Raw genomic sequence first — 57671 nt, forward strand, 5'->3', positions numbered from 1 at the left:
GTGGGAACGTGATCGACCATGCCGTCGCGGAAGCGGTCAAATACGCGATTTTACCCGAGCCGGCGCCTCTTTCCCGGATCAGGGTATGATCTCGTCCATGACGCCCAATATGATCGATGAAGTCCAGCTGCTGCGCGCGCAAATCGCCGCGGCGGCCGCGCGCCTGATCGCCGGCGACGGCGCCGACTATGGCACGGCCAAGCGCAAGGCTGCCCGGCAAGTCATGGGCGACCAGCAAGTACCGGCCCATGTGTTGCCCGATAACGCCCAGATCGAAGCGGAAGTGCGCGTGTACCAGTCGCTGTTCCACGCCGACACCCAGCCGGCGCGGCTGTTCCGGCTGCGCACGCTGGCCGTGGAAGTGATGGAGCAGCTGGCCCAGTTCAACCCGTTCCTGACCGGCGCCGTGCTCGGCGGGACTGCCGGCCCGCACGACGACATCCATTTACAGCTGTTTGCCGACAGCGCCAAGGAAGTCGAGATTTTCCTGCTCAACCGCGAGGTCCAGATCGAGATATCGGAGTCGCCCCATTTCAAGGGACCGCGCTACGAGCCGGTCGAGACCGTGAGTTTTCTCTGGCGCCAGGAAGGCGTGCATGCGGAACTGTACGAGCTTGACGATTTGCGCGGCGCGGTCAAGGCGCGCGGCGACAAGGCGCAGCGCGCCGACATCGCTGCCGTGCGCGCCCTGCTGCACTCCACGAACACCCCTACCACCTCCTACCCTGTCCATGAATAAAAAACATCTTGCCGTCTATGCCGGCGTGGCCCTGCTGTTTGCCGCTTCCGGCGCCTATGTCGGTATGAAAAAACAGAACGCCGCGCCCGTTACCGCCACCGCGCCGGCAGGCGTGACCGGTCCGGTACACACGCTGCTGGCGCAAACCATGCCCGACGCGGCCGGCAAGCCGACGGCGCTGGCCCAGTACCAGGGCAAGGCCATGCTGGTCAATTTCTGGGCGACCTGGTGCGCACCGTGCGTACAGGAAATGCCGGAGCTGTCCCGGCTGTCTGCGGGAGAAGCGGGCAGGAAGCTGCAAGTTATCGGAATCGGCATCGATTCGCCAAGCAATATCGCCGAATTTAGCGCCAAATATAAGATCACCTACCCGGTGCTGGTGGCCGGCATGAGCGGCACCGACCTCTCGCGCCAGTTCGGCAATGTCAACGGCGGCCTGCCATTTACGGTGTTGATCGGCGCCGACGGCCAGGTCAGGAAGACTTATCTGGGCAAGCTGAAGTTTGACGAACTGCACAAGGATTTGGCAACGCTGTAAGCGGACAGCCGCTGCGCACGCGTATTTTTTTCTCTTGCCAATGCCCGCACTTGGCGGCAAAATGCGAAACTTTCGCGGAAAACGGTCACGAACATGGCAAAAAAACTCCTCCTCCTGAACGGTCCCAACCTGAATTTGCTGGGCACCCGGGAGCCGGAGATTTATGGCGCCACCACCCTGGCCGAGGTCGAACAGGCAGCGCAGGCCCAGGCGCAGGCGGCTGGCGCCAGCCTGGCCTGCTTTCAGAGCAATCACGAAGGTGCGCTGATCGACCGCATCCACGCCGCCCGTGGCGAGGGCGTGGAGGCCATCGTGATCAACCCGGGCGGACTGACGCACACCAGCGTGGCGCTGCGCGACGCCCTGGCGGGGGTCGCCATCCCGTTCGTGGAAGTGCATTTGTCAAATATTTACCAGCGCGAGGCGTTTCGCCACCACTCATTCCTGAGCGCGATCGCGTGCGGCACGATCTGCGGACTCGGTATCGAAGGATATCGGTTTGCCATCGACTTCGTTCTTAAAAAGCGATAATCTACGCGATCTGCGTGCAATTTAACGCGGCTCCGCCTAACAGGCAGCGCCGCCATCACTTAAAAACAAGATATACCTGGGGGTTACATGGATCTACGCAAGCTGAAGACCTTGATTGATTTGGTCGCAGAATCCGATATCGCAGAGCTCGAAGTGACCGAAGGCGAAAGCAAGGTCCGCATCGTCAAATCGTCGGCCATGCCGCAAAACCAGATGGTGATGATGCCGCCGCAAGGCATTCCTCAGTACCAGGCAGCGCCGGCGCCAGCGGCCGCCCCGGTCGCAGCTGCTGCTGCACCGGCCGTGGCCGCCGAGCCGACCGGCCACATCGTCAAGTCGCCGATGGTCGGCACCTTCTACCGTTCGTCGGCGCCCGGTTCGCCGGCCTTTGTCGAAGTGGGCGCCACCGTCAAGGAAGGCGACACCCTGTGCATCATCGAAGCGATGAAGCTGCTCAACGAAATCGATGCCGACAAAGCCGGCACGATCACCCAGATCCTGGTCGAGAACGGCCAGCCGGTCGAGTTCGGCCAACCGCTGTTTGTGATAGGCTAAGACGGCTCCAGGGCCCGGGCCGCCGCACTGCCGGCACCGGGCGCGCCATCTTCCGCATCCCCTCCTTACTTGATGTGTCCGGCCGTCAGCCGGTGATCACAGAAATACGCGAACCTACCATGTTTGAAAAAATCCTCATTGCCAATCGTGGCGAAATTGCCCTCCGCATCCAGCGCGCCTGCCGCGAACTGGGCATCAAGACGGTCGTGGTCCACTCGGAAGCGGACAAGGACGCCAAGTACGTGAAGCTGGCCGACGAGTCGGTCTGTATCGGCCCGGCGCCATCGTCGCTCAGCTACCTGAACATGCCGGCCATTATCAGCGCAGCCGAAGTGACCGACGCCGAAGCGATCCACCCCGGTTACGGCTTCCTGTCGGAAAACGCCGACTTCGCCGAGCGCGTGGAGAAATCGGGCTTCGTGTTCATCGGTCCGCGTTCGGAATCGATCCGCATCATGGGCGACAAGGTATCGGCCAAGCAAACCATGATCAAGGCTGGCGTGCCGTGCGTGCCGGGCTCGGAAGGTGCGCTGCCCGACGACCCGAAAGCGATCGTGCAGATTGCCCGCAAGATCGGCTACCCGGTCATCATCAAGGCGGCCGGCGGCGGCGGCGGACGCGGCATGCGCGTGGTGCACACGGAAGCGGCGCTGATCAATGCCGTGGCCATGACCAAGACCGAAGCGGGCACCGCGTTCGGCAACCCGGAAGTGTACATGGAGAAGTACCTGGAAAATCCGCGCCACGTGGAAATCCAGATCCTCGCCGACGAACACAAGAACGCCGTCTGGCTGGGCGAACGCGACTGCTCGATGCAGCGCCGCCACCAGAAGGTGATCGAGGAAGCGCCGGCGCCGGGCATCCCGCGCAAGCTGATCGAAAAGATCGGCGACCGCTGCGCCGAAGCCTGCCGCAAGATCGGCTACCGTGGCGCCGGCACGTTCGAATTCCTGTATGAAAACGGCGAGTTCTATTTCATCGAGATGAACACCCGCGTGCAGGTCGAGCACCCGGTCACCGAAATGATCACCGGCATCGACATCGTGCAGGAGCAGATCCGCATCGCCTGCGGCGAGAAGCTGCGCTTCCGCCAGCGCGACGTCATGCTGTCGGGCCACGCCATCGAGTGCCGCATCAATGCCGAAGACCCGTTCAAGTTCACGCCGTCGCCAGGCCGCATCACGTCGTGGCACGTGCCGGGCGGTCCCGGCGTGCGCGTCGATTCGCACTCGTACGCCGGCTACTACGTGCCGCCGCACTACGACTCGATGATCGGCAAGGTCATCACCTACGGCGCCACCCGCGAGCAGGCGATCCGCCGCATGCAGATCGCGCTGTCGGAAATGGTGGTGGAAGGCATTTCGACCAACATCCCGCTGCACCGCGAGCTGATGATCGACGCACGCTTCATCGAAGGCGGCACCAACATCCACTACCTCGAGCACAAGCTGGCCGACATGCCGGAACTGAACAAGCTGAGCCTGAACCCGAAAGCACCGCAATGAGCTGGACCGAAATCGTCATCGAGGTTGCGCGCGAACACGCCGAAGCCCTGTCCGAAGCGCTGATGGACGTCGGCGCCCTGTCGGTGTCCGTCGAGGATGCCGACGAAGGCACCGACGCCGAGAAGCCCCTGTTCGGCGAGCCCGGCATGGAACCGGCCGAAGCGGCCTGGGACCACAGCCGCGTGGTGGCGCTGACCGACGAAGCGGACGACCAGGCCGTGATCGTGGCAGCGGCCGCCGGCCAGATCGGCCTGGCATCGCTGCCCAAATTTACCACCCGTACCGTGGAAAACCAGGACTGGGTGCGCCTGACGCAGTCGCAGTTCGCCCCCATCCACATCGGCAAGAACATCTGGGTCGTGCCGAGCTGGCACGAAGCCCCGGACCCGGACGCCCTGATCCTGGAACTCGATCCGGGCCTGGCCTTCGGCACCGGCAGCCATCCGACCACGCGCCTGTGCATGGAATGGCTGGAAGCGCATCCGGCGCCCGGCAAGACCGTGCTCGACTACGGCTGCGGTTCCGGCATCCTGGCCATGGTGGCCAAGAAGGTCGGCGCCGGCCAGGTGGTGGGCGTGGACATCGATCCGCAAGCGATCGAATCGGCGGCCGACAATGCCCAGCGCAACCACTGCGAGATCGCCTACTTCCTGCCCGACACCTTCGCGCAGTCGGCGCACGCCGAGCAGAAGTTCGACATCGTGGTAGCGAATATCCTGTCGAGTCCCCTGAAGCTGATGGCGCCGATGCTGTCGGGCCGTGTCGCCCCCGGTGGCGCGCTGATCCTGTCCGGCGTGCTGGCGCGCCAGGCCGAGGAAGTCGCGGCCGCCTACGCGCCGTTCATCAAGCTTGGCGTCTGGGCCGAACAGGATGGCTGGGTCGCCCTGCACGGCCGCCTCGGCAGTGACGTGGTTCCCGCCGCGCGTTAAGCGAGCCCCATGGCGCTTGCCACCAAATGCCCCCACTGCAACACGATATTTCGGGTCGCCCAAGACCAGCTGAAGTTACGTGGGGGCATAGTGCGCTGCGGCGCCTGCAACCAGGTTTTCGACGGCAACGCAGCGTTGCTGGAGCCGCTGGCGCCGGTGCCGGTGGTCGAACAGCCTCCGGTGGCCGAGCCGGTTCAGGTAGGCCGGGCTGCAGCGGATGCCGACCTGCAGACTGACAAGGCGGCGGAACCCGCGCCAGCGACCGAACCGGAACCCGAGCCAACGACCGAGCCCGACAATATCCCAGAGCTTCAGTCCGAGTTGAAGCCCGAGTTTGAGTCCCAGTTTGAGCCCGAATTTAAGCCCGAGTCTGCACCCGAGTTTAAGCCCGAGTCTGCACCCGAGTTTAAGCCCGAGTTGAAGCCCGACACCGAGGCTGAGAGCGTCTCCTTCCCCGAACCGGCACCACTGCCCGAACCACCGTCAGCGTCTGTACCAGCCCTGCCGCCCGATCCGGCGCTGGGGCCGGCGCCAACTGCCGCACCGTTCACCGACGCTGGCGCACCGCAGCTGCTTGCCGGCGACACGCTGTCCGAGGCGGAGCTGCAGGCTGCCATCGAAGCCGAACTGGCAGCGCTGGACGCGCGCATGGCTGCCGCCCAGCCGGCGCCTGCGCTGACCGCCGCAGCTGCCGCGACGGTGGCGCCACGCGGCGATGCGCGGCGTGGCGACGCGCGGCGTGGCGACGCGCGGCGTGGCGACGCGCGGCGCGAACCCACGCTCGATGACGTGGCGGAAACCCGCCGGCCCGACGAACTCGACGAAGAAGACGAGCAGGCGCTGCTGCAACTGGCAGCCGGCCGCGCCGCGGCCGACGATATTCCGCCCAGCCACACGCTGCTGCGCACCGCGTCGGCGCCGCCCGAAGACCGTTACTACGGGCCCGAGTTCCACAGCACCGAGCTGCTGATCGCCGCGCCCGTGGCAGAGCGCCACAGCCTGGAGCCGTCCATGGCGGCCGGGACGGCGGCCGCAGGCGCGCACCAGGGCACGGACCACGATATGGACCACAGCGCGGATCAGCTGACGCCCCCGCAAGCCGACGACGAACCGGGCTTCGTCAAGCGCGAACGCCACCGCGAGCGCTATGGCCGCACCACCACCGTTGCCCTGTGCATCGGCATCGTGCTGATGGTGGGCGCACTGGTGGCGCAGGGCCTGACCACGTTCCGCAATCCGCTGGCAGCGGCCATGCCGTCGCTCAAGCCGGCGCTGGTGGCGGCCTGCAAGACGCTGGGTTGCAAGGTGGAGCTGCCGTCGCAGATCGACGCGCTGGCCATCGAACAGGGCGAACTGCAAACCCTGAGCGAGAACACCTTTTCGTTTGCCACCGCGCTCAAGAACAGCAGCGGCACGGCCCAGGCCTGGCCGCACATCGAACTGGTGCTGGACGACGCCAACGACAAGACGGTGTTGCGCCGGGTGTTCGCGCCACGCGATTATCTCGATCCCGGGGTCGATATCGCCCAGGGTTTTCCCGCACGCAGCGAACAACCTGTCAAACTCTACTTTGAATTGAAACAGTCCCGCGCGTCGGGCTACCACATCGCAGTCTTCTACCCATAAAGAACATCATGACCCAGACCTCCCTGATTTGCGGCTCGCTCGCGATCGACACCATCCTGCACTTCCCGGGCCGCTTCGACAGCATCCTGCTGGCCGACCAGCTGCACAAGGTCAATGTGTCGTTCCTGGCGCCGTCCATGCGCACCGAGTTCGGTGGCTGCGCCGGCAATATCGCCTACAACCTCAAGCTGCTGGGCGGCGATCCGCGCATCGTCGGCGTGATGGGCCAGGATAACGCCGCCTACATGGCGCGCCTGGCCAGGCTCGGCATCCCGGCCGACAACATCCTGATCAAGGAAGATGCCTACAACGCCCAGTGCTTCGTCACGGCCGACCAGGACGGCAACCAGATCAACGCCTTCCACCCGGGCGCCATGTCGTACGCGCACGAGAACGAGATCGCCAAGGCCGGTCCGGCCGCGCTGGCCATCATTTCGCCCGATGGCCACCTGGGCATGCAAAAGCACGCAGCCGATCTGGTCAGCCTGAACATCCCGTTCATCTTCGACCCGGGCCAGCAGCTGCCGATGTTCAACGGCCAGGAACTGACCGCCTTCATCGACCAGGCCACCTATGTCACCACCAACGACTATGAAATCGAACTGCTGACCGAGCGCACCGGCCTGAGCGTGGCCGACATCGCCAGCCGCGTCGATGCGCTGATCATCACCCGCGGCGAACAGGGTTCGGAAATTTACACCAACGGTGAGCGCATCGATATCCCGGCCGTGCCCGCCACCGCAGTGCTGGACCCGACCGGCTGCGGCGATGCCTATCGCGCCGGTCTGCTGTTCGGCATCACCCGCGGCTGGACCTGGGACACCACGGGCCGCCTGGCCAGCCTGCTCGGCGCGATCAAGATCGCCAGCAAGGGCGCCCAGAACCACAGCCCGACTGCAGCCGAGATCGCCGACCAGTTCGAAGCGGCGTTCGGCTACCGCTACTGAGCTTGCGCAGCGACGTCAAAAAGCCCGCGCCGGTCTGCACCGGGCGCGGGCTTTTTTCATGGGCGCCCGGTCAGCGGCCGTTGAAGGCCAGGCCCAGCAGCAGCTGCGCGATCTGCAGCAGGATCAGCGCCACCAGCACCGACAGGTCGAGATTGCCGATCGGCGGCACCACCTTGCGGATCGGACGCAGCAGCGGCTCGTTGAGCGCGCGCACGAACGGCGCCAGCGGCGCATGCGGATTGATCCAGCTGAAGATCACCTCGATCACCAGCAGCGCCATGAAACCGTACAGTATCCACGACAGGAAGCGTTCGAACGCTGCCAGCAGCACCAGCTGCACACCCCAGCCGGCCAGGAAGAACACCGAAGTTGCCAGCAGCACGACCAGGAAGGCGCCGATCAGGCTGGCCCAGTCGTAGCCCCCCATGCCCGGCACCACGCGCCGCAGCGGGCGCACCAGCCAGTCCGACAACTGGAACGTGAATTGCGCCACCTGTGCCGGCGGGCGCACGCGGATCGCCTGCATCCAGAAACGCAGCAGCAATGCCGAACCGAGCAGTACCGCGATGGCGTCGACAATCAACTTCACTATAGTTAAAAGCACGGGGTTCCTCCAATAAAAAAGCCGCTGTGTGATTGTCTCACACAGCGGCCCGATTGCCTCAGCGGAAGTCTTCGATCAGGAAGGACGGGTGCTGGTGGGGAACGGCCATGCGGCGGCTGGGGCCAGCACGGTTTTGGCGGCCGGCGCAGGCGTGGCGGCCGGTGCGGCAGCCGGCTTGACGGCAGCTTCCTTCGGCGCGGCAGGCTTTTTAGGCGCAGCGGCTTTCTTCACTGCCGGTGCTGCCGGTGCCGATGCCGATGCGGCTGGCGCTGCGGCTGGTGCTGCTGCGGCAGGCGCTGCTGCGGTGGCCGGTTTTGCAGCGGCATTTTTTACTGCGGTGCTTTTTGCAGCAGGCTTGGCGGCGGTGCTTTTTGCAGCAGGCTTGGCGGCGGCGGTTTTTGCAGCTGGCTTGGCAGCTGGTTTCGCTGCAGCCTCAACCGGCTTTTTTGCTGCTGGCTTAGCCGCAGCCTTTGCAGCCGGTTTGGCTGCTGCTTTTACTGCTGGTTTGGCGGCGGCTGCTTTTTTGGCGGCTGGCTTGGCAGCGGTCTTGGTCGCGGTCTTGGCGGCGGCCTTCGGTGCGGCCTTGCTTGCGGTCTTGCTTGCGGTCTTGCTTGCAGCCTTAGGTGCTGCCTTGGTGGCGGCCTTCGGTGCTGCCTTGGCGGCGGTCTTCGGTGCAGCTTTGGCGGCTGGCTTGGTCGCGGTCTTCGCTGCAGTCTTGGCGGCCGGCTTGGCAGCTGCCTTCGATGCAGTTTTAGCGGCTGGCTTGGCGGCGGCCTTGGTGGTGGCTTTGGCGGTGGTCTTGGCGGCTGGTTTCGCTGCCGACTTGGCGGCTGGCTTGGCAGTCGATTTGGCGGCGACCTTTTTAGCGGCCGGCTTGGCAGCTGCCTTTTTCGCTACCGGTTTGGCGGCGGTGGTCTTGGTGGCGGTGGTCTTGGCGGTGGTCTTGGTGGCGGTCTTGGTCGCGGTTTTCGGTGCAGCTTTGGCGGTGCTCTTCGCAGCCGGCTTGGCGGCGGTGGTTTTCTTGGCTGCCGGTTTTGCTGCGGCCTTGGTGGCGGCCTTCACTGCTGGCTTGGCGGCTGCAGCTTTCTTCGCGACTGGCTTGGCGGCGGCCTTCGGTGCTGCCTTGGCGGCTGGCTTGGCGGCGGCTTTGGTTGCGGCTTTTGGTGCGGCCTTCGCTGCTGGCTTGGCGGCGACGGCTTTTTTCGCGACAGGCTTCGCTGCTGCCTTGGCGGCTGGCTTGGCAGCGGCGGCCTTGGCGGCGGCCGGCTTTTTGGCCGTGGTGGTGGTGGTGGCGGCGGCTTTAGCTGCCGGCTTCTTTACTGCTGGTTTCTTTGCGGCGGATGCCATAACTAGTTCTCCTTCATCGGGGATGGGAAAATTCACATACAAGATTTAAAACCCGTCCGACCCCGGATTGGGCCAGGCGAATTATTCATCGGCGCAAACGATGGCGGTTGCGCTAATGAATTCGGCACTAGCTGAACTGCTGCATCTCCTCACAAGTGCAGCGCTTCAGCCATCAAGCTGGCGCCGTCCATGGCAGGTACGGCGTGCAGCATAAAATCTTGTTGCGACGTGTGCGGCAGGTCGGGCGTATGCTCAGCTCCATGACCTTCGTCGCAGCCACCATCGCTGTCGATTCAAACAAAAAACCGCCCGGCCTGAACCCGGTCAGGCAAGACGGTTGTTCGAAAACGGCGTGGTCTTGTGCATAAATGTGAATCGGTGTCCCGTATCGCTGTCGTGCAGTCGGTATTTACATACACGCTTTTTCATGTTCGTAAAGTACACGAAAACCTTATCGGTGCGCAACCAGCACGGCAGCGAATCGCCGGCTTTTTTGGTTCATATGCTCGGCATTTCACATACGTGCCGCGCTGCGCGTTCGTCATACCGCGCCGTCGCCCCGCATCGGCTGCGCGCCACCGGTCCGCACAGCGCGCCCGCCGCGCCGCGAGAAAACTTCCCGCTTCAAAGCGCACCAGTCTGCGCCTGGGTGTCTGCGATTGGCGGCCGGCGCTGCACGCGCCGCGCACCCACCGCTTGCGACTCCCGCAGCACCCGCGCACCGACTGCGCATTGCCCTCACCTGCCATTTTCAAATTCGTCGCGATTATGAGACAGAGTCCGGGGAATGGCAAGCACAATGCAGTGGTGCGCCGCATGGGTACTGCATGCGGGAGATGCGCGGCACGCGCGCGCCTCGGCAAGAACCCTTGTGGGCATTGGCGCGCTTCGAAGCGGTGCGACTGCGTGGGCATGCGCGCCGGTCGTTCGCCGACGCTATGACTTCAGCTGGCATCCATCGTGAACGACTATCGTGCGCCGTGAACGGCAGCCCCGCGACGAAAAAAAACCCGGCGCAGAAGGCCGGGTTTTTTTGACGACGGGGAGCGGATCTTCAGTCCCAGTTCAGCGCGCCGCCGGTCTGGTATTCGATCACGCGGGTCTCGAAGAAGTTGCGCTCTTTTTTCAGGTCGATCATTTCGCTCATCCACGGGAACGGATTCTCTTCCTGGTCGAACAGCGCCTCGAGGCCGATCTGGGTCGCACGGCGGTTGGCGATGAAGCGCAGGTAGCCCTTGAACATGGTGGCGTTCAGACCGAGCACGCCGCGCGGCATGGTGTCTTCGGCGTACGCGTATTCGAGTTCCACGGCTTTCAGGAACAGCTGCTTGATCTCTTCCTTGAAGGCTGGCGTCCACAGCAGTGGGTTTTCCATCTTGATGGTATTGATCAGGTCGATGCCGAAATTGCAGTGCATCGATTCGTCGCGCAGGATGTACTGGTACTGCTCGGCGGCGCCCATCATCTTGTTCTGGCGGCCCAGCGCCAGGATCTGGGTGAAGCCGACGTAGAAGAACAGGCCTTCCATCAGGCAGGCGAACACGATCAGGGACTTGAGCAGCTGCTGGTCGCTTTCCACGGTGCCGGTGGTGAAGGCCGGGTCGGTCAGCGTGTCGATGAACGGGATCAGGAATTCATCCTTGTCGCGGATCGATTTGACTTCGTTGTAGGCGTTGAAGATCTCGGCTTCGTCCAGGCCCAGCGACTCGACGATGTACTGGTAGGCGTGGGTGTGGATCGCCTCCTCGAAGGCCTGGCGCAGCAGGTACTGGCGGCACTCGGGCGCCGTGATGTGGCGGTAGGTCCCCAGCACGATGTTGTTGGCGGCCAGCGAATCGGCCGTCACGAAAAAGCCGAGGTTGCGCTTGACCAGGCGGCGCTCGTCCTCGGTCAGGCCGTTCGGGTTCTTCCACAGCTCGATGTCGCGCTGCATATTCACTTCCTGCGGCATCCAGTGGTTGGCGCAGCCGGCCAGGTATTTGTCCCAGGCCCATTTGTATTTGAACGGTACCAGCTGGTTGACGTCGGTTTTGCCGTTGATGATGCGCTTGTCGTCGGCGTTGACGCGGCGCGCCACCTGCTCGGCGGTGCCTTCGCTTGCCGGCGCGGCGTGGATGGCCGCTGGTGCGGCCGGGGTGGTGTCTTCGTCCCAGGAGAGCGACATGATGTGGTTCCTTCTATATATATGTAGGGTCCCGGCTATCCGGGACGGCGGTGCGGAGGCTGGCGGTGCATGGACGCGGCTGCAGGTGCAGCCGGGGTCACGGCACCGTGGCGGATTACTGGCAGGCTTCGCATTCCTCGAAACCGTCGTCGCCGGGACGCAGGTAGCAGGCTTCGCCGTCGGCTTCGTCGGCCGAGGCGGCGACGGCGGTTGCTGCGGCAGCGGCAGCAACTGGTGCCACCGGCGCCACCGGCGCGGCAGCGCGGGCGCTGGCCGACATGCCGCCGTCGACTGCCACGGCATTCAGGGCGCCGGTCTTGGACGTCGATTTCTCGGTGTGGGTAGCCGACGTGGTGCGCAGGTAGTACGTGGTTTTCAGGCCGCGCAGCCAGGCCAGCTTGTAGGTCTCGTCGAGCTTCTTGCCCGACGCGCCGGCCATGTAGATGTTCAGCGACTGGGCCTGGTCGATCCACTTCTGGCGACGCGACGCTGCTTCCACCAGCCAGCTCGGCGACACTTCGAAGGCGGTGGCGTAGATGTCGCGCAGGTCGTCCGGGATGCGGTCGATCTTGGTCAGCGAGCCGTCGAAGTATTTGAGGTCGGCGATCATCACCTCGTCCCACAGGTCGCGCGCCTTCAGGTCGCGCACCAGGTAGCTGTTGATCTCGGTGAACTCGCCCGACAGGTTCGATTTCACGTACAGGTTCTGGAAGGTCGGCTCGATACAGGCCGAAACGCCGATGATGTTCGAAATCGTGGCCGTCGGGGCGATCGCCACGCAGTTCGAGTTGCGCATGCCGAACTTGGCGATGCGCTCGCGCACCGGGGTCCAGTCCATGCTCGACGACAGGTCCTGCTCCAGGTAGCCGCCGCGCTCTTCGGCCAGCAGGCGGATCGAGTCCTGCGGCAGGATGCCGCGGTCCCACAGCGAACCCTTGTACGAGGCGTAGTGGCCGCGCTCCTCGGCCAGCTCGGTCGAGGCCAGGTAGGCGTAGTAGCACACCGCTTCCATCGAGGTGTCGGCAAAGGTCACGCACTCCTGCGAGGCGAACGGCACGCGCATCATGTGCAGGCAGTCCTGGAAGCCCATCACGCCCATGCCCACCGGACGGTGACGCATGTTGGCGTTACGTGCCTTATCGACGGCGTAGTAGTTGATATCGATGACGTTGTCGAGCATGCGCATCGCGGTGCGGATGGTTTTCTGCAGCTTGACGTGATCGAGCTTGCCTTCTTTCATGTGGGCCGGCAGGTTGACCGAGCCGAGGTTGCAGACGGCGATTTCGTCGGGACCGGTGTTCAGCGTGATCTCGGTACACAGGTTGGAGCTGTGCACCATGCCCACGTGCGACTGCGGCGAACGGATGTTGCACGGGTCCTTGAAGGTGATCCACGGGTGGCCGGTTTCGAACAGCATCGACAGCATCTTGCGCCACAGGTCGAGCGCGGCGATCTTCTTGAACACGCGGATCTCGCCGGCGGCAGCTTTGGCTTCGTACGCGACATACGCCCGTTCGAAGGCCTTGCCGACCAGGTCGTGCAGGTCCGGGGTATCCGATGGCGAGAACAGCGTCCACTCGCCCTTTTCCATCACGCGCTTCATGAACAGGTCGGGAATCCAGTTGGCCGTGTTCATGTCGTGGGTGCGGCGGCGGTCGTCGCCGGTGTTCTTGCGCAGGTCGAGGAATTCTTCGATGTCCATGTGCCAGGTTTCCAGGTAGGCGCAGACCGCGCCCTTGCGCTTGCCGCCCTGGTTGACCGCGACGGCAGTGTCGTTGACCACTTTCAGGAACGGCACCACGCCTTGCGACTTGCCGTTGGTGCCCTTGATGTGGGCGCCCAGGGCGCGCACCGGGGTCCAGTCGTTACCGAGGCCGCCGGCAAACTTGGCCAGCAGCGCGTTTTCCTTGATGGCGTCGTAGATGCCTTCGAGGTCGTCCGAGACGGTGGTCAGGTAGCACGACGACAGCTGCGAGCGCAGCGTGCCCGAATTGAACAGCGTCGGCGTGGACGACATGAAGTCGAACGACGACAGCAGGTGGTAGAACTCGATGGCGCGCGCTTCGCGGTCCTGTTCGTTGAGCGCCAGGCCCATGGCCACGCGCATGTAGAACGCCTGCGGCATTTCGATGCGCACGTCGCGCACGTGCAGGAAGTAGCGGTCGTACAGGGTCTGCAGGCCGATGTAGCCGAACTGCAGGTCGCGGTCGGCCACCAGTGCACGGGCCAGGCGGTCGAGGTCGAACTCGGCCAGCTTGGCGTCGAGCAGTTCGTTTTCGATGCCCTTGGCGACGTATTGCGGGAAGTAGGTCAGGTACTCGGCAGCGGCGGCGCCCTGCGCGACTTCCTTGCCGAAGACTTCCTTGCGGATCGTGTGCAGCAGGATGCGGGCCGTCACCTGCGAGTAGGCCGGGTCTTTTTCCATCAGCGCGCGGGCAGCCAGGATCGCGGACTTGTGCAGCTCTTCGACCGGCACGCCGTCGTACAGGTTTTTCAGGGTTTCAGCCACGATGGCGTCGGCATCGACGTGCTTTTCCAGGCCGATGCAGGCGGCGTTGATCAGGCTCGTGACCCGCGAGATTTCCAACGGCTTGCGCTCGCCGTTTTCCAGCACGTGGATCTGCGGCGCGGTGATGGCGGCAGCGCCGCCCTGCGCGGCCTTGGCGGCGCGGCGCTCTTCCATGTGCTTGGCGCGGTACAGCACGTAGGCGCGGGCCACGTCATGCTCGCCCGAGCGCATCAGCGCCAGTTCCACCTGGTCCTGCACGTCTTCGATGTGGAAGGTGCCGCCCGAAGGCTGGCGGCGCACCAGGGCCGAGACGACGCTGTCGGTGAGCTGCTCTACCAGTTCGCGGATGCGCGCCGAGGCAGCACCCTGGCCGCCGTTCACGGCCAGGAAGGCCTTGGTCATGGCGATCGCGATTTTCGACGGTTCAAACGCGACGACCGCGCCGTTACGGCGGATGATGCGGTAGTCACCGAGATCGCTGGCAGCCGTGGACGGGCTGCTGGCGGCGCTCGCAGCGGCTGCTGGGACCAGCGCTGGATTGAAGGTGGTGTCTTGAGTAGATTGCATTGAAGCTCCCCGATAACGGCGTGCAGCCATGCTGCGCGTCGTATGTTGTAAATAAAATGGCAAACAAGATGGCAAAGATACAGCGTGCAGCCGGGCGAACCAGGCTGGCCAGGTACTGCTTGAGACGGCAAAGTGGGTGCGGACGACGTTCCCGGAGGACCGGGAACCAGTGTCACGAAACTACTATATCTAGTGCTGACTCGAAATGGATACACTGATTGTAGTAGTCGGATCCGTTGAAGACAAGCGGGAAATTTTGCGCTTGCCAGCAAATTACTATTGACTTTGTGGAAGCCCTTTTACTACGCGCAGTCCGGGGTTAGCGGGCACTAACAGCGGGCTGCAGTCGGCATATCGTTGCCAGTCAAAAAACGCGCCGGGGTCGGTCTTGCGGCCCGGCGCGACGTGTTCGTGCCCCTGGATATCGGTGATCGGATAGCGCGCCAGCAAGGCGCCGGTCAGGTCCGCCAGCGCCGCATACTGGGCCGCCTCGAACGGCGTGCGGTCATTGCCTTCGAGCTCGATACCGATCGAAAAATCGTTACATTTTACCCGCTCGCGGAAGACCGAGACGCCTGCATGCCAGGCGCGGGCGCCGGCCGGCGCATACTGCACCACGCGGCCGTCACGCCGGATGAAGAAATGGCTCGACACCCGCAGCCCGCGCAAGTCCGCCAGCGAAGGGTCGATATTATAGTCGAGGCGGCCGGTGAACAGGTCCGACACGTGCGGCCCACCCGCCCGCCCGCCCGGCAGACCGATGTTGTGGATGACGATCAGGGAGATGTCGTGCGGGTCGGGACGCTCGTCGATGAACGGACTGTCGTAGCGCGCAGCGGCCGGCCACCAGCCCCCGGCATCGATCGCCGCGATGGCGGCGTTGGCTGCCTTGGCGGCGCGTGCGGTCATGTTTCGGGTTCCTGGATGTTCAGTTTCTGCATCTGATAGCGCAGCTGGCGGAAGCTGATGCCCAGCAGTTGCGCGGCCTGGGTGCGGTTGAACTGGGTCTGCGTCAGCGCCCGCACAATGATATCGCGCTCGATGGCGATCAGGTAGTCGGGCAGGCTGGCCGGCAGGTCGCCGGGCGCTGCCGGCAGGGACGGCGGCGCCGACACGGCGGGCAGCGCCGCCCCGCTTTCGTCACCTTGTCCACCTTGTCCACCTTGTCCACCGTGCCCGCCCTTGAGCGCCAGGTCGGCCACCTCGATCACGCCGTCGTTGGCAAAGGCCAGCGCCCGCTCCAGGATGTTTTCCAGTTCGCGCACATTGCCGGGAAAGCGGTAGGCAGCCAGCGCTGCCAGCACGCCGGGCGCCAGCGCCGCCGGCTGGCCGGCGCCGGCCAGCCGCGCCAGGATGGCCGCGGCCAGCACCGGCAGGTCGTCCTGGCGTTCGCGCAGCGGCGGCACCGCCAGCTCGATCACGTTCAGGCGGTAGTACAGGTCCTGGCGAAACACGCCCTGCTCCACGCAGTGCGCCAGGTTCTTATGGGTGGCGCTGATCAGGCGCACATCGACCGGCTCTTCCGCCGTGGCGCCGATCTTGCGCACGCGCCGCTCCTGGATCGCGCGCAGCAGCTTGACCTGCATTGCCAGCGGCAGGTCGGCCACCTCGTCGAGCAGCAGGGTGCCGCCGTTGGCGGCCTGGAAAAAGCCGTCGCGGTCTTCGGCCGCGCCGGTGAATGCGCCCTTGCGGTAACCGAAAAATTCCGCTTCCATCAGCGCTTCGGGAATCGCGCCGCAATTGACCGCGATGAACGGCTGGCCCGCGCGCGGGCTGAGGGCGTGGATTTCGCGCGCGGCCAGTTCCTTGCCGCTGCCCGATTCGCCGTGGATGGCGATCGGCGCCATCGAGCGCGCCAGCCGGCCGATCTGTGCCCGCAGCGCCACCATCACGGCCGATCCGCCCTTGAGCCGGCCGTCGGTGCGGCCCGCGTCGGCAGCGCTGCCGTGCGGCGCGGGTGTCGCGTCGTGCACGCGCAGCGCCGAGCGCACCAGCAGGCGCAATTGGTCGAGGGCGACCGGCTTGGCGATGTAGTCAAAAGCGCCGGCCTTGAGCGCGACCACCGCGTTGTCGGCGCTGCCGTAGGCGGTGACCACGGCGATCGGCGTGTTCTTGTACACCGTGGCGACCTCGCGCACCAGTTCCAGCCCGAGGCCGTCGGGCAGGCGCATGTCGGTGAGGACCAGCTGGTAGCTTTGCCGCGCCAGCAGCGCGCGCGCCTCGGCAACGGTGGCCGCGCTGTCGACATCGAGCCCCATTTTTACCAGCGTCAGTTCCAGCAGTTCGCGCAGGTCGGCTTCATCGTCGACCACGAGTACCCGGGGAGACCTCACGCTCATGGACAGCCTTTCGTTTACTTTTGCGGTGGCGCGAAAGTGATGACAAAGCGACCGCCGGAACGGCGATCGGCTGCGGGGCTGTCGGAAGTACCATGACTATCGAAGCGGTATTCGTAATCGAGCCGCGCATCATTATTCAAACACATTTCGCGCGCCAGGTACAAGCCCAGCCCGGTCCCTTTGCTCGATGTCGTATAAAACGGTTCGAACAGGTGTGCGCGCACCTCGCCGCTGATGCCGGGACCGTCGTCCTGCACGTGCAGCTCCAGCCAGTTCGGCTGCCGCACCAGGTCCAGGCGGATCGACGCCGGCGCGCCGCTGGCGTAGCGCAGCGCATTGCCGACCAGGTTGGCGATCACCTCGCGCAGGTGCAGCGGGTTGAAATGCACGGTGGTGCCGGGCGCCACCGACACGGCGATCACGTCCGGCGGCACGCCCTCGGTGTCGATGAATTCCTCGCGCAGCTCGACCAGGAAGCTGTCGAGCGCCAGCGGCTCGTACTGGACGTGGGATTTGCGCGACAGTTGCAGGATGTCCTCGACGATGCGGTTGACCCGCTTGACGTTGTCGTCGACGATGCGCAGCAGGCGGCGCTGGCCGGGATCGTCGATATCTTCGGCCAGCAGCGCGCTGGCGTGGCCGATGGCCGACAGCGGATTGCGCACCTCGTGGGCGATGCTGGCGGTGAGCCGCCCCATCGAGGCCAGCTTGAGCTGCTGGGCGCGCTCCTCGATCTCGCTGACCTGCTGCAGGAAGATCACGCTGCGCGCCAGGCTGGCGCACGTTTCACCGGTGTCGTCGCCGGCCTGCGGCACCTGACCCAGGTCGACGGCGGCAAAGCGCGCCTTGAGGCGGATGCTGAAATACGGCTTGAGCGTGATGAAGGCGGTATCGAGCGCGGGGTCGGCGCGCCATTCGGCGTAGGCCAGCGCCAGCGGCGACTGCACGGCGGCCAGGTCGCCGTCGCGGTCACGGTGGTCATCGCCATCGCCATCGGCATGGTCGGCGGCCGACAGCCCGAGCATCTGCTGCGCGGCCGGGTTGCTGGCCAGGATATGGCCGCCCGCATCGACCACCAGCACGCCGTCGGCCACGTCGGCCATCACCAGCCGGTTGACTGCCTGCTGCACGCCGATCTCCACGCCGCGCCGGATCGCCAGCTCTTCCTGGCCGATCAGCCGCGCCGCCATGCGGTTCAGGCACAGCACGGCCGCAAAATACGCGGCGCCGTACAGGCCCGATTGCAGCAGGATGTGTTCGCCCTCCATCTCCAGCACCTGGATCACGCCCATGCCCAGCATGAACAGCGCCACCAGCGCCGTGCAAAACAGCGCCAGCACCAGCGGCGCCAGGATGGCGGCGCCGGCCAGCGGGAACAGGTAGAGGATGGCCAGTCCGCTGCGCAGGCCGCCGCCGTCGGCATACAGCAGCGAGATGATGGCCAGGTCGCAGGCGATCTGCACCAGCAGCTGGACCAGGAAGCGGCGCTGCCCGTACACGGCCGTCAGCGCAAACGCGATCGCCAGCGCCAGGTAGGTCAGGCAGGTCCACAGGTACAGGTGGTGGCCGGCGACGCGCAGGCCGCCGCCGTCAAAGCGCAGGTACAGCAGCAGCACCAGCGCGATGACGATGCGGGTGGCGTTGAGGGTTTGCAGCGAGCGCCAGAACGTGGCGCGTGCGGGAGTGGGGTCGCCTGGCGCAGCCGCTGCCGCTAGCAGACGCGCCATGGCGTCAGTTCGGTGGCAGGGCGGCGTGCGCCTTGCTGCAGTAGATGGCGCCGTCGAAGCGCACCGCCTCGCTGGCCGGGAAGAACACGCCGCAGTGCGCGCAGGCGAGCATGGTTTCGGCCTCGCTGGCCGCCTGGCCGCCGGCGCGCTGCCGGTGCGCTGACTGCTGGTGGGGTTGCTGCCGGGGTTGCTCCATCGCTTGCTGCATCTGCTGTCGCTGCTGCGCCGCGCGGAACTGCTGTTCGGCGCGCCGCTGCGCACCGCGAATCTTGCTGCGGATCGCGAACACGATCAGGCAGATCAAGGCCACCCAGAATATCAACCGGCTCATGCCCATCCCTTATGCAATACCACTTCAAACACGAAACGGCTGCCGACATAGGCCAGCAGCAAGGTGGCGAAACCGGCCAGGGTAAAACTGAGCGCCGTCTTGCCGCGCCAGCCGCGCAGGCGCCGCCCCGCCAGCAGCGCCGCGAACAGCACCCATGACAGAATGGCGAAGGCCGACTTGTGGTCCCACTTGAGGGCCTGGCCGAACAGCTCTTCGGAAAACACCAGGCCCGACACGACGGTCAGCGTGAGCAGGGTGAAGCCGATGCTGATCATGCGGAACAACAGCTTTTCCATGGTCAGCAGGGCCGGCAGCTGGTCGAGCGCGCCCGACAGAAAACTCTTGCGGTCGGTGGCGGCCGCGTGCAGCCGGGCTTCCTGCAGCGCCATCAGCACGGCATGGAAGGCGGCAATCGTGAGCACGCTGTAGGCCAGCGTGGCCACCGCAATATGCCAGCCGAACAGCGGGGTCTTGTCGCCGAGCGGGATCAGCGCGCCCGGATACACCGCCTGCAGCGCCACCGTGAGCGCGGCGGTCGGCATGACCAGGCGGCGCAGGCCGTCGAGGCCGAAATTGCGGTTTTCAATCCAGTAGGCGGCCACCGACACCCACAGCGCCGACGACAGCATGGCCGCGAAACCGAGCCGCAGCGAGCCCTCGGCCGCGACGTCGGTCCACAGTCCGACACCATGCACCAGCCAGGCCACGACCGTCACCGCCGACACCAGCGTGCCACGGCGCGCGGGCAAGGCGGCGCACAGGAGATACAGCGCGATGGCTGCGATGAACAAATAGGTCTGCATCCGGCCAGTTTACACCATCGCCCTTCTCCGCAGCGATCAATCGATGCCGGCGAGGCGCAGTTCGTCGTGGTGGTAGCGCTGTTGTTCTTCCATCAACAGCAGGCCCAGCTCGCGCTTGAGGGTGTTGAACGCGATCGCGGACGGGTCGCGCGGGCGCGCCAGGTCCACCGCCAGGTCGCACTTGACGGTGCCGGGACGGTACGTCATCACCACGATGCGGTCGGCCAGGTACAGCGCTTCCTCGATGCTGTGGGTGACGAACACGATGGTCTGGTTCAGCGTCCCCCACAGCCGCAGCAGCTCGTCCTGCAGGTTGCGGCGGGTGAGCGCATCGAGCGCGCCGAACGGCTCGTCCATCAGCAGGATCGGCGCATCGAGCGCCAGCACGCGGGCGATCGCCACCCGCTGGCGCATGCCGCCGGACAGCTCCTTCGGGTAGCGGTGCCTGAAATCGCTCAGCGACAGCATGGCCAGCAGCGCCTCGACGCGGGCCGCGACGGCCGCCGCCGGCAGCCGCTGCACGCGCAGGCCGAAGCCGATATTGTCGGCCACCGTCATCCACGGAAACAGCGCGTATTCCTGGAACACCATGCCGCGCCCGGGACCGGGGCCGGTCACCGGCTGGCCGCCGGCGGTGATGGTGCCGGTGGTGGGCGCCACGAAGCCGGCCACCGCGTTGAGGAGCGTCGATTTGCCGCAGCCCGACGGCCCCAGCAGGCAGACGAACTGGCCCTGTGGAATCACCAGGTCGATATCCTGCAAGGCCACCATGGCGTGCCCGGCCGTGTGAAACACCTGGCCGACGCCATCGATCACGATCTGGGGACGTAACACGGTCGGGGGTGACAGGTGCGGGTTCATGGCTGCTCCAGGCCGCGGTGCCAGCGCAGCAGATGGTTGTTCAGGCGGTTCACGGCCGCGTCGATCGCCAGCCCCAGCAGACCGATCGTGACCATGCCGGCGATGATCTTGTCCGACCAAAAATATTCGCGCGCTTCGAGAATGCGGAAACCCAGGCCGTTATTTACGGCAATCATCTCGGAGACGATCACCACGATGAAGGCGGTGCCGATGCCGATCCGCACGCCCGACAGGATGTACGGCACGGCAGCCGGCACGATCACGCGCAGGAACAGCGTGGCCCCGGAGGCGCCCAGGTTGCGCGCCGCCCGCAGATAGATGCCATCGACCAGGCGCACGCCGGCAACGGTATTCATCAGCACCGGGAAGAAGGCGCCAAGCGCGATCAGGAACACGGCCGGCGGGTTGCCGAGCCCGAACCACAGGATGGCCAGCGGAATATAGGCGATCGGCGGAATCGGCCGCAGCAGCTGCATCATCGGATTGAGCCAGCGGTAGACGCGGGCGTTGGCGCCCATGGCCAGGCCGAGCGGCAGCGCCAGGCCGGCGCCGATGGCAAAACCGGCCGCCACCCGGTACAAGCTGCCCAGCGCATCGCCGACCAGTTCGCCGGAGACGGCCCAGGCCAGCCAGGCGCCCTGGCTGGCGTCGTAGGGCTGCAGCGGCAGCAGGTAGTCGCACCACCGGTGGGCCACCGCCAGCGGCGCCGGCAGCACCTGCGGATTGACCCAGCCCAGCGCGACAACGCTCTGCCACAGCGCGACCACCAGTACCGGCACGATGGCGCCGGCCAGCGCGCCCCCGGTCCGCTGCCGGAAGGCGGCCAGGCCGGCCGACGTCACTGAACGCACGGCGCCCATCTATTTGACTCCCAGGGTTTTCTTGGCTGCCGCCAGCAGGTCGGTGCGCACCCACTCGTGGGCGCTGGGTGCCTGGCGCATGCGGCCGATGCCGGCCTTGAGCATGGTATCGGCCGTGACCTGGATGTGTTCGGGCGTGATGTCGTAGCTGTACGGCGAATTGCCGATGGCGGCAGCGAAATCGGCGCGGCTGAGCTGGCCCCTGAACACGACCTCGCGCACGTATTTTTCGGCCGTGGCCGGCTGCTCGATGAAGGTCCTGGTGGCCTGCACGAAGCAGCGCATGAATTTTTCCGCCAGCGGCCGCTGTTGCGTGTAAAACTTTTCGGTCATCACCATGGTGCGCACCGGTTCGCCGATCGGCGTGTCGTACGGTTTCAGGATTTCGCTGCCGTAACCCTGGTTCAGCGCCTGCGACGAGTGCGGCTCGGACTGCATCATGGCGTCGATATTGCGGCCCAGCAGCGCGTGGTTGAGGTCGGCGTAGGCAAGAAACACCAGCCGCACGTCCTTGCCCGGCTGATCCGATGCGGTCATGCCGTGCTTGTCCAGTTCGGCCAGCAGCAGCACGTCCTGGATGGCGCCGCGCGTGACGCCGACGCGCTTGCCTTTCAGGTCGCGCACGCTGCGCAGCTGCAGGTCGCTGCGCCCGACCAGCCGCGCCCCGCCCCGCGCAAAGCCGGCCACGACATAAATAGGCGCGCCGCCGGCGCGGCCGAGGATGGCAGCCTCGGACGCCGTGGTGCCCACGTCGAGCTCGCCGGCGATGATGGCCTGCATCACGTCCAGCCCCTTGGCAAATACGTGTTCCTCGACCTTGAAGCCGCATTGCGGCGCGATTTCCTTGATATACGAGACAGCGCCGAAATGGGCCAGCTTGATATTGCCGAGCCGGACCACCTGCTGCGCCGCCGCAGCATGGCAAAAGGTCACCAGGGCCAGCAAACAGCACAGTGAGCACAGTGATTTGCGGTTCATGCGCGCCTCCCGATAGTTGTCTATAGACAATATATATCGTGAGGCAACTTTCCAGCTTTGCGCGGGGTCAAGCAGGCAGCGGACCGCTCAGTCGCTCAGCCGCTCAGCGCGCTGCGCGGATACGGGCGATGCGCTCGGCCGTGGCCGGGTGGCTCGACAGGTAGGACGAGGTGGGGCCATCGCTGCCCTTGCCCAGCTTGACGAAGGCCTGGGCCAGGTGTTCGGGCGCGATGTCGTTATGGCGCAACATGGCAACCGCGTAATCGTCCGCCTCGGACTCGGCGTCGCGCGAGTATTTCATGTCCAGGGCCACCGTCGGCAGCGCCGCCAGCATGCTCGAGACATCGCCGAAGATCACCCAGGTGGCCGCTGCCACGGCCGAACTTTCTAGCAGCCGGCGCGTCAGGTGGCGCCGGTGCAGGTGGCCCAGCTCGTGCGCCAGCACGCCCATCACGGCCTGGTCGTCCTGCAGCAGGTTGACCAGTTCATCGGTCAGCACGATGTCGCCCGATGGCAGGGCCAGCGCATTGGGACCGATGCGGCTGCTGCGAAACACCAGCTGCCAGCCCGGTGCACCGGCCTCGGGCGCCACCAGCGCGGCGAACTGGCCGCGCAGCTGGGCCTGGCGCGCGCGCGGCAGCTTGCTCGGCGCCAGCACGCGCGCATCGAGCACCTCGAGCACGCCCTGCCCCAGCTGGCGCTCCACGCCGACCGGCAAGGCGTTTGCCACCGAGGTGGCCGCCGCCGGCAACAGGTAGACATACGCGCCCAGCACCACGGCCACCGTGACGGCCAGCGCCAGCAGCACGCCGCGCCAGCTTTGCTGCAGGCGCACCACGCCGGAATCGCGGTGGCCGCTGGCGGCCAGCAGCCGCTCGAAGGCGGCGCGGTCGTCGAGTTCGAGCCAGGCGCCATCGTCGAAGGTGACCTTGCGCGCGGCGTGGCGCGCCCGTTCGGACACGCGCAGGCTGGCCAGCGGCGCACGGCGTTCGACGTCGCCGGCCAGGTGCGCCACGCCGTCGGCGACGGCGAGGGTCACGCGGTGCAGGCGCGAGGTCTTGCCGTCGAAATAGCGGCCGGCCAGGCGCGCGATGTCCTGGTCGCTCACAGCGAGAAATCGAAGTCCATGAAGTCCGACACGCCCTCGCCGGCGGCGCCCACGTCGGCGCTGTTGGTGGCGACAAATGCGTCGAGGCTGCCGCCAGGGATCACGGTCAGCGATGCGATCCGGTAGCGCATCATGCGCACCTGCGCAAACGGCAGGAACAGGCCCAGCGTGCAGACGATGGCCAGCATATTGGTCACGATGATGAACAGCATGCGCCCGGTGTGCACGTCGGAGCGGAAGGTGTGCCGGTCGAGGCTGGCGCTATTCCACATCAGGTTCTGGATCAGCGCGATCAGCAGCGGTGTCAGCGACAGGATCAGCAGGTAGAACACCGCGACGGCGATGCCGGTCCAGAAACCGAAACTGGCGCTGCGTGCAGCGACCTCCGCCGGCGTAGGTGCCGCCATCATCGCTGAAGCTTGCATCGCCGACACAATACCGAAGCCCACCACGAACACGATGCCCAACAGCATGAAGGCAGCAAACAGCTTGTAAAAATCGCCGACGCTGGCGCGGGTGGCAAACCGCGCCTGGCCGAAGCGGCTCTGGTTGAATTGCCAGGCTTTCAGGCGCTGGTAGATATATGGCGTGGCCAGGCCCAGGGTGACGATATTGAGCAGCGGACGCAGCAGGCAGTTGATGTAGGCGTCGCGCAGCTGGCCGTCGAAGCGGAAGCGGATGCCGCGCCAGGCCGAGTTATGCAGCTGGAACTGCAGGCTGCGCCAGACGAACCACGGCACCACGGCCGCCATCACCACGAACATCGCCAGGGCCAGCAGCGGCGAAACCCTGCCCGCCAGCGCGTAGGCGCCCACCACTACGGCCGCCACGATGCGGCCCTTCAAGATGGCGAGCGGATTGCCGTGGTATTCGAAGCTGCTGCCGGCCAGCTCGGTGCTCGAATAAAAATACTGGTTGCGGCGCACCTTGGCCCAGGCCGAATAGATGCCGAGCGTGACGATGCTGAGCAGGATGTTGACGATCCAGATGCGGAAATACTCGCTGCCGCTGGCGTGGAAGGCCAGTTGCTGCGGCGGCGTGACCGTGGCAGCGGGGGCGACGGGGGCGAACGGATCCGACGGCTGGGCGAAATCGACCATTGCTGTAACTCATCAAGTTGTGAAAAACAGAACGATGCGCCGATGCCAATACCTTGTCAATAAGAAATTAGCAGCCACCGCCGGTCCGCCCCCCCTCGGGCCGTCGCCCGCCACACGTCCTGAGGTAAAATGACGGCCATTGTCCGTCCGGCGACGGCCTTGCGCCTTGCTGCCGGCCCTGCCCTAACACCGCTTCCACAGGTTCATCATGCTAGATAATCTTACCCAACGCCTTGCCAAGGTGGTCAAAACCATGCGCGGCGAGGCCCGTCTGACCGAGGCCAATACCGCCGAGATGTTGCGCGAAGTGCGCATGGCGCTGCTGGAAGCCGACGTCGCCTTGCCGGCGGTGCGCGAGTTCATCGCCCGCGTCAAGGAAAAAGCCCTGGGCGAGGAAGTCCTCTCCTCGCTGTCGCCAGGCCAGGCGCTGGTCGGCGTGGTGCAGCGCGAGCTGGCCAGCCTGATGGGCGCCGACCTCGGCCCCGAAGCGACCCAGATCAGCTTTGCCCAGCAACCGCCCGCCATCATCCTGATGGCCGGTCTGCAAGGCGTGGGCAAGACCACCACGGTCGGCAAGCTGGCCAAGTACCTGAAGGAAGAAAAGAAAAAGAAAGTGCTGACCGTCTCGGCCGACGTCTATCGTCCGGCCGCGATCGCCCAGCTGCAATCGGTCACCGGCCAGGTCGGCGCCGACTTCTTCCCGTCCACCGCGCAGGACAAGCCGGTCGATATCGCGCTGGCCGCGCTCGACTGGGCGAAAAAGCACTACCACGACGTGCTGATCATCGACACGGCCGGCCGCCTCGGTATCGACGAAGCGATGATGAAGGAGATCGCCGCCGTGCACGGCGCGGTCAAGCCGGTCGAGACCCTGTTCGTGGTCGACGCCATGCTCGGTCAGGATGCGATCAACACGGCCAAGGCCTTCAACGACGCCCTGCCGCTGACCGGCATCGTGCTGACCAAGCTCGACGGCGATTCGCGCGGCGGTGCGGCGCTGTCGGTGCGTCATATCACCGGCAAGCCGATCAAGTTTGCCGGCGTGTCGGAAAAGCTCGACGGCCTCGAAGCGTTCGATCCGACCCGCATGGCCAGCCGCGTGCTGGGCATGGGCGACATCCTGGCGCTGGTCGAGGAAGCGCGCAAGGGCGTCGACAGCAAGGCCGCTGCCGACCTGGCCAACAAGATGAAGAGCGGCGCCAAGTTCGACATGAACGACTTCAAGGCGCAGCTGGGCCAGATGAAAAAGATGGGCGGCATGGCCAGCCTGGTCGACAAGCTGCCGGCGCAGTTCCAGCAGGCGGCCGGCAACGCCAACATGGACCAGGCCGACAAGCAGGTGCGGCGCATGGTCGGCATCATCGATTCGATGACGCCGCAGGAACGCGCCAAGCCGGAGCTGATCAAGGCCACCCGCAAGCGCCGCATCGCCGCAGGCGCCGGCGTCCAGGTGCAGGAAGTAAACCGCATGCTCAACCAGTTCGAGCAGATGCAGACCATGATGAAAAAGCTGTCCGGCGGCGGCATGGCAAAGATGATGCGGTCGATGAAAGGCATGCTGCCAGGCATGCGCTAAATCTGCAGGAAACCGCGCCAATACAGGGAAAACGGCCAGTGCGCGCCCCGTCGGGGTGCACTGGCGCGCATAGCCACGCAATTACGTGGTGTTTCCAGGCTAAAACGCGAAAAACACTTGCATATGACCTAAATCCCCACCAATATTAGCCGGTGCGATCAATTGCGCAATTTTCCATGTGTTCGTTAAGGAGGCTCGAATATGGCACTAGCCAAAAAAACCCCAGCAGCACCGGCCAAGAAGGCCGCAGCCGCAACCGACAAGCCGGCTGCTGCCAAAAAAGCAGCACCAGCAAAGGCTGCCGCCGCTAAACCCGCAGCCAAGCCTGCAGCAGCAAAAAAAGCCGCCGCTCCTGCCGCACCGCGCAAGCCGAATGCCGCCTTCATGAAAGCGCTGACCCCGTCGGCATCGTTGGCCGCCGTGGTCGGCGAAGCACCGCTGCCACGCACCGAAGTGACCAAAAAAGTCTGGGATTACATCAAGAAGCTGGACCTGCAAGATCCGGCCAACCGCCGCATGATCAATGCCGACGACAAGCTCAAAGCTGTGTTCGGTGGCAAAGCCCAAGTCTCGATGTTCGAAATGACCAAGCTCATTTCCGACCACCTGAAATAACGCGCCGCGGCCCGGCGCCGCGTGCCCAGGAAAAAGCCCTCGCCGCGCACGCGCCGGGGGCTTTACTTTTGGTGCGCAGCGCTTGCCGCGATGCTGCTATTTCCAGTGATTCCACGCCCTGAGCACCGCATTCGGATAGTCGGGCTTGCCGCGGCTGCCGTTGTAGCGGCCCAGCGCCAGGTAGAGGTTGCCGCCTTCCATGTCGAGGTACATGCGCAGGATGGCGCAGCCGTAGCGCAGATTGGTCTGCATGTTGAACAGCGCGCTGCGGTTGCGGTCGCCGATCACGTTGGTCCAGAACGGCATGACCTGCATGTAGCCGCGGGCGCCGGCCAGCGAGACCGCGTACTTGCGGTAGGCCGACTCCACCTGGATCAGGCCCAGCACCAGGCCCGGATCGAGCCCGGCGCGGCGCGCTTCGTACCAGGCAGTGGCGAGAAACTCGTTGCGGGTCTGGTCGTCGGGCAGCTTGCGCTGCAACCGCGCCGACATGGTGGCCAGCCACAGCGCATAGCGCTGGCGGTCGGTCTCGTTGCGAAACGTCGGACTGGGCGGGGCCGGATCCTTGATGGCAGTGGCCAGGGCCACGCGCACGGCGTCGGCCAGCGCTTCCTCCTTCTGGTTGCCGGCAAGCGCAGCGCCGGGCAGCGCCAGCGACGCCGTCAGCAACGCGGCCAGCGCCGCAGCCCGCCCGCCGCTGCCACCCCGGCGCGGTGCTGCGGCGAGGCACCGCGATGGCGGCACCCTGCTGGGCAACCATGCAGGCAACCCGCCGGGCAGGCCTGACGGACGGGCAGCTGACTGGCCACCTGTCAAACGGCGCGCCACAGCGTGCAGGGTACGGTTCACTGCGCCAGTTTGCCTTGCACGAAGTGCAGGATCTCGGCCGCCGGCACGGCAGTGGCCTCGGCATCGCGGCGGCCCTGGTACTCGAGGTTGCCTTCCTTGAGGCCACGGTCGCCGATCACGACCCGGTGCGGCACGCCGATCAGTTCCCAGTCCGCGAACATCTGGCCCGGACGCAGGCCACGGTCGTCGACGATCACGTCGATGCCGGCCGCGACGGCTTCTGCGTACAGCTGCTCGGTCGCCTGCTTGACCGCGTCGCTGCGGTCCATGCCCATCGGGCACAGCACCAGCTCGAACGGCGCCAGCGACGCCGGCCAGATGATGCCCTTGTCGTCGAAATTCTGCTCGATCGCGGCGCCGAGGATGCGGGTGATGCCGATGCCATAGCACCCCATCTGCAGCGGCGCCGGTTTGCCGTTTTCGTCGAGGAAGGTGGCTTTCATCGCTGCCGAGTACGCGGTGCCGAGCTGGAACACGTGACCGACTTCGATGCCGCGCTCGATGGTCAGCACGCCCTTGCCGTCCGGCGAGGCGTCGCCCTCGACCACGTTGCGCAGGTCGGCGACGATGGCCGGTTCAGCCACGTCGCGGCCCCAGTTGGCGCCCGTGTAGTGGTAACCGGCCTCGTTGGCGCCGCAGATGAAGTCGGCCATATTGGCCACCGTGCGGTCGGCCACCACGGTGACCGGTGCGCGCGTGCCGATCGGGCCCAGGTAGCCCGGTACGCAGCCATAGACCTCGGCGATTTCTTCTTCGGTCGAGAAACGGTGCGCGGCCAGGCCGGCCACCTTGGCCACCTTGATCTCGTTGAGTTCGTGGTCGCCGCGCAGCAGCAGCATGAAATACTGTTTCGCGGTTTTGCCGTCCTGTTCGGTTTCCACGGTCAGCGCCAGGGTTTTGACGGTCTGCGACAGCGGCAGGCCGAGCTGGGCGGCCACCAGTTCGCACTTGGTGGCGTCCGGCGTGGCGACCTTGGTCAGCGCCTGGGCGGCAGCAGCGCGCTCGGCCGTGACCGGCAGCGCTTCGGCCGCTTCCATGTTGGCGGCGTAGTCGGAGGTCGGGCAATACACGAGCGCGTCTTCGCCGGTGTGGGCGATCACGTGGAATTCGTGCGAGCCGGTGCCGCCGATCGCGCCGTTATCGGCCGCTACCGCACGGAACTTCAAACCGAAGCGGTTGAAAATGCGGACATAGGCGTCATACATGATCTGGTACGAAGCCTGCATGCCGGCCACATCGCGGTCGAACGAGTACGCATCTTTCATGGTGAACTCGCGGCCGCGCATCAGGCCGAAGCGCGGGCGGCGCTCGTCGCGGAACTTGGTCTGGATGTGGTAAAAATTCAACGGTAACTGGCGGTAGGATTTGATCTCCGAACGCACGACATCGGTGATCACTTCTTCGGCCGTGGGCTGGAACGCGAATTCGCGGCCGTGGCGGTCCTTGATGCGCAGCAGTTCGGCCCCCATCTTGTCCCAGCGGCCCGTTTCCTGCCACAGCTCGGCCGGCTGAATCAGCGGCATCAGCAGTTCGACGGCGGCGGAACGGTTCATTTCTTCCCGCACGATCGCTTCGACCTTGCGGATCACGCGCAGGCCGACCGGCATGTAGGTGTAGATGCCCGAACCGAGACGCTTGATCATGCCTGCACGCATCATTAACTGGTGGGAGACGATCTCTGCATCGGCTGGTGCTTCTTTAAGCGTGGAAATAAAAAAACGTGAGGCGCGCATACGGTGAATTCTTTTTAAAAAGAGAGAGTTATAATCAACCTAATTTTAAAGGATTAGCTGGCTGATGCGTCCATACTTTATACAAATGCGTTCAAACCACGGTGCTTCGACCGATTCCGTACCCCGGAATTCCCGCCGAAGTGTCTTTTTGTGGGCAAAAATATAAGCTGGGAGCTCAGTCGCAGAAAGTTTGAGGTGCAATATGCTGGATCGTGAAGGGTTTCGGCCCAACGTCGGCATCATCCTGCTCAACGCCCAGAACGAGGTGTGGTGGGGCAAGCGGGTGCGCGAGCACTCATGGCAATTTCCCCAAGGTGGTATCAAGTACGGAGAGACGCCTGAGCAGGCGATGTATCGGGAGCTGGAAGAGGAAATCGGTTTGCGGGCCGAGCACGTCAAGATCGTCGGGCGCACGCGCGACTGGTTGCGTTACGAAGTGCCCGACCACTTTATCAAGCGCGAAATTCGCGGCCATTATCGGGGGCAAAAGCAGATCTGGTTTTTGTTGCGCATGTGCGCGCGCGACAACGACGTCAACCTGCGCCTGACCGACCACCCGGAATTCGACGCCTGGCGCTGGCACGAGTATTGGGTGCCGCTCGACGTGGTAATCGAGTTCAAGCGCGATGTCTACCAGCGCGCCTTGCAGGAGCTGTCACGCTTCCTGACCTGGCCGGCCAACGGCCACGACCGTCGTCACGGTTCGCGCTACCTGCGCCAGCCGCGCGCGGGCGCCGGCAGCACGGGTGCCGAGGTCGAACGCCGCGGGCAAGTGGCGCCCCCGGTCGCCGACCCGTCGGCGATCGTCGTGCCGCCCACGGCCATCAAGACCGGCAGCTGAGGCCAGGTCGCGCCGCGCTACCCGTTCCGGCACATCCACGCCGGGGCGGGTACAATCACTGCCATGTTCAATCCTTCTTCCGACGATGTCCGCCGCTTCTTTTGCGAAGTGTTCCGCAAGCAGCGCGCCAACGAGATCCTGACCCCGATCGAGGCCATGGCCGCCGACTGGGTGCGCCACCATCCCGAGTACCACGACACCCTTGCCGACGTCGAGTCGGCGCTGGGCCGCAACTATGCGGTGGACGGCGCGCAGGTCAATCCCTTCCTCCACCTGTCGATGCACCTGTCGATCGACGAGCAGATCTCGATCGACCAGCCGCCCGGCATCCGCGACGCCGCCACCGCCCTCACCCTCAAGCTCGACGACGCCCACGCGGCCCAGCACGAAATCATGGAGTGCCTGGGAGAGATGATCTGGACTGCCCAGCGCAACGGCACACCGCCCGACGGCCACGCCTACGTGGAGGCGGTCCGGCGCCGCATCCGCTAACTTCGCGGCACAAAATTCGCGGCACAAAAAAAGGCCACGCATCGCGTGGCCTTTTGCTTGCTGCCTGTTGTTTTACTTGACCACCGGCGCTTCCAGCGCTGCCACCGGCACCACGGCCGGTGCCGGCTGGGCATTGCCGGTTTCATCGAGCGTGAACGCTTTCAGGCCCAGCACCGAGCTGCTGTACTGGCGGATCTTGTTGGCCAGCACCGGGTCGCCGTTCAGCTTGTGACCATACGAGGGCACCATGGCCTTCATCTTGGCATCCCATTCCGGCGTCGCCAGCTTGGCCTTGAACGCGGTCTGCAACACCTTGATCATGATCGGTGGCGCAGTCGAAGCGCCTGGCGAAGCGCCGAGCAGGGCCACAATGCTGCCATCGGCCGAGCCGACCACTTCGGTGCCGAACTGCAGCACGCCGCCCTTGCCTGGCAAGTCCTTGACGATCTGCACGCGCTGGCCGGCGTTCTGCAGGGTCCAGTCTTCCATTTTCGCTTCCGGCAGGTACTCGCGCAGCGTGGCCAGGCGGTCTTCCGGCGAGTTCATCACTTGCTGGATCAGGTACTTGGTCAGCGGAATATTTTCCCAGCCAGCTTCCAGCATCGGACGCACGTTGCCGGTGCCGATCGAGGCCGGCAGGTCGATCCACGAACCGTTTTTCAGGAACTTGGTCGAGAACGTTGCGAACGGTCCGAACAGCAGGGCTTTCTTGCCGTCGATGATGCGGGTGTCCAGGTGCGGCACCGACATCGGCGGCGAACCGACCGAGGCTTTGCCGTACACCTTGGCCGCGTGTTTTTCCACCAGCGCCGGGTTGGTGGTCACCAGCCACTGGCCGCCGACCGGTACGCCGCCGTAGCCCTTGGCTTCCGGGATGCCCGATTTTTCCAGCAGCGGCAGCGAACCGCCGCCGGCGCCCACGAACACGAACTTGGCGCGCACGGTCTTGACGACGTTGGTGTCGAGATTCTTGACGGTGACGTTCCAGTTGCCGTCGCTGCCGCGCTTGATGTCTTCGACCTGGCTGCGCAGGTTGACGGTGGCGCCGTGCGTGTCGGTCAGGTGCTTGACCAGCGCGCGGGTCAGCGTGCCGTAGTTGACGTCGGTACCGATCTCCATGCGGGTGGCGGCAATCTTTTGCGACGGGTCGCGGCCGGTCATCACCAGCGGCGCCCATTCGGCGATCTTGGCCGGGTCTTCCGAGTACAGCATGCCCTTGAACAGGTTTTCCTTTTGCAGCGCAGCATAACGCTTGCGCAGGAAATTGATGTTGTCATCGCCCCAGACGAAGGCCATGTGCGGCACATTGTTGATGAAGGTGGTCGGCGCGCCGAGGTAGCCGTGCTTGACCTGGTAGGCCCAGAACTGCTTCGACACTTCGAACTGTTCGTTGATGTCGACCGCCTTCTTGGTTTCGATATGGCCATCGGCCGCTTCCGGCGTGTAGTTCAGTTCGGCGAAAGCCGAGTGACCGGTGCCGGCATTGTTCATCGAGTCCGAGCTTTCCACCGCCACCTTGTCCATGCGCTCGTAAAACGCCATGGTCAGCGTCGGGTCGAGTTCCTTGAGCATGGTGCCCAGGGTGGCGCTCATGGTGCCGGCGCCGATCAGCAGCACGTCGACCGGTTTGTCGTCGGTCGGGGCCGGCGATTTGCTGCATGCGGCCAGGATCAGGCACGACATCAGGATGAGAATTGATTTACGCATAGTTGACTCCGTCAGGGTGATCGGCAATGGACCAGGCAACCGTTTATCGCCTGCGACGACAAAAGGGCATGCGACGTCACGCAGGAGGCGGTCTGCCACCCGGTCGCAGCGGATGAGGGGGAACGGCTGCCGGAGCTGGCGCGCAAGGCTGCGCGCATGTCCATGATTAATTCAGGGAGTCGATTCTATCAGTGCGCCCCGGGGCGCAAAATGGGGATAACACTTACGCAGAGGCATCAAAACTACGTAGCCCGCTCAGCGGTGCACCACCAGCGCGCCAGGCAAGCTGTGCAGGTAAGCAGCGAGGTCCTTGATGTCCTGCTTGCTCAGCGGCTTGACCTGGCCGGTCATGATGGCGTTGTTGCGGCCATAGGCGCCATTGCCGCGCTGGTAGGCGGTCAGCGCATGTTCGAGGTAGTCGCGGTGCTGTCCCGCCAGCTTGGGATAGCTGGGGTCGAGCGGCGTGTTGTAATCCTTGCCGTGGCAGGTGAAGCAGTTGTACTTGTCGGCCAGCGCCTTGCCGTTGGCCACATTGCCGGCGGCCTGGACAGGCATCGACAGCGACAGTGCGCCGGCAGCGATGGCGGCAGCGAACAGGTGCAGAGGGTTCAGCCGTTTCATTTCACGCTCCCGGACTTGGTTTGCTGCGCATAGAAGGCGGCGACGTCGGCGATATCCTGGTCCGACAGGCTGGCGGCAATGCCGTTCATGCTCGGATGCTTGCGGTCGCCTTTCTTGTAGGCGTGCAGCGCGCTCTCGATGTATTTCGCGCCCTGGCCGCCGATCATCGGCACTTGATAGACTTCGGGAAAAGTGGCCTTGTAGCCGGGAATGCCATGACAACCGATGCACATCTCGATCTTCGCTTTGGCGGCCTGGGCGTTGCCGACGATCTCGGCCGCGCTGCTGGCCTGGATAAACATGGGGGTCACGCCGAGCAGAACTAGAAGTGCTGTGATTTTTTTCATGGTCTTTGCCAGGTGGGTAATCGACGCAGGGACTGCGTACTTACTGCCGAAAGCGAAACTTGATTTTTGCACTACCAGTGCAGCGATTCTAACCTAACAAATTTGACAAAGCTACACACTATCATCGCTGGAAACAACACCGGCAGTCGCCTCTTTTGCAGTGCAGCGTGGGGCATGTGCGCCCCTTCTCCTCTATACTGGTCGCCATCGTCCACACGCCCGAGACCCACGCATGCAAGCCACGCCCCGCTTTGAAGGTTCCGACCAGTATGTCGCCACCGCCGACCTGAAACTGGCCGTCAATGCCGCCCTCACCTTGCAGCGTCCGCTGCTGATCAAGGGCGAACCCGGCACCGGCAAAACCATGCTGGCCGAGGAAGTCGCAGCGGCGCTGAATATGCCGCTGATGCAGTGGCACATCAAGTCCACCACCAAGGCCCAGCAGGGCCTGTACGAATACGACGCCGTCTCGCGCCTGCGCGATTCACAACTCGGCGACGAGCGCGTGCGCGACATCCAGAACTACATCGTCAAGGGCGTGCTGTGGCAGGCGTTCACGGCGCCGGCGCCGGTGGTGCTGCTGATCGACGAGATCGACAAGGCCGACATCGAGTTTCCGAACGACCTGCTGCGCGAACTCGACCGCATGGAGTTCTATGTCTACGAAACGCGCGAAATGGTGCGCGCCGTGCACCGGCCGCTGGTCATCATCACGTCCAACAACGAGAAGGAACTGCCGGACGCCTTTTTGCGCCGCTGCTTTTTCCACTACATCCAGTTCCCCGACCGCGAGACCATGGCGCGCATCGTCGAAGTGCACTATCCGCACCTGAAGCGCGAGCTGCTGGCCCAGGCCCTGCAGACCTTTTACACCGTGCGCGAGGTGCCGGGCCTGAAGAAAAAACCGTCCACCTCCGAGTTCCTCGACTGGCTCAAGCTGCTGATGGCCGAAGACATCGGTCCCGAGGCGCTGCACGGCACCGACCAGGGGACCGGCGTGCCGCCGCTGCACGGCGCCCTGCTGAAAAACGAGCAGGACGTGCACCTGTTTGCGCGCCTGGTGCAGATGGCCCGGGCCAACCGTTGATGAAACCGGTCGCTCCCGTCACGCTGGCACTGCACGGCATCCGTCTGGAGCCGCTGGCGCCGCACCACGCCAAAGGGCTGCGCGCGGCCGCCAGCGACGGCCAGCTGTGGACCTTGCGCGTGACGTCCGTGCCCGCACCGCACGAGGTCGACGGCTACATCTTCAAGGCCTACGAGATGCGCGGCAGCCGCCTGGCGTTCGCGGTGGTCGATGCCGTCACCGGCACCGTGCTCGGCTCGACCAGCTACCACGACATCGTACCGGCCATCGGCCGCCTCGAAATCGGCTACACCTGGTACGCCGCCAGCCGCCAGCGCACGCATGTCAACACCACCTGCAAGCTGCTGCTCCTGACGCATGCCTTCGACACGCTGGGTGCGGCGCTGGTGGGCTTGCGCACCGACATCTTCAACCACGCCTCGCAGGCGGCCATCGAACGGCTGGGCGCCAAAAAGGATGGCGTGCTGCGCCACCATGCCATGCGCCGCGACGGCACCGTGCGCGACACCGTCATGTACAGCATCAGCGCCGGCGAGTGGCCCGAGATCAAGGCCCAGCTGCAGTACCGGCTGGCGCGCCACGGCGGGAGCTGAGATGCTGATCGATTTCTTCTTTACCCTCAAGGACGCCAAAATACCGGTGTCGATCAAGGAATTCCTGACGCTGCTCGAAGCGCTGCAAAAGAACGTGATCGCCATGTCGCTCGACGACTTTTACTACCTGGCGCGCCTCACGCTGGTCAAGGACGAAGCCCATTACGACAAGTTCGACCGCGCCTTCGGCCTGTACTTCAAGGGCATCGCCGCCAGCTTCGACGAGAACAGCCAGATCCCGCTCGACTGGCTGCTGCAACGGATGAAGCGCGAACTGACCGACGCGCAACGGGCGCAGCTCGAGAAATTCGGCTACGACAAGCTGATGGACCGCCTGGCCGAACTGCTCAAGGAACAGAAGGAGCGCCACGAAGGCGGCAGCAAGTGGATCGGCACCGGCGGCACCTCGCCGTTCGGCCACGGCGGCACCAATCCCGAGGGCATCCGCATCGGCGGCAAAGGCGGCAACCGCACGGCGGTCAAGGTGTGGGACGCGCGCACGTTCCGCGACTACGACGGCGACCGCGAAATCGGCACCCGCAACATCAAGGTGGCGCTGCGCCGGCTGCGCAAGTTCGCCCGCGAAGGCGCCCACGAGGAGCTGGCGCTCGACGCCACCATCCACGCCACCGCCAGCAATGCCGGCTTCCTCGATCTGAAGATGCAGCCCGAGCGCCGCAACAATATCAAGGTGCTGATGCTGTTCGACGTCGGCGGCTCGATGGACGACCATATCGAGCGCACCGAGGAACTGTTTGCCGCCGCGCGCACCGAGTTCAAGCACATGGACTTCTATTACTTCCACAACTGCGTGTACGATTTTGTGTGGAAGAACAACCGCCGCCGCCAGTCCGAGCGCTTTGCCACCTGGGACATCCTGCGCAAATACCCGGCCGACACCAAGCTCATTTTCGTCGGCGACGCCACCATGAGTCCCTACGAAGTGCTGCACCCGGGCGGCTCGGTCGAGTACCACAACCGCGAAGCGGGCAGCGAATGGCTGACGCGCTTTACCCATGCCTTTCCCAAGTTCGCATGGCTCAACCCTGAACCGGAAGGCCTGTGGCAGTATCGGCAGTCGATCGCCATCATCGGCCAGCTGATGGGCAACCGCATGTACCCGCTCACGCTCGACGGGCTGGAACGGGCCATGCGCGCGCTGAGCAAATAAAGGGGACCACGTAAAACCTACTGCGCGACCCGCTACGGTTTTTCGAGGTCCCCTGAAGGGACGGCTACGCCGGCAGTTGCAATCGATAGCCGACCGCCGTCTCGGTCAGCAGGAACTTCGGCTGGGTCGGGTCGGCTTCGAGCTTGTGGCGCAAGTGGCCCATGTAGATGCGCAAATAATGGCCGTTTTCCGACTGCGACGGCCCCCATACGGCGCGCAGCAGTTGCGGGTTGGTCATCACCCGGCCCGCATTGGCCACCAGTACCGCCAGCAGCCGGTACTCGGTCGGCGTCAGGTGGACGTGTTCACCGCCGCGCGTCACGCGCCGGTTCTGCAGATCGACGGTCACGTCGCCAAAGCCGATCAGTCCTTCCTTGCTGGCGGCCGGCTGGCGCTGGCGGCGCAGCGTGGCGCGCACGCGCGCCAGCAGCTCGCCCACACCGAACGGCTTGGACAGATAATCGTCGGCGCCGGCATCGAGCGCGCGGATCTTGTCGGCCTCGTTGACGCGCGCCGACAGCACGATCACCGGCACCGTCGACCACTTGCGCAGGTCGGTCACGAAGTCGATGCCGTCGCCGTCGGGCAGCCCCAGGTCGAGCACGATCAGGTCCGGCTTGCGGGTGCCGGCGTCGATCAGGCCGCGCTGCAGCGTGGCCGATTCGAACACCTGCCAGCCCTCCTCCTCCAGCGCGGCGCGCACGAAGCGGCGGATCTGCGGTTCGTCTTCCACCAGCAAGGCGGTGGGTGTGGTGAGATGATCGGTCATGCGCGCTCCTGATTCTGGTCCTGCTCCTGCTCCAGCTCGGGCATGGCCGGCGGTGTGCCCAGCGGCAGGGACAACATGAACGCCGCGCCACCGAGCGGCGCGGCATGGGCGGTGGCGACGATGCGCCCGCCGTGCGCTTCGACGATGGCGCGGCAGATCGCCAGCCCCAGGCCTACGCCAGGCTTGGCGGACTCGCGCTCGCCACGCGTGAATTTCTCGAAGATCGCTTCCTCGCGCCCCGGCGGCAGTCCGGGACCGTCATCGGCCACGGTGATGTTGATCCACTGGCCGTGCAGCGCGGCGCCGATCTCGATGGTAGAGCCGGGCGGCGTGTACTTGGCGGCGTTTTCCACCAGGTTGGCCAGCACCCGCTCGATCAGCACGGCGTCGTAGCGCAGCAGCGGCAGGCCGGCCGGCAGCGCCGTGCGCACCGTGTGGGCGGTCAGCTGCGAACCGCTGGCGCGCAGGGCGCTGCCCACGACTTCTTCGAGCGGCTGCCATTGCAGGTTGAATTTCACTTCCCCGCTCTGGATGCGCGCCATGTCGAGCAGATTGGCCACCATTGCGCTCATGCGCAGCGCCTCGTCGTGCAGCGCCGTGGCCACCTCGCGCTGGGCCTCGGGCAATGGCGGCCTGGCGCCGGCCAGCGATTCGGACAGCCCCACCAGCGACGTCAGCGGCGTGCGCACATCATGCGACAGGGCCGCCAGCAGCGAATTGCGCAGCCGCTCGGACTCCATGTTGACCAGCGCATTCTGCGCCACCTCGATGTAATGGACGCGCTCGAGGGCGATGGCGGCCAGCGCGGCAAAGGTATCGAGCTGCTGGCGCTGTTCCGGGATCAGGAGCCAGCGCTGGCGCGGCGGCGCAATCGCCAGCACGCCGCGGGTGCGCATCGGCGCCACCAGCGGCAGGTAAAACAGCGCGCTGGCCGGCAGCGTGTCGGTGCCCAGGCCCGCGCTCTCGGCATTGTCGAACGCCCACTGGGCGATGCCGATATCGAGCTGCACGCCGGCCGGCGGGGCCAGCAACCGGCCGCCATCGTCGGGCAGCAGCAGCGTGGCGCGCGCGCGAAAAGCGCTTTCGATGAACTGGCGGGTGGTATCGAAGATCTGTTCGGTCTGCAGGGCGCCCGACAGCTCGCGGGCAAACTCGTACAGCGAACGCGAACGCTTTTCGCGCTGCGCCGCCACCCGCGCCTGGAAGCGCAGGCCCGAGGTCAGGTGGCCGGTGATCACGCCCACGGCCAGCATCACGATGAAGGTGATCACGTACTGGAAATCGGAGACGGCAAAGTCGAAGCGCGGCGTGACGAAGAAAAAGTCGAAGCAGGCCACGCTCACGCAGGTCGCTACCACCGATGGGCCGCGGCCGTAGCGCACGGCCGTCAGCAGCACGCCGAGCAGGAACAGCATGGCGATATTGGCCAGGTCCAGCCACTGCAACAACGGCATGGCCGCCAGCGCGATCGCGAAACCGACCACCACCGCGACCCCGTAACCGGCGGCGCGGCGCTGGTGCCAGGGCAGGTCGAGGTTGTCGATATCGCTGTCGGCGGCGCCGTAGCCGCTGCCCTCGCCCTCCTCGCCGGCGCCGCGCACTGCCGGGCCCCCGGTGCTGGCCGCGCCGATTTCGACCAGGTCCAGGTCCGGCGCATAGCGCGCCAGCCGCTTGCTGTGCGGCGTGCGCCACGGCCAGCCGCCGTGGCTGCGGCCGAACACCAGCTTGGACAGGTTGTGGCTGCGCGCATATTCGACGGCAGTGAGCGCCACGTCGCGCCCCGGCACCACGGCGGTGGTCGCGCCCAGGTCTGCCGCCAGCTTGAGCGTGCGCAGGATCTGCTCGCGCCGCGCGGCCGGCAGCCGCTGCAGCGCCGGCGTCTCGACATAGATTGCATGCCAGCCGGTGCCCAGCTGGCCGGCCAGGCGCGCCGTGCTGCGCACCGTGTGTTCGGCGCCCGGGTTCGGGCCCACGCAGGCCAGCAGCGCGGCGCCGGTTTTCCAGATGTCGGCGATCGACTGCTCGACCCGGTAGGCGCGCACGTCGTCCTCGATACGGTCGGCGGTGCGGCGCAGCGCCAGCTCGCGCAGCGCGATCAGGTTCCCCTTGCGGAAAAAGTTCTTCGAGGCGCGTTCGGCCTGCTGCGCCTGGTACACCTTGCCGCTTTTCAGGCGCGCCAGCAGTTCGTCGGCAGGCAGATCGACCAGCACCACCTCGTCGGCCTGGTCGAACACGGTATCGGGCACGGTTTCGCCGACGCGGATGCCGGTAATGCCGCCCACCACATCGTTCAGGCTTTCCAGGTGCTGGACATTGACCGTGGTGAGGACATCGATGCCGGCGTCGCGCAACTCCTCGACATCCTGCCAGCGCTTGGGATGGCGCGAGCCGGGCGCGTTCGAGTGCGCCAGTTCGTCCATCAGGATCAGCGGCGGATGACGCGCGAGCGCGGCGTCGAGGTCGAATTCGGACAGCGTGCGGCCGCGGTGCGCGACCGCGCGCGGCGGCAGCACGTCCAGTCCGGCCAGCATGGCGGCGGTCTCGCTGCGGCCGTGGGTTTCCACCACGCCGACCAGCACCTGCCGGCCTTCGAGCTGCAGCTTGCGCGCAGCGGCCAGCATCGCGTACGTCTTGCCCACCCCGGCCGAGGCGCCGAAATAGATGCGCAGCTTGCCGCGCGCGGCGCGCCGCTCCCTGGCCTGGACTTGCGCCAGCAAGGCATCGGGATCGGGGCGCTGGCTATCGTGGGGGATGGACATGCGGCGATTCTACCTGACAGGGTTACTCAACGGCCAGTCTGGTCGAGCGCCAGGTTCAGTGCCAGCACGTTCACGCGCGGCTCGCCGAAAAAGCCCAGGTACTGTGGCCGCGTGTTCTGCTCGATCAGCGCCAGCACCTGGTTGGTGTTGAACTGACGGGCCGCTGCCACGCGGGCAGCCTGGTAGCGCGCCGCGGCCGGGCTGATGTCGGGATCGAGACCGCTGGCCGACGCCGTCACCAGGTCCACCGGGATCGCCGCAGTGTTGCCGGGATCGGCAGCCTTGAGGGCGTCGATGCGCCCCTTGACGGCATCGATCAGCGCCGGATTGGTGGGGCCGAAGTTGGTGCCGGACGAACCGGCGCCGTTGGCCGGCATCGGGCTGGTGCCGGACAGGCGGCCCCAGAAATACTTGGGTGCGCTGAACGACTGGCCGATCAGCGACGAGCCGACGGTTTTGCCGTCCACCGTCACCAGGCTGCCGGCCGCCTGGGCGGGGAACACGGTGGCGGCGACGCCGGAGACGGCCAGCGGATACAGCACGCCGCAGATCACGGTCAGGGCGCCGAAAATCACGAGCGCGGGACGAAGGGAGGATGTCATGGGAACTCCGATGAGGTAAGTTTGAGCCGGGGTGGCGATGGTCAGACCAGGTGCAGCGCCGCGAGCACCATGTCGATCAGCTTGATGCCGACGAACGGCAGCACGATCCCGCCCAGGCCGTACAGCAGCAGGTTACGGCGCAGCAGCGCCACCGCGCCGATGGCGCGGTACTTGACGCCCTTGAGCGCGAGCGGGATCAGCACCACGATGATCAGGGCATTGAAGATCACGGCCGACATGATGGCCGACGACGGACTGGCCAGCTGCATCACGTCGAGCGCCTTCAGTTGCGGGTAGGTGCCCACGAAGGCGGCCGGGATAATGGCAAAATACTTGGCGATGTCGTTCGAGATCGAGAACGTGGTCAGCGCACCGCGCGTCATCAGCATCTGCTTGCCGATTTCGACGATTTCGAGCAGCTTGGTCGGATTCGAATCGAGGTCCACCATGTTGCCCGCTTCCTTGGCCGCCTGCGTTCCCGAGTTCATCGCCACCGCCACGTCGGCCTGGGCCAGCGCCGGGGCGTCGTTGGTGCCGTCGCCGGTCATCGCCACCAGGCGGCCTTCGCCCTGGTATTGGCGGATCAGTTTCAGCTTGTCTTCCGGCGTCGCTTCGGCCAGGAAGTCGTCCACGCCCGCTTCGGCTGCAATCGCGGCGGCGGTCAGCTGGTTGTCGCCGGTGATCATCACGGTCTTGATGCCCATGCGGCGCAGTTCGCCGAAGCGCTCCTTGATGCCGCCCTTGACGATGTCCTTCAGTTCGACCACGCCCATCACGCGGCCGCTGTCGGTCACCACCAGCGGCGTGCTGCCCCGGCGCGAAATGTCATCGACGGCGCGGCCCACTTCCGCCGGGTACGGCTGGCCCAGCGATTCGACGTAGCGGCGCACGCTGTCGGCGGCGCCCTTGCGCACCGCGCGCGCCCCGGCGCCGGTGCCGATATCGGCGCCGCTCATGCGGGTTTGCGCGGTGAACGGCACGAACACGGCGCTCAGCGACGCCATCTCGCGTTCGCGGATATTGAACTTCTGCTTGGCCAGCACCACGATGCTGCGCCCTTCCGGGGTTTCGTCGGCCAGCGACGCCAGTTGCGCCACGTCGGCCAGCTGCTGCTCGGTCACGCCGGGCGCCGGCACGAAGCTGGCGGCCTGGCGGTTGCCGAGCGTGATGGTGCCGGTCTTGTCGAGCATGAGCACATCGACGTCGCCGGCCGCCTCCACGGCGCGCCCCGACGTGGCGATCACGTTGGCCTGCATCATGCGGCTCATGCCGGCCACGCCGATGGCCGACAGCAGGCCGCCGATGGTGGTCGGGATCAGGCACACCAGCAGCGCGATCAGCACGGTGATGGTGACCGGCGTGCCCGCTTGCGCGGCCTGTACCGAGAACAGCGAGAACGGCAGCAGCGTGATGGTCACGATCAGGAACACGATGGTCAGCGCGACGAGCAGGATGGTCAGCGCGATCTCGTTCGGGGTTTTCTGGCGCTTGGCGCCCTCCACCATCGAGATCATGCGGTCGAGGAAGGTCTCGCCCGGGTTGACGGTGACCTTGACCACCAGCCAGTCCGACAGCACGCGGGTGCCGCCGGTGACGGACGAAAAGTCGCCGCCCGACTCGCGGATCACGGGCGCCGATTCGCCGGTGATCGCGCTTTCGTCGACCGAGGCCACGCCTTCGATCACTTCGCCGTCGATCGGGATCACGTCGCCCGCTTCGACCAGGATGTAATTGCCCTTGCGCAGGTCGGTGGCCGGCTGCGGCAGCCAGGTGGTGCCGAACTTGGGCGTGGCCAGCTTCTTGGCGCTGACGGTCTGCTTGAGGTTGCGCAGCGAAGCCGCCTGCGCCTTGCTGCGGCCTTCGGCCAGCGCTTCGGCGAAGTTCGCGAACAGCACCGTGAACCACAGCCAGACGGCGATCGCCAGGATGAAGCCGGCCGGCGCCTCGCCCTGGCCGAACAGCGCCTGCAGGTACAGCAAGGTCGTGATGATGCTGCCGACATAGACGACAAACATCACGGGGCTGCGCAGCTGGGTGGCCGGGTTCAGTTTGCGGAACGCGTCGGCAATCGCCGGCAGCAGCAGTTCGCTGTCGAACAGGCCCAGCTTCTTGGGCGCCGGTGTGGCGCCGTTGGTAAACAGCGTCATTTCTTTTTGAGTCGTTGACATGATGGGATCCTGCGAATTAATGAGCAAACAGCTGCAAGTGTTCGACCACGGGACCGAGCGCCAGCGCCGGCACGTAATTGAGCACGCCGACCAGCACCACCACGCCGATCAACAGGCCGATGAACATCGGACCGTGGGTGGGCATGGTGCCGGCATTGGCGCCCAGGCGCTGCTTGCCGGCCAGCGAACCGGCCACCGCCAGGATCGGCACGATCACGGCAAAGCGGCCGAACCAGATCGCCACGGCCAGCAGCGCGTTGTAGAACGGCGTGTTGGCGGACAGGCCGGCAAACGCGCTGCCGTTGTTGTTGGCGGCCGAACTCAAGGCGTACAGGATCTCGGAGAAGCCGTGCGCCCCGGGGTTGAGGATGCCGGCGCGGCCGGCGTCGGTCATCACCGCCAGCGCGGTCCCGGCCAGCACCAGGGTCGGCGTGACCAGGATGGCGATCGAGGTCATCTTCATTTCATACGCCTGGATCTTCTTGCCCAGGTATTCGGGCGTGCGGCCGATCATCAGGCCGGCGATGAACACGGCCAGGATGGCGAAGATCAGCATGCCGTACAGGCCCGAACCGACGCCGCCGAAGATCACTTCGCCGAACTGCATCAGCACCATCGGGATCATGCCGCCCAGCGGCGTGAACGAATCGTGCATGGCGTTGACGGCGCCGCACGAGGCAGCCGTGGTCACGGCCGCGAACAGGCTCGAGGCGCTGATGCCGAAGCGGGTTTCCTTGCCTTCCATGTTGCCGCCCGATTGCAGCGCGCTCATGGACTGGTCCACGTGCAGCGCCTGCAGCGCGGGATGGGCCTGCTGTTCGGCGCCCATCACGACCACCGTGGCAGCGACGAACAAAATGGTCATGGCGCCCAGGATGGCCCAGCCCTGGCGGCGGTCGCCGACCATGCGGCCGAAGGCGATGCACAGGCCGGCCGGGATCAGGAAGATCGCGAGCATCTGCACGAAGTTGGTCAGCGCGGTCGGGTTTTCATACGGGTGGGCCGAGTTGGCGTTGAAGAAGCCGCCACCATTGGTGCCCAGCATCTTGATCGCTTCCTGCGACGCCACCGGGCCCATGGCCAAGGTTTGCGTTGTGGTGGTCAGGGTCTCGGTGACCGGTTCGCCCTTGGCGTTCTTGATCGGCTGGTTGTCGGCATCGACCTTGGGCTGGGTGTAGGTGACCGGCTCGATCAGCTGCACTTCCTGGAAGGCGGAGAAGTTCTGGATCACGCCTTGGCCGGCCAGGAAGACGGCCATGATCACCGACAGTGGCAGCAGCACGTACAGGGTCGAGCGGGTGACGTCGGCCCAGAAGTTGCCGATCGATCTGGTCGAGCGCGACGCAAAGCCGCGGATCAGCGCATAGCACACGGCCATGCCGGTGGCGGCCGAGAAGAAGTTCTGGCCGGTCAGCGCCAGCATCTGGGTCAGGTAGCTCATGGTCTGCTCGCCGCTGTAGCCCTGCCAGTTGGTATTGCCGACAAAGCTGACGGCGGTATTGAATGCCGAATCGGGGCTGACGTTGGCCAGGCCCTGGGGATTGAGCGGCAGGAAGGCTTGCAGGCGTTGCAGGCCGTAGACGGCCAGCGTGCCGAGCGCATTGAAGGTCAGCAGCGCGACGGCGTAGGCTTTCCAGCCCTGGCCTTCAGCCTGGCCATCCTGGCCGGCGATGCCGGCGGCGCGGTACAGCAGGCGCTCGACGCCGGCGAGCCAGCCCAGGCCCGGTACGCGCGATCCATCGCCCACGCGCGCCAGCACCACGCCCAGCGGCCAGGCCAGCGCCAGCAGCACAGCCAGGAACACCACCAGCAGCAGGATCGATTCGGTGGTCATCACAGTTCCTCCGCTTTCAGCAGCGCCAGTACCAGGTACACCAGCAGCCCGGCGGAGGCAATGCCGCCGATCAGGTAGAAGATGCTCATGGCTGGCCTCCCAGCTTGTCGCAGCCGGCTGCCATCGCCCAGATCGCGGCAGTGAACGCCACGATCGCACCAATATAAATAAAATCCATCACACCCCCGGAGGTCTTGTTTTGATGGAGGAAGGTTAGCGGCAGGCGCCTAAAAACTTTGTAAAGACTTGGCGGCACGGTGTAAACAAACTGTAAACAAGCCGTAAAAAACGCGCGTAGCGATGCCTTGCTTGGCGTTGTTTACACCGCCTTTACGGTTGGCCGGCGACTCTTTAGAACATTTTTACGGGGACAGGCATAGGCTGGACCTGTCTTCCACCACCTGTAAAGATCATGAATACTTCGTTTCGCGGCATCTGGGTGCCGCTGGTCACACCGATGGACCACGGCGAGATCGACCTGGTGCGCCTGCAGCAGCTGGCCGCGCGCCTGATCGCGGACGGCGCCCACGGCCTCGTGGTCTGCGGCACCACCGGCGAGGCGCCGCAATTGAGCCTGGCCGAGCAATCGGTCGCGCTGTCGGCCGTGCTGGAAACGGCGCAGCGCCGCTGCCCGGTATTGATGGGGGTGGGCGGCAGCGACACCTGTGCCGCTGCCGCCAAGGTCAGGGAATTCGACGACACCGGCATCGCCGGCTACCTGGTGGCCACGCCGTGCTACGTGCGGCCGTCGCAGGAAGGCCTGCTGCGCCACTTCGAGGCGATTGCCGGCGCCACCGACCGCCCCATCGTGCTGTACAACGTACCGTCGCGTACCGGCATCGACCTGGAGCTGGCTACCGCCAACGCGCTGGCGCGCCACCCGCAGTTCGCCGCCATCAAGGAGGCGGGCGGCAGGCTGCAACGCATGGAAGACCTGGCGCGGCACACGCCGCTGGCCATGTTGTGCGGCGACGATGCGCTGCTGTTCGCAGCGCTGTGCGGCGGCGGCCATGGCGCCATTTCCGCCTCGGCCCATATCCGCGTGGACCTGTACGTGCAGGTGTACGACCTGGTCCACGCCGGCCGCCTGGCCGAGGCCATGACCCTGTTCGACCACCTGCTGCCCATGATCCGCCTGCTGTTCTCGGAGCCGAATCCGGCGCCGTTGAAGGCGGCGCTGTCGATGCAGGGGCTGCTGCGCGACGAGCTGCGCCTGCCGCTGACGGCGGCCAGCAGCGCCTGCCGCACCCGGCTGGCCGCAGCGCTGGCGGCGCTCGATGCGGTGCCGCGCTATGTGCCAGTGCCAGTGCCAGTGCCGTCGCCCGCATCGCCACAGGTTGCGGAGCACGCTGGCCGCGACGAGGTGGCAGCATGATCGTCGCCCTGACCGGACACCAGGCAAATGACGGCAACCACGCCGTCGCCGACCTGGCCGAAGAACTGGCGCTGCTGCGCGTGGCAGCCGGCAACCGGGTGCTGCTGGTCTGCCCCGAACCGTGCGCCTACGATGCCCGGCTCTACGACGACCTGGTGATCGACGCCTCGCGCGACGGGGCGCGCGACGCCGCCTCGCTGGCCGGCGCCGCCGTCATCGTGGCGCTGCTGCGCCGCGCCGACCTCGAACACGACGACCACGCCGCGCTGCTGGCGCGCCTGCGCGCGGCCAGCGCCGCCAATCCCGGCGCCCGCCTGCTGGTCACCGTGGCCCACGGCAGCGAGCCGCTCACGCCGCACCAGACCGGGTGCCTGCTGGTGTTCGTCGCCCAGCTGCCCGGCGCACGCCTGGCCGATACGCTGGTGCTCGACCATGACACCTACCACTCGCACCACAGCACCTTCGAAGCGGACGCCTACAAGACCGCCAACGTGCTGTGCGCACCGGAGGTGCGCCACCTGTACCGCCAGGTATTTGGCACGCGGTAGCGGCAACCGCGATCGACACCCAGGATCATCAAAAAGAAGGAGCCGGCGGGGGTCATCCCGGCCGGCCCGCAAGGTGTAGCGCTAAAAAAAGATCAGAAGGTCTTGCTGAGCATGAGCTGCAAGGCAGTCTTGCCGGTGAACTTGCCGTTGACGGGCGAGGCATAGGCGGTCTTGTCGGCGTTGGTGCCGATCACGGCCAGGGCGCCGGTCAGCACGCCGAAGTCCCTGGTGACGCCGATTTTCCAGTCGGTGTAATTGGACGCGTCGTTGTTCTTGACCTTCTGGTGGCCGGCGTGCAGGTTGACGGTGAAGCCTTCGCCGGCGTCGATGTTGGCGCCCACGTCGAGGTAACCGCTGTTCTTGCTGTCGACGAAGCCAAACAGGTTGGTCACCGCGTGCGAATACTTGACGTAGGCGGGACCGACACCGAGCTGGCCATACACCTCGGTGGTGTCGGCGTTGACGAAGCCGGGGACGTCTTTCAGGCCGTTCGACGGGTAGACATAGGTCAGCACGCCCACGTCATACGAGACGACGTCGCTGATCTGGCCGCGCTGGCCGGCGTAGATGTCGAGTTCCACGTGGCCGTCGCCGCCGGCGTCCCTGGTCCACTTGATCGACGACGCCCAGGCCCCCACGTACAGGCCGGTGGGGTTGTTGACGTAGTCGGCGCCGCCCTGCAAGGCCGGCTGCAGGCGCGTTTGCGAAATGCCGCGGTAGCGGTAATCGGACACGATGGCAGCGTTGAAGCTGACTTCGTTGTCGGGCTTGGCCGCCGGCGCCGCCGCAGCCACTGGTGCAGCCTCGCTGCCCTGCGCCGGGACTTCCTGGGCCTGGGCCGTGCCGGCGGCAAATGCGGCGCTCAGCGCGGCGGCGATGATCAGTTTGTTCATATTGCTCTTTCTGCTATGGATATCTATTAACGATGGGTGGCCTGATTGGCATGCTGGATGCGTCCGAACTCGGCGCCGGGCAGCGCCTGCATGACCGCGTCCATCACCGGGGTGACCATGGCCGCGCCCACGCACAGCCACACTTTCATGCGGGTGCCGTGTTCGCAGATTTCGATCCGGATGAATTCGAGCGAATCGCCGCAGATGCGCGTGACCATGCGGCGCAAATGGGTGATCGCTGCCGTGTCAACCTTGAGCGTCATCACGCAAGGGAAGTGATTCATAACGACTCCGATGAAGGTTGTGCGATGGAGTCAGCTTATCGGGCGGCCCGTAAAAACGGTCTAAAAAGGCCGGGCACTGTTGTAAACATCGTGTATAAATTGCCGCCGATTGCCCCGGTTGAGGATAGAATACGCAAACGCGCGCATTTGACTGTACATATACACAGTAAAATGGGCCCAGCACACAACCCAGCATCGACATTATCAGCTTGATCACGTATGGCCACTAAAAAACCAGTTTCCGACTACAGCGAATCCTCCATCCGGGTCCTCAAGGGCCTGGAACCCGTCAAGCAGCGCCCGGGCATGTACACCCGCACCGAAAACCCGCTGCACATCATCCAGGAAGTGATCGACAACGCCTCGGACGAAGCCCTGGGCGGCCATTGCAGGAACATCGTCGTCACTCAGAATGCCGACGGCAGCATCACGGTGGAAGACGACGGTCGCGGCATCCCGGTCGGCCTGCATCCCGAGGAAGGCGTGCCGACGGTGGAAATCGTGTTTACCCGCCTGCACGCGGGCGGCAAGTTCGACAAGGGTTCGGGCGGCGCGTACGCGTTCTCGGGCGGCTTGCACGGCGTCGGTGTGTCGGTCACCAACGCGCTGTCCAAGCGCCTCGAGATCACGGTCTGGCGCAAGGAGCCCAATGGCACCGGCCTGCACCACCTGGTGTTCGAGCATGGCGACGTGGTCGAGCCGCTCAACTCCGTGGCGGCCCCGCGCGACGGCAAAAAGTCCGGCACCCGCGTGACCGCCTGGCCCGATCCGAAATACTTCGACTCGCCCGCCATTTCGCAAACCGAGCTGCAACGGCTGCTGCGCTCGAAGGCCGTGCTGCTGCCCGGCGTGTCGGTCACGCTGAACAACGCCAAGACCGGCGAGTCGCAGACCTGGCAGTACAACGACGGCCTGCGCGGCTACCTGACCGAAGCGCTGGCGCAATCGACCGATGGCGAAACCCTGATCCCGCTGTTCGAGGGCGCGCAGTTTGCCGGCCCCGACGCCGAAGGCTTTGCCGAAGGCGAAGGCGCGGCCTGGGTGGTGGCGTGGACCGAGCAAGGCGCGATCGTGCGCGAATCGTACGTGAACCTGATCCCCACGCCCAACGGCGGCACCCACGAATCGGGCCTGCGCGACGGCCTGTATGGCGCCGTCAAGAACTTCGTCGAGATGCACTCGCTGCTGCCCAAGGGCGTCAAGCTGCTGCCCGAAGACGTGTTCGCGCGCGCCTCGTTCGTGCTGTCGGCCAAGGTGCTCGATCCGCAGTTCCAGGGCCAGATCAAGGAGCGCCTGAACTCGCGCGACGCGGTGCGCCTGGTCTCCACGTACGCCAAGCCGGCGCTCGAACTGTGGCTCAACCACCATGTCGACTACGGCAAGAAGCTGGCCGAGCTGGTGATCAAGCAGGCGCAATCGCGTCTGCGCTCGCTGCAAAAAGTGGAGAAGAAAAAATCGTCGGGCGTGGCGGTCCTGCCGGGGAAGCTGACCGACTGCGAATCGACCGATGTCACCCGCACCGAACTGTTCCTGGTCGAGGGCGACTCGGCCGGCGGTTCGGCCAAGATGGGCCGCGACAAGGAATTCCAGGCCATCCTGCCGCTGCGCGGCAAGGTACTGAACTCGTGGGAAACCGACCGTGACCGCCTGTTTGCCAACAACGAGATCCACGACATCTCGGTGGCGATCGGCGTCGATCCGCACAACGCCACCGACACGCCCGACCTGTCCGGTCTGCGCTACGGCAAAATCTGCATCCTGTCCGATGCGGACGTCGACGGCTCGCACATCCAGGTGCTGCTGCTCACGCTGTTCTTCAGGCACTTCCCCGGCCTGATCGCCAACGGCAATATCTGCATCGCCCGCCCGCCGCTGTACCGCGTCGATGCACCGGCGCGCGGCAAGAAGCCGATCCAGAAGCTGTACGCGCTCGACGACGGCGAGCTGGTGGCCATCGAGGACAAGCTGCGCAAGGACGGCCTCAAGGAAGGCGCGTGGTCGATCTCGCGCTTCAAGGGTCTGGGCGAGATGAATGCCGAACAGCTGTGGGAAACCACGATGAATCCGGACACGCGCCGCCTGCTGCCGGTGTCGCTGGGCGAATACGAACACGGCGCCTCGGCCGCCCGCTTCAACATGCTGATGGGTAAAGGCGAAGCGGCCGCCCGCCGCGCCTGGATCGAAGAACACGGCAACGAAGCCGAAGCCGACATCTGATATCTGATACGAACACTGAATCTCCGCACATGACTCAAGCAAACCTCTTTGACGAAGCGCTGCCGGACCCGGACGGCGCCCTGCCGCCCGGCGGTCCTACCGACGGCGGCGAAACCCTTACCCTGTCCACCTTTGCCGAACGCGCCTATCTCGATTACGCCATCTCGGTGGTCAAGGGCCGCGCCCTGCCCGACGTGTGCGACGGCCAGAAGCCGGTACAGCGCCGCATCCTGTATGCGATGAACGAAATGGGCCTGAATGCCACCGCCAAGCCGCGCAAGTCGGCCACCGTGGTGGGTGACGTGCTCGGTAAGCTCCACCCGCACGGCGACCAGTCGGTGTACGACGCCATGGTGCGCATGGCGCAGGACTTTTCGCTGCGCTACCCGCTGATCGACGGCCAGGGCAACTTCGGCTCGCGCGACGGCGACGGCGCGGCAGCGATGCGCTACACCGAAGCGCGCCTGACGCCGATCGCCAGGGTGCTGATGGACGAGATCAATCTCGGCACCGTGGACTTCCAGGCCAACTACGACGGCTCGACCGAGGAACCGAGCCTGCTGCCGGCGCGCCTGCCGATGGTGCTGCTCAATGGCGCCTCCGGCATTGCGGTCGGCCTGGCCACCGAGATCCCGTCGCACAACCTGACCGAAGTGGCGCAGGCGGCGGTGGCCATGATCCGCAATCCGAAGATCGCGCACGCCGAGCTGATGGCACTGATTCCGGGCCCGGACTTCCCCGGCGGCGGCCAGCTCATCACCCCGGCCGCGCAGATCAGCGATATGTATGCCTCGGGCCGTGGCAGCATGAAGGTGCGCGCGCGCTGGAAGATCGAAGAACTGGCGCGCGGCCAGTGGCAGGCCGTGGTCACCGAACTGCCGCCCGGCACCTCGTCGCAGAAGGTGCTCGAGGAAATCGAGGAGCTGACCAATCCCAAGGTCAAGCTGGGCAAAAAGGCGCTGTCGCCGGAACAGCTGGCGCTCAAGTCGCTGATCCTCAATTCGCTCGACACCATCCGCGACGAGTCGGGCCGCGCCGCGCCGGTGCGCCTGGTGTTCGAGCCGAAATCGAAGAACCAGGACCAGACCGAATTCATGCTGATGCTGCTGGCGCACACGTCGCTCGAATCGTCGGCCTCGATCAACCTGGTGATGATCGGCGGCGATGGCCGTCCGCGCCAGAAAGGGCTGACCGAGATTTTGCAGGAGTGGATCGCGTTCCGCTTCGCCACCGTCACCCGCCGCACGCAGTTCAAGCTGGGCAAGGTCGATGCGCGCATCCATATCCTGGAAGGCCGCGAGACCATCCTGCTCAATATCGATGAAGTGATCCACATCATCCGCAACTCGGACGAACCGAAAGCGGCGCTGATGGAACGCTTCCGCCTGTCCGAAGTCCAGGCCGAAGACATCCTGGAAATCCGCCTGCGCCAGCTGGCGCGCCTGGAAGCGATCAAGATCCAGCAGGAGCTGGCCGAACTGCGCAAGGAAAAGGGCACGCTGCAGGACCTGCTCGACAACCCGTCGTCGATGAAGCGCGCCATCATCAAGGAAATCGAGGGCGACGCCAAGACCTATGGCGACGCCCGCCGCACCGTGATCGAGGAAGCGCAAAAGGCCGTGCTCGAGCAGAAGGTGGTGGATGAACCGGTCACCGTGATCATCTCGGAAAAAGGCTGGATCCGCGCCCGCACCGGCATCGGCCACGACGCCACCCAGTTTACGTTCAAGGCCGGCGACACGCTGTACGGCGCCTTCGAGTGCCGCACGGTGGACCACCTGCTGGCCTTTGGCAGCAACGGCAAGATCTATTCGGTGCCGGTGGCCGCGCTGCCGAACGCGCGCGGCGACGGCGTGCCGGTCACCACGCTGATCGACTTGGCGCCCGGTGCGCGCATCCTGCACTACTTTGCCGGCAGCGGCGCCACCCAGCTGATGCTGACCACCAGCGCCGGTTTCGGCTTCCTGGCCAAGGCGGGCGACATGGTCAGCCGCATCCGCGGCGGTAAATCGTTCATCACGCTCGACGACGGCGATGTGCCGCTGCCGCCGACGGTGGTGGCGCCCGATGCCAGTGCGGTCGCGGCCCTGTCGGCGAACGCGCGCGTGCTGGTGTTCGGTCTCGACGAAATGAAGGTGCTGACCAACGGCGGCCGCGGCGTGATCCTGATGGAGCTCGATGACAAGGAAACGCTGGTGGCGGCCAAACCGATCAGCCAGAAAGGCGTGATCGTCAGCGGCATCGGCCGCGGCGCCAAGCCCCAGGACGTCAGGCTGTCGGCGTCCGCGCTGGCCGAGCACTTCGGCAGGCGCGCGCGCAAGGGCAAGGCGCTGGCGACCAAGATCAAGCCGGGCGGACTGACGCCGATCGTGTAAGGCGCGGGACCCCGTTCAAGCCGTCATCCCCTCACCGGGGCCGACGGCTTTTTTTCGGCCAGCGTTCAGCGGCCGGACGCTGCCAGCAGCCAGTCGCGGCCCCGGTCATCGAGGGCTGCCGCGATGACGTCCTGGGGCAAGCTGTACACGGTGGCCCAGGTCGCGCGGCCATCGGGGCCGTTCGACGGAAAACTGGCCGTCTCGATCGGCCAGTGGTACTTGCGCTTGAGCGCGCGCACGATGGCGGCCAGGGTGACGCGGCCGCGCAGCGGCTCGGCGCCGGTCTGGTCGGCGTTCGACAGCAGTACCGCCAGCACGGCGCCGCGCGCGGTGCGCGGACCGGGAAAGACGGGAGCGTGCTGGCGTGGGGTGCGGGTCATGGCGTCATGCGGTCACGGTGAAGGCTACGATAAAAAAAACGGGCACACCCTGTCAGGTGCGCCCGTTCGTTCAGTTGCGCAGCAGCTTAGTGCTTGGCAGCGGCTTCTTTCACGTCGGCAGCAGCTTTGGCGCGTACTGCGTCGGTCTTGTTGGCGGCCAGCGCTTTGTCTTCGGTCGCGTCAACGGTTTTCTTGATCGCTTTGGCGTCGGCTTTTACCGATTTCTTTTCAGCTTTTTCGACTGCCTTGGCGACATCTTTCTGGCCTTCGGCAGCGACCTTGGCTTTGTCTTCCGGATCGGCTTTGGCCACTTTTTCGTTGGCCTTGGCAGCTTCGGTGTTTACCTTGGCTTGCTGTTCAGCGTGCACCTGGTCGGCTTTGGCAGCAGCCTTGTTGGCTTTCTTGTCTGCCTTGGCATCGACCTTGGCTTCTTTTTGCTGGGCTTTGGCGATGTCCTTGTTGGCATCGTTTTGGGCGCGGGTTACTTCCGGGGTTTGCGCGAAAGCAGCGGTAGCGAACAGGCCGGCGATCAGGGTAGCGACGATTTTGCTCATGATAGTTCCTCTCAAATTATGTTTGGATACGTTCTTATTCAGACGGACAAGACCATTAAAAGCTTTGTCTGCTAAACGCTCTCCGCTTTTTGGTAGAAGCGCTAGGTCACGTAATCAGAATATCCAAAACGGCAATATGTCACTGTTCGGTACCGTACGAAACGGCCGATTTGGTTGCAGGGCGGGAATAAAGGTCGATGATGGTGGCCACCGCGTCGGCGCAGACGGCGCAGAATTTGTCGCTGCGATCGAACATCAGGCACTGCATCTCGGGGCGGTAATAGCCGGTCGCCTCGTAGTTGGCGCCCTCGAAGGCGCCCACCGTGTGCAGGTGCGGATCGCGCGAGAACAGCGCTGCCGTCTGCTCCAGATCGCGGCGGAACAGCGCGCTCATCTCGGACTCGGGGCGGTTGGCCGCCCGCAGCGCGGCGCGCTCCTTCTGGTAGGCGCGCGACGCGGTTTCATACGCCTGCTTCGGCCACGGGGTCGGCAGCGGCGTGCCGTCCTTGACGAATTTTTTCCATTTCAGCCTGGCGGGATCGCGCAGCGCGGTGGCGTTCGGCTCCCATGGCTCGCGGCGCACGCCGCCGGTCGCGTAGGCCACGGGCGAGGTGTAGTACTCGTCGGCCAGGCCGGCGAAATGGTGGCCGAATTCGTGCACGAACAGGTAATTGGCCCAGTCGTTGTTCGCTGCCGCCGTGCTGAACTGGCCGAAGATGCCGCCACCGCCGTAGGTGTCGTTGTTGACCAGGATTTCGATGAACTCGTAGGGCGCGTTCTGCGCCAGTTCGCGCAGCGCGCGGTTGTCGGTGGTCAGCACATAGCGCTCGCTGCCGAAGATGTCGTACCGCGTGCCCAGCGGCGAGGCATGGTGCACGCCGGTCGATGGCCGCGAGACGCCCGATTCGGCGGTCGGCAGCGCCAGCGCCCAGACGTTGAAGTCGCTGGCGCGCTCCTTGAACGGCGAAACCGTAAACAGGTGGTCGGCCAGCCTGCGCGCAGTCGCTTCGAATTGCGTCATCTCGCCCGCCGTGTAGCCGTCGCCGAGGATCAGCAGATCGACCTTGTCCTTCGGTGCGCCGTTGACGCGGATGGCGATCGGCTTGACGGGCGCACCGGCCTGCTTGCGCACCACGTCCATGGCGTCGGTATCGACCCGGGTGCTCCACACCACCGAGAACGCGCCGCGCTCGTCGCGCTTGAGGATGCGCACGCGCACCGGCTTGTCCGGTTTCGGGAAGCGCACCGATTCCTGGAAGCCGCGGTTGCCGTGTGCAGCTTCCTCGGTGCTGGCCCATTCGGCAAACACGGTCGAGAAGCCGCGCGAATACAGCAGTTTGCCGCTCTCGGCATCGACCACTTCCACCAGGTTGTTGCCGCGGTTGGTGTCGTCGATGGTGCGACTCAAGTCGCCCGGCCATGGCAGCGGCTCGATCACCACGCGGTCGACCGCGTACTGTTCGGACAGGGCGTTGCCGCTGTGGAGGTAGTCGAGGCGGACGGTGGCAGGTTGCGGCGCTGCCGTGGTGGCAGCGCTTGCCGTGGCGCAGGTGGCGGCCAGCAGCAGCGCGCCGATCAGGGTGTTACAGGACATGCAGGCCTCGCGGTGGTCGAAACGACCATTCTAGTGCCTGCGCGGGCTGCTGGACAGGCCCCGAGGTTCCTTGCGCCTCAGCGGTAGCGGTACAGCGGCTGCTGCAGCTGGATCGGCCGGATATCCATGCGCAGTTTCAGTACCGAATAGGCTTCCACCTCGGTCGAGCTGTAACCGACGCTGTTGACGGTTTTACTGAAGCGGAATTCGAAACCCATGTCCGGGTAGGAGTCGCGCGGATTGCCGAAGGCGATGCCGATCGCATCCTGCTGGGCGTTGTCGATCAGGTTGACCATCAGGTCCAGCACCGCGTTATTACCGAGGATATCGTTGGTATAGACCACGCCGCGCGTATCGGGCTGGTTGGGGTCGAGCTTGTTGTCGGCCTTGTCGGGCGACGGCGTGAATTCGCGCGTGACCAGGTTGAACTTGTCGCCCCGGTCCAGGTAGCTGATGGTGGCGTTGCTGATATTAAAACCCTTGATGGCGCGGTCGGTGATGGCTGCCGACAGGTCCAGCAGCAGCGCGCCGCTGTAGCCGATGATTTCCACGTCGCGCTTGGCGTTGACCACCATGGCCGTGTTCTCGTCGATGCCGAGGCCGATCTGGTAGCCCTTCTTGAGCATCACGGGAATCATGCGCGCGAAGCGGCCGCGCACCAGCAGGTGCTGGTCGATGAACACGTCCTCGCCGACGAAGCCCAGGCCCGGTGCGATCTCGTTGCCGTCGGTGACGCCCTGCTTGAGCATGTCGAGCGTGGACTTGGCGTCGTAAAACATGGTGGTGCTCATGATGGCCGCGCCGGCCGAAGAACCGGCCACCACGCCGCCTTCGCGGTACACGTCCCACACCGCCTCGAGCGCGGCCGTGCGGCTGCCGTCCTGGCGCACCAGCGCCTTGGTGATGCGGGCCTGGTCGCCGCCGGTGAAATAGATGCCGGTGGCCGAATGGATCAGGGCCACCACTTCCGGATCTTCGGCCGCCTTGCGGTAGTCGCTATTGGGCAGCGTGACGCCGAGCGGAATGAAAAATGCCTGGGCGCCGTACTGATTGAGCTTGTTGACCGTGTTCTGGGCGGCGTTTTCAGGATTGATCGAGGCCGAGCCGAACACGCCGATCCGCGCGCCTTTGCCACCAGCCAACATCACGATGCGCTGCCAGACTTCCGCATTGTCGGCCCGCAAGCCACCACCGATGATCACCAGGTTGCCCGCCGGCGGCGCCAGCACCGGCTTGGGCGGCGGGACCGCCTTGGCTGGCTTGACCGCCTTGCCGGTGGATTGGGCCTTGGCTGCCGCGCCTTGCGCCGCGTGTACGCCGAAGCTGGCAAACACCAGCAGCCAGAGCACGAACAGGCGCTGGCAGGTAAAACCTGAAAAATTCATGTTGCCCTTCCGAAGTGAAACCGGCGCCGGGGCTCGCACGCGGCGCCGTGGTATTGCAGATGATACCAATCAAATACTTAAGTACGCTTCAAAAGAGCGCCGCGACAAGCTGTTGCGCGGTCTGCAACGTTTATTCAGGCGCTCTGCAGGGCTATATTACCTTGTTGACGGGAAGTAGAAACGTGAATTTCATTATGCTTACTTGAAAGCGTAGTTGGCGCTGGCAAAGAAGCGCCGGCCACGCGGGTCGGTGTAGGTCGGATCGTAGCCCGACAGGAAGTAATACGCCTGGTTGGAGAACGGCGGCGTGCGGTTGAACATGTTCTGCAGGCCCAGGCGCAGCTTGACATGCTTGTCCACCTGCCACGTGCCCGACAGGTCCCACAGCGAGTACGAGGTTACGTGGTTGGGGGCGACCACGGTGCCGCCGGTGGTGTCGATGGCCGAGTTCTGGTCCTGGTAACCGCTGGAGAAGGTGTTGGACAGCGTGGCCGACAGCGGACCATTATCCCAGTCCATCGAGATCGTGTGGCGCCAGCGTTGCACCACGCCGTCCGTGACGAAGCGGCCGAGGTTGCTGATATAGGGATCGCCCTTGCCGGTCTGGATCTTGGAATCGAGCACATAGGTGCCCGACAGGCGGCCGCCGAAGCGGCCGGCAAAGGTCTGCACGCCGCTGTAGTCGAGCACCAGGTCGAGACCGGACGCCACCTGCGCGCCACGGTTTTCCTTGCGCAGCTCGATGTAGTCGATCACGCCGTCTTCGTCGCGGTGCACCAGGTCGCCGTACTTGCCCAGGTTGCCGAGGATGACGTCGTCGCCGAGTTCGCTGATCAGGTCGGTGCGCTTGATGTGCCAGTAGTCGAGCGTCATCGAGGCGTTGCGCGACGGCTGGATCACCATGCCGACCGACGCCTGCTTGCTGTGCTCGGGCTTGAGGTTGGCGTTCGAATAGCGGCGGGTGGACCAGTTGTCGGCGCAATCGGCATAGTTGAAATCGACGGTGGCGCAATACACGGGGTCGGGCAAGGTTGCCGTCTGGCTGTAGATGGTCGCGCGGTACAGGTCGTTCATCGACGGCGCGCGGAAGCCGCGCCCGGCCGAGGCGCGGAACAGCATGGTCTTGGTGGGCGTGTAGCTGATGCCGAGCTTGGGGCTGGCCGCGCCGCCCACCACCTGGTAATGATCGTAACGGGCCGACAGCTGCGCTTCCCACTGCTTGGTGAACGGCATCAGCAATTCGGCAAACACGGCCTTGACCTTGCGGCTGTTGCTGATCGCGCCCTCCTCTTCCGGCGCCGGATCGTTGTTGATGTTGCCGCTGACCAGCAGCGCCGACGGATTCGACCGGGTGCGTTCGCGCCGCAGTTCGCCGCCGACCGCCAGCGCCGCGTCGCCGCCGGCCAGGGTGGCGACCGGGTGCGAAACCTTGAAGTCGATCGAATCCATGGTGCCGCGCGCGCGGCGCACCAGGTCGTTGACCTGGATGCCGTTGATCAGGTCCACACCGGCCTGGCCCGATGGCCCGAACGGATTGATCACGCCGTCGCGGATGCCGTCGAGCAGCTGGTCGGCCAGCAGGTAGCCGTGGGTGTCGCGGTCCTTGACCGTGTTGACACTGTGGTTCAGGCCGA

At 65.2% G+C, this 57671-nt stretch carries 51 protein-coding genes and 1 pseudogene (1 of these 52 running past the window's edge); 20 read left to right on the forward strand and 32 right to left on the reverse strand.

What is annotated here, in order from left to right:
- The first annotated feature begins 97 nt into the window (after positions 1–97).
- From ASF61_RS01395 to ASF61_RS01430, 9 genes and pseudogenes are all read left to right on the forward strand, one after another.
- Positions 98–739 (forward strand): hypothetical protein, encoded by a 642-nt coding sequence (locus tag ASF61_RS01395; protein WP_056151189.1) that lies wholly within the window; start codon positions 98–100, stop codon positions 737–739.
- On the forward strand, positions 732–1277 hold the full coding sequence (locus tag ASF61_RS01400; RefSeq protein WP_056150393.1) for a TlpA disulfide reductase family protein: 546 nt from the start codon (positions 732–734) through the stop codon (positions 1275–1277). Before ASF61_RS01395 ends, ASF61_RS01400 begins: the two co-directional genes overlap by 8 nt.
- A 93-nt stretch (positions 1278–1370) precedes the next feature.
- The gene (gene aroQ / locus ASF61_RS01405; RefSeq protein WP_056150395.1) at positions 1371–1808 is read left to right on the forward strand and encodes a type II 3-dehydroquinate dehydratase; all 438 of its coding nucleotides are present in this window, start codon (positions 1371–1373) and stop codon (positions 1806–1808) included.
- 87 nt (positions 1809–1895) lie between these two features.
- The gene (accB, locus tag ASF61_RS01410) at positions 1896–2363 is read left to right on the forward strand and encodes an acetyl-CoA carboxylase biotin carboxyl carrier protein (RefSeq protein ID WP_056150397.1); all 468 of its coding nucleotides are present in this window, start codon (positions 1896–1898) and stop codon (positions 2361–2363) included.
- 119 nt (positions 2364–2482) lie between these two features.
- The gene (gene accC, locus ASF61_RS01415) at positions 2483–3868 is read left to right on the forward strand and encodes an acetyl-CoA carboxylase biotin carboxylase subunit (RefSeq protein WP_056150399.1); all 1386 of its coding nucleotides are present in this window, start codon (positions 2483–2485) and stop codon (positions 3866–3868) included.
- Positions 3865–4797, forward strand: a complete 933-nt coding sequence (gene prmA / locus ASF61_RS01420; RefSeq protein WP_056150401.1) for a 50S ribosomal protein L11 methyltransferase — start codon at positions 3865–3867, stop codon at positions 4795–4797. Before accC ends, prmA begins: the two co-directional genes overlap by 4 nt.
- A 9-nt stretch (positions 4798–4806) precedes the next feature.
- A pseudogene (locus tag ASF61_RS24300) lies at positions 4807–4875 on the forward strand (MJ0042-type zinc finger domain-containing protein); the annotation flags it as partial.
- A 339-nt stretch (positions 4876–5214) separates the two neighbouring features.
- On the forward strand, positions 5215–6423 hold the full coding sequence (locus ASF61_RS01425; protein WP_229205694.1) for a DUF3426 domain-containing protein: 1209 nt from the start codon (positions 5215–5217) through the stop codon (positions 6421–6423).
- A gap of 8 nt (positions 6424–6431) precedes the next feature.
- Positions 6432–7370: a carbohydrate kinase family protein gene (locus ASF61_RS01430; RefSeq protein ID WP_056150405.1), complete on the forward strand. Its 939-nt coding sequence runs from the start codon at positions 6432–6434 to the stop codon at positions 7368–7370.
- A gap of 70 nt (positions 7371–7440) precedes the next feature.
- On the opposite strand, the gene ASF61_RS01435 is transcribed toward ASF61_RS01430, so the two are convergent.
- From ASF61_RS01435 to ASF61_RS01500, 14 genes are all read right to left on the reverse strand, one after another.
- A complete protein-coding gene (locus tag ASF61_RS01435; RefSeq protein ID WP_056150408.1) occupies positions 7441–7953 on the reverse strand; it encodes a YggT family protein in 513 nt (170 codons plus the stop codon).
- A gap of 96 nt (positions 7954–8049) precedes the next feature.
- Positions 8050–9321, reverse strand: a complete 1272-nt coding sequence (locus ASF61_RS01440) for a hypothetical protein (RefSeq protein WP_056150410.1) — start codon at positions 9319–9321, stop codon at positions 8050–8052.
- Positions 9322–10375: 1054 nt separating this feature from the next.
- The gene (locus ASF61_RS01445) at positions 10376–11485 is read right to left on the reverse strand and encodes a ribonucleotide-diphosphate reductase subunit beta (protein ID WP_056150413.1); all 1110 of its coding nucleotides are present in this window, start codon (positions 11483–11485) and stop codon (positions 10376–10378) included.
- A gap of 115 nt (positions 11486–11600) precedes the next feature.
- On the reverse strand, positions 11601–14561 hold the full coding sequence (locus tag ASF61_RS01450) for a ribonucleoside-diphosphate reductase subunit alpha (protein ID WP_056150416.1): 2961 nt from the start codon (positions 14559–14561) through the stop codon (positions 11601–11603).
- Between the two features lie 276 nt (positions 14562–14837).
- Positions 14838–15470, reverse strand: coding sequence for a 1,6-anhydro-N-acetylmuramyl-L-alanine amidase AmpD (gene ampD, locus ASF61_RS01455; protein ID WP_056150419.1), 633 nt, complete (start codon positions 15468–15470; stop codon positions 14838–14840).
- Positions 15467–16900 (reverse strand): sigma-54 dependent transcriptional regulator, encoded by a 1434-nt coding sequence (locus tag ASF61_RS01460; protein WP_082491150.1) that lies wholly within the window; start codon positions 16898–16900, stop codon positions 15467–15469. The genes ampD and ASF61_RS01460 overlap by 4 nt, the downstream gene beginning before the upstream one ends.
- Before the next feature lie 14 nt (positions 16901–16914).
- Entirely contained in the window at positions 16915–18627 is a 1713-nt protein-coding gene (locus ASF61_RS01465) for a PAS domain-containing sensor histidine kinase (protein WP_056150421.1), read from the reverse strand.
- A gap of 4 nt (positions 18628–18631) precedes the next feature.
- On the reverse strand, positions 18632–18958 hold the full coding sequence (locus tag ASF61_RS01470) for a PP0621 family protein (protein WP_056151194.1): 327 nt from the start codon (positions 18956–18958) through the stop codon (positions 18632–18634).
- Positions 18955–19761: an inner membrane protein YpjD gene (locus ASF61_RS01475; protein WP_056150423.1), complete on the reverse strand. Its 807-nt coding sequence runs from the start codon at positions 19759–19761 to the stop codon at positions 18955–18957. The genes ASF61_RS01470 and ASF61_RS01475 overlap by 4 nt, the downstream gene beginning before the upstream one ends.
- Positions 19762–19797: 36 nt before the next feature.
- Positions 19798–20622, reverse strand: a complete 825-nt coding sequence (locus tag ASF61_RS01480) for an ABC transporter ATP-binding protein (protein ID WP_056150425.1) — start codon at positions 20620–20622, stop codon at positions 19798–19800.
- Positions 20619–21482 carry an ABC transporter permease gene (locus tag ASF61_RS01485; RefSeq protein ID WP_056150427.1) on the reverse strand — a complete coding sequence of 288 codons (864 nt, stop codon included), beginning with the start codon at positions 21480–21482 and terminating at the stop codon, positions 20619–20621. Before ASF61_RS01485 ends, ASF61_RS01480 begins: the two co-directional genes overlap by 4 nt.
- On the reverse strand, positions 21483–22460 hold the full coding sequence (locus tag ASF61_RS01490) for an ABC transporter substrate-binding protein (RefSeq protein ID WP_056150429.1): 978 nt from the start codon (positions 22458–22460) through the stop codon (positions 21483–21485). It abuts the gene before it with no gap.
- A 103-nt stretch (positions 22461–22563) separates the two neighbouring features.
- On the reverse strand, positions 22564–23568 hold the full coding sequence (locus ASF61_RS01495; protein ID WP_200919780.1) for a M48 family metallopeptidase: 1005 nt from the start codon (positions 23566–23568) through the stop codon (positions 22564–22566).
- On the reverse strand, positions 23565–24668 hold the full coding sequence (locus ASF61_RS01500; protein WP_056150431.1) for a YjgN family protein: 1104 nt from the start codon (positions 24666–24668) through the stop codon (positions 23565–23567). The genes ASF61_RS01495 and ASF61_RS01500 overlap by 4 nt, the downstream gene beginning before the upstream one ends.
- A gap of 208 nt (positions 24669–24876) precedes the next feature.
- Here ASF61_RS01500 and ffh point away from each other — a divergent pair, with 208 nt between their 5' ends.
- Together ffh and ASF61_RS01510 are read left to right on the forward strand one after the other, a co-directional pair.
- Entirely contained in the window at positions 24877–26244 is a 1368-nt protein-coding gene (gene ffh, locus ASF61_RS01505) for a signal recognition particle protein (RefSeq protein ID WP_056150433.1), read from the forward strand.
- A gap of 201 nt (positions 26245–26445) precedes the next feature.
- Positions 26446–26859: an SWIB/MDM2 domain-containing protein gene (locus ASF61_RS01510; protein ID WP_056150435.1), complete on the forward strand. Its 414-nt coding sequence runs from the start codon at positions 26446–26448 to the stop codon at positions 26857–26859.
- A 96-nt stretch (positions 26860–26955) separates the two neighbouring features.
- On the opposite strand, the gene ASF61_RS01515 is transcribed toward ASF61_RS01510, so the two are convergent.
- Together ASF61_RS01515 and ASF61_RS01520 are read right to left on the reverse strand one after the other, a co-directional pair.
- Positions 26956–27528: a lytic transglycosylase domain-containing protein gene (locus ASF61_RS01515; RefSeq protein ID WP_056150437.1), complete on the reverse strand. Its 573-nt coding sequence runs from the start codon at positions 27526–27528 to the stop codon at positions 26956–26958.
- 176 nt (positions 27529–27704) lie between these two features.
- Positions 27705–29441, reverse strand: a complete 1737-nt coding sequence (locus ASF61_RS01520) for a proline--tRNA ligase (RefSeq protein WP_056150439.1) — start codon at positions 29439–29441, stop codon at positions 27705–27707.
- Between the two features lie 202 nt (positions 29442–29643).
- On the opposite strand from ASF61_RS01520, the gene ASF61_RS01525 reads away from it, so the two are divergent.
- Complete coding sequence (locus ASF61_RS01525) at positions 29644–30282, forward strand: RNA pyrophosphohydrolase (RefSeq protein WP_056150441.1); 639 nt, start codon at positions 29644–29646, stop codon at positions 30280–30282.
- A gap of 63 nt (positions 30283–30345) precedes the next feature.
- A complete protein-coding gene (locus ASF61_RS01530) occupies positions 30346–30774 on the forward strand; it encodes a DUF1841 family protein (protein ID WP_056150443.1) in 429 nt (142 codons plus the stop codon).
- Between the two features lie 72 nt (positions 30775–30846).
- On the opposite strand, the gene mqo is transcribed toward ASF61_RS01530, so the two are convergent.
- The 3 genes from mqo to ASF61_RS01545 all read right to left on the reverse strand — a co-directional run bounded on the left by mqo (position 30847) and on the right by ASF61_RS01545 (position 33449).
- A complete protein-coding gene (mqo, locus tag ASF61_RS01535; protein ID WP_082491151.1) occupies positions 30847–32481 on the reverse strand; it encodes a malate dehydrogenase (quinone) in 1635 nt (544 codons plus the stop codon).
- Positions 32482–32736: 255 nt separating this feature from the next.
- Positions 32737–33036, reverse strand: coding sequence for a cytochrome c (locus ASF61_RS01540; protein WP_373994520.1), 300 nt, complete (start codon positions 33034–33036; stop codon positions 32737–32739).
- Between the two features lie 62 nt (positions 33037–33098).
- On the reverse strand, positions 33099–33449 hold the full coding sequence (locus tag ASF61_RS01545; protein WP_056150448.1) for a cytochrome c: 351 nt from the start codon (positions 33447–33449) through the stop codon (positions 33099–33101).
- A gap of 232 nt (positions 33450–33681) precedes the next feature.
- Here ASF61_RS01545 and ASF61_RS01550 point away from each other — a divergent pair, with 232 nt between their 5' ends.
- Genes ASF61_RS01550 through ASF61_RS01560 form a run of 3 tightly spaced genes read left to right on the forward strand, consistent with a single transcriptional unit; the run spans position 33682 to position 36300 of the window.
- Entirely contained in the window at positions 33682–34536 is an 855-nt protein-coding gene (locus ASF61_RS01550) for a MoxR family ATPase (RefSeq protein ID WP_056150450.1), read from the forward strand.
- Entirely contained in the window at positions 34536–35129 is a 594-nt protein-coding gene (locus ASF61_RS01555; protein ID WP_056150452.1) for a GNAT family N-acetyltransferase, read from the forward strand. Before ASF61_RS01550 ends, ASF61_RS01555 begins: the two co-directional genes overlap by 1 nt.
- 1 nt (position 35130) lies before the next feature.
- Positions 35131–36300, forward strand: coding sequence for a VWA domain-containing protein (locus ASF61_RS01560; RefSeq protein WP_056150454.1), 1170 nt, complete (start codon positions 35131–35133; stop codon positions 36298–36300).
- Between the two features lie 64 nt (positions 36301–36364).
- On the opposite strand, the gene kdpE is transcribed toward ASF61_RS01560, so the two are convergent.
- Genes kdpE through ASF61_RS01590 form a run of 6 tightly spaced genes read right to left on the reverse strand, consistent with a single transcriptional unit; the run spans position 36365 to position 44521 of the window.
- Positions 36365–37069 (reverse strand): two-component system response regulator KdpE, encoded by a 705-nt coding sequence (gene kdpE, locus ASF61_RS01565; protein WP_056150456.1) that lies wholly within the window; start codon positions 37067–37069, stop codon positions 36365–36367.
- A complete protein-coding gene (gene kdpD / locus ASF61_RS01570; protein WP_056150458.1) occupies positions 37066–39828 on the reverse strand; it encodes a two-component system sensor histidine kinase KdpD in 2763 nt (920 codons plus the stop codon). The genes kdpE and kdpD overlap by 4 nt, the downstream gene beginning before the upstream one ends.
- A gap of 26 nt (positions 39829–39854) precedes the next feature.
- Positions 39855–40430, reverse strand: a complete 576-nt coding sequence (gene kdpC, locus ASF61_RS01575; RefSeq protein ID WP_056150459.1) for a potassium-transporting ATPase subunit KdpC — start codon at positions 40428–40430, stop codon at positions 39855–39857.
- A 41-nt stretch (positions 40431–40471) separates the two neighbouring features.
- The gene (gene kdpB / locus ASF61_RS01580) at positions 40472–42577 is read right to left on the reverse strand and encodes a potassium-transporting ATPase subunit KdpB (protein WP_056150462.1); all 2106 of its coding nucleotides are present in this window, start codon (positions 42575–42577) and stop codon (positions 40472–40474) included.
- A 37-nt stretch (positions 42578–42614) separates the two neighbouring features.
- Positions 42615–44432, reverse strand: a complete 1818-nt coding sequence (gene kdpA / locus ASF61_RS01585) for a potassium-transporting ATPase subunit KdpA (RefSeq protein ID WP_056150463.1) — start codon at positions 44430–44432, stop codon at positions 42615–42617.
- Positions 44432–44521: a potassium-transporting ATPase subunit F gene (locus ASF61_RS01590; RefSeq protein WP_019923168.1), complete on the reverse strand. Its 90-nt coding sequence runs from the start codon at positions 44519–44521 to the stop codon at positions 44432–44434. Before ASF61_RS01590 ends, kdpA begins: the two co-directional genes overlap by 1 nt.
- A gap of 323 nt (positions 44522–44844) precedes the next feature.
- Between ASF61_RS01590 and dapA the strand changes: the two genes are divergently transcribed.
- Together dapA and ASF61_RS01600 are read left to right on the forward strand one after the other, a co-directional pair.
- Positions 44845–45807, forward strand: a complete 963-nt coding sequence (gene dapA / locus ASF61_RS01595) for a 4-hydroxy-tetrahydrodipicolinate synthase (protein WP_082491152.1) — start codon at positions 44845–44847, stop codon at positions 45805–45807.
- Positions 45804–46355: a hypothetical protein gene (locus ASF61_RS01600; RefSeq protein ID WP_056150465.1), complete on the forward strand. Its 552-nt coding sequence runs from the start codon at positions 45804–45806 to the stop codon at positions 46353–46355. The genes dapA and ASF61_RS01600 overlap by 4 nt, the downstream gene beginning before the upstream one ends.
- A 92-nt stretch (positions 46356–46447) precedes the next feature.
- Here the strand turns inward: ASF61_RS01600 and ASF61_RS01605 are convergent, their stop codons facing one another.
- Together ASF61_RS01605 and ASF61_RS01610 are read right to left on the reverse strand one after the other, a co-directional pair.
- Positions 46448–47248 carry a TorF family putative porin gene (locus ASF61_RS01605; RefSeq protein ID WP_056150467.1) on the reverse strand — a complete coding sequence of 267 codons (801 nt, stop codon included), beginning with the start codon at positions 47246–47248 and terminating at the stop codon, positions 46448–46450.
- 26 nt (positions 47249–47274) lie between these two features.
- Positions 47275–47532: a hypothetical protein gene (locus ASF61_RS01610; RefSeq protein ID WP_229205666.1), complete on the reverse strand. Its 258-nt coding sequence runs from the start codon at positions 47530–47532 to the stop codon at positions 47275–47277.
- A 219-nt stretch (positions 47533–47751) separates the two neighbouring features.
- On the opposite strand from ASF61_RS01610, the gene ASF61_RS01615 reads away from it, so the two are divergent.
- Together ASF61_RS01615 and parC are read left to right on the forward strand one after the other, a co-directional pair.
- Positions 47752–49749, forward strand: a complete 1998-nt coding sequence (locus ASF61_RS01615) for a DNA topoisomerase IV subunit B (RefSeq protein WP_056150471.1) — start codon at positions 47752–47754, stop codon at positions 49747–49749.
- Positions 49750–49778: 29 nt separating this feature from the next.
- On the forward strand, positions 49779–52124 hold the full coding sequence (gene parC / locus ASF61_RS01620; RefSeq protein WP_056150474.1) for a DNA topoisomerase IV subunit A: 2346 nt from the start codon (positions 49779–49781) through the stop codon (positions 52122–52124).
- A 65-nt stretch (positions 52125–52189) separates the two neighbouring features.
- Here the strand turns inward: parC and ASF61_RS01625 are convergent, their stop codons facing one another.
- From ASF61_RS01625 to ASF61_RS01645, 5 genes are all read right to left on the reverse strand, one after another.
- Complete coding sequence (locus ASF61_RS01625) at positions 52190–52504, reverse strand: hypothetical protein (RefSeq protein ID WP_056150476.1); 315 nt, start codon at positions 52502–52504, stop codon at positions 52190–52192.
- Between the two features lie 86 nt (positions 52505–52590).
- Complete coding sequence (locus tag ASF61_RS01630) at positions 52591–53058, reverse strand: hypothetical protein (RefSeq protein WP_056150479.1); 468 nt, start codon at positions 53056–53058, stop codon at positions 52591–52593.
- Between the two features lie 139 nt (positions 53059–53197).
- Complete coding sequence (locus tag ASF61_RS01635) at positions 53198–54652, reverse strand: IgA Peptidase M64 (RefSeq protein WP_056150480.1); 1455 nt, start codon at positions 54650–54652, stop codon at positions 53198–53200.
- Between the two features lie 77 nt (positions 54653–54729).
- Positions 54730–56037, reverse strand: a complete 1308-nt coding sequence (locus ASF61_RS01640; protein WP_056150481.1) for a cyanophycinase — start codon at positions 56035–56037, stop codon at positions 54730–54732.
- Between the two features lie 198 nt (positions 56038–56235).
- Positions 56236–57671, reverse strand: the 3' portion of a protein-coding gene (locus ASF61_RS01645) for a TonB-dependent receptor (RefSeq protein WP_229205667.1). 1363 nt of this gene lie beyond the right edge of the window; 1436 of the gene's 2799 nt are visible here — the last part of the coding sequence; its start codon lies off the right edge, out of view; its stop codon occupies positions 56236–56238.

The sequence above is a fragment of the Duganella sp. Leaf126 genome, from assembly GCF_001423125.1.
Lineage (GTDB): Bacteria > Pseudomonadota > Gammaproteobacteria > Burkholderiales > Burkholderiaceae_D > Rugamonas.

Coding starts and splice junctions, on each gene's coding strand:
- dapA (WP_082491152.1), top strand. CDS start 44,845: ATGAATACTTCGTTTCGCGGCATCTGGGTGCCGCTGGTCACACCGATG.
- ASF61_RS01600 (WP_056150465.1), top strand. CDS start 45,804: ATGATCGTCGCCCTGACCGGACACCAGGCAAATGACGGCAACCACGCC.
- ASF61_RS01615 (WP_056150471.1), top strand. CDS start 47,752: ATGGCCACTAAAAAACCAGTTTCCGACTACAGCGAATCCTCCATCCGG.
- ASF61_RS01440 (WP_056150410.1), bottom strand. CDS start 9,321: ATGGCATCCGCCGCAAAGAAACCAGCAGTAAAGAAGCCGGCAGCTAAA.
- ASF61_RS01465 (WP_056150421.1), bottom strand. CDS start 18,627: ATGGCGCGTCTGCTAGCGGCAGCGGCTGCGCCAGGCGACCCCACTCCC.
- kdpE (WP_056150456.1), bottom strand. CDS start 37,069: ATGACCGATCATCTCACCACACCCACCGCCTTGCTGGTGGAAGACGAA.
- ffh (WP_056150433.1), top strand. CDS start 24,877: ATGCTAGATAATCTTACCCAACGCCTTGCCAAGGTGGTCAAAACCATG.
- ASF61_RS01525 (WP_056150441.1), top strand. CDS start 29,644: ATGCTGGATCGTGAAGGGTTTCGGCCCAACGTCGGCATCATCCTGCTC.
- ASF61_RS01630 (WP_056150479.1), bottom strand. CDS start 53,058: ATGAGCAAAATCGTCGCTACCCTGATCGCCGGCCTGTTCGCTACCGCT.
- ASF61_RS01530 (WP_056150443.1), top strand. CDS start 30,346: ATGTTCAATCCTTCTTCCGACGATGTCCGCCGCTTCTTTTGCGAAGTG.
- kdpD (WP_056150458.1), bottom strand. CDS start 39,828: ATGTCCATCCCCCACGATAGCCAGCGCCCCGATCCCGATGCCTTGCTG.
- ASF61_RS01480 (WP_056150425.1), bottom strand. CDS start 20,622: ATGAACCCGCACCTGTCACCCCCGACCGTGTTACGTCCCCAGATCGTG.
- ASF61_RS01640 (WP_056150481.1), bottom strand. CDS start 56,037: ATGAATTTTTCAGGTTTTACCTGCCAGCGCCTGTTCGTGCTCTGGCTG.
- ampD (WP_056150419.1), bottom strand. CDS start 15,470: ATGACCGCACGCGCCGCCAAGGCAGCCAACGCCGCCATCGCGGCGATC.
- ASF61_RS01545 (WP_056150448.1), bottom strand. CDS start 33,449: ATGAAAAAAATCACAGCACTTCTAGTTCTGCTCGGCGTGACCCCCATG.
- ASF61_RS01445 (WP_056150413.1), bottom strand. CDS start 11,485: ATGTCGCTCTCCTGGGACGAAGACACCACCCCGGCCGCACCAGCGGCC.
- ASF61_RS01485 (WP_056150427.1), bottom strand. CDS start 21,482: ATGGGCGCCGTGCGTTCAGTGACGTCGGCCGGCCTGGCCGCCTTCCGG.
- ASF61_RS01560 (WP_056150454.1), top strand. CDS start 35,131: ATGCTGATCGATTTCTTCTTTACCCTCAAGGACGCCAAAATACCGGTG.
- ASF61_RS01400 (WP_056150393.1), top strand. CDS start 732: ATGAATAAAAAACATCTTGCCGTCTATGCCGGCGTGGCCCTGCTGTTT.
- ASF61_RS01625 (WP_056150476.1), bottom strand. CDS start 52,504: ATGACCCGCACCCCACGCCAGCACGCTCCCGTCTTTCCCGGTCCGCGC.
- ASF61_RS01550 (WP_056150450.1), top strand. CDS start 33,682: ATGCAAGCCACGCCCCGCTTTGAAGGTTCCGACCAGTATGTCGCCACC.
- ASF61_RS01470 (WP_056151194.1), bottom strand. CDS start 18,958: ATGAGCCGGTTGATATTCTGGGTGGCCTTGATCTGCCTGATCGTGTTC.
- kdpA (WP_056150463.1), bottom strand. CDS start 44,432: ATGACCACCGAATCGATCCTGCTGCTGGTGGTGTTCCTGGCTGTGCTG.
- ASF61_RS01490 (WP_056150429.1), bottom strand. CDS start 22,460: ATGAACCGCAAATCACTGTGCTCACTGTGCTGTTTGCTGGCCCTGGTG.
- ASF61_RS01610 (WP_229205666.1), bottom strand. CDS start 47,532: ATGAATCACTTCCCTTGCGTGATGACGCTCAAGGTTGACACGGCAGCG.
- prmA (WP_056150401.1), top strand. CDS start 3,865: ATGAGCTGGACCGAAATCGTCATCGAGGTTGCGCGCGAACACGCCGAA.
- ASF61_RS01430 (WP_056150405.1), top strand. CDS start 6,432: ATGACCCAGACCTCCCTGATTTGCGGCTCGCTCGCGATCGACACCATC.
- accC (WP_056150399.1), top strand. CDS start 2,483: ATGTTTGAAAAAATCCTCATTGCCAATCGTGGCGAAATTGCCCTCCGC.
- ASF61_RS01520 (WP_056150439.1), bottom strand. CDS start 29,441: ATGCGCGCCTCACGTTTTTTTATTTCCACGCTTAAAGAAGCACCAGCC.
- ASF61_RS01540 (WP_373994520.1), bottom strand. CDS start 33,036: ATGCCTGTCCAGGCCGCCGGCAATGTGGCCAACGGCAAGGCGCTGGCC.
- kdpC (WP_056150459.1), bottom strand. CDS start 40,430: ATGACATCCTCCCTTCGTCCCGCGCTCGTGATTTTCGGCGCCCTGACC.
- kdpB (WP_056150462.1), bottom strand. CDS start 42,577: ATGACGCTGTTTACCAACGGCGCCACACCGGCGCCCAAGAAGCTGGGC.
- ASF61_RS01450 (WP_056150416.1), bottom strand. CDS start 14,561: ATGCAATCTACTCAAGACACCACCTTCAATCCAGCGCTGGTCCCAGCA.
- parC (WP_056150474.1), top strand. CDS start 49,779: ATGACTCAAGCAAACCTCTTTGACGAAGCGCTGCCGGACCCGGACGGC.
- aroQ (WP_056150395.1), top strand. CDS start 1,371: ATGGCAAAAAAACTCCTCCTCCTGAACGGTCCCAACCTGAATTTGCTG.
- accB (WP_056150397.1), top strand. CDS start 1,896: ATGGATCTACGCAAGCTGAAGACCTTGATTGATTTGGTCGCAGAATCC.
- ASF61_RS01475 (WP_056150423.1), bottom strand. CDS start 19,761: ATGCAGACCTATTTGTTCATCGCAGCCATCGCGCTGTATCTCCTGTGC.
- ASF61_RS01605 (WP_056150467.1), bottom strand. CDS start 47,248: ATGAACAAACTGATCATCGCCGCCGCGCTGAGCGCCGCATTTGCCGCC.
- ASF61_RS01500 (WP_056150431.1), bottom strand. CDS start 24,668: ATGGTCGATTTCGCCCAGCCGTCGGATCCGTTCGCCCCCGTCGCCCCC.
- ASF61_RS01395 (WP_056151189.1), top strand. CDS start 98: ATGACGCCCAATATGATCGATGAAGTCCAGCTGCTGCGCGCGCAAATC.
- ASF61_RS01590 (WP_019923168.1), bottom strand. CDS start 44,521: ATGAGCATCTTCTACCTGATCGGCGGCATTGCCTCCGCCGGGCTGCTG.
- ASF61_RS01510 (WP_056150435.1), top strand. CDS start 26,446: ATGGCACTAGCCAAAAAAACCCCAGCAGCACCGGCCAAGAAGGCCGCA.
- mqo (WP_082491151.1), bottom strand. CDS start 32,481: ATGCGTAAATCAATTCTCATCCTGATGTCGTGCCTGATCCTGGCCGCA.
- ASF61_RS01460 (WP_082491150.1), bottom strand. CDS start 16,900: ATGAGCGTGAGGTCTCCCCGGGTACTCGTGGTCGACGATGAAGCCGAC.
- ASF61_RS01555 (WP_056150452.1), top strand. CDS start 34,536: ATGAAACCGGTCGCTCCCGTCACGCTGGCACTGCACGGCATCCGTCTG.
- ASF61_RS01635 (WP_056150480.1), bottom strand. CDS start 54,652: ATGTCCTGTAACACCCTGATCGGCGCGCTGCTGCTGGCCGCCACCTGC.